General features: G+C 70.4%; 51 protein-coding genes and 4 pseudogenes. 18 read left to right on the top strand and 37 right to left on the bottom strand.

The window, feature by feature from the left end; genetic code table 11:
- Positions 1-35: 35 nt before the first annotated feature.
- A complete protein-coding gene (locus B9S57_RS22890; RefSeq protein WP_103517456.1) occupies positions 36-2336 on the top strand; it encodes an FdhF/YdeP family oxidoreductase in 2301 nt (766 codons plus the stop codon).
- 26 nt (positions 2337-2362) lie between these two features.
- On the opposite strand, the pseudogene B9S57_RS22885 reads toward B9S57_RS22890, so the two are convergent.
- Positions 2363-2551: pseudogene (locus B9S57_RS22885) on the bottom strand (DUF1345 domain-containing protein); the annotation flags it as partial.
- Between the two features lie 32 nt (positions 2552-2583).
- Here B9S57_RS22885 and B9S57_RS36475 point away from each other — a divergent pair.
- Positions 2584-2700: pseudogene (locus tag B9S57_RS36475) on the top strand (hypothetical protein); the annotation flags it as partial.
- Between the two features lie 116 nt (positions 2701-2816).
- Here B9S57_RS36475 and B9S57_RS22875 read toward each other — a convergent pair.
- From B9S57_RS22875 to B9S57_RS22855, 5 genes are read right to left on the bottom strand one after another with little or no spacing between them, the layout of a single operon-like run.
- Complete coding sequence (locus tag B9S57_RS22875) at positions 2817-3620, bottom strand: DUF1295 domain-containing protein (RefSeq protein WP_103517454.1); 804 nt, start codon at positions 3618-3620, stop codon at positions 2817-2819.
- Entirely contained in the window at positions 3617-4984 is a 1368-nt protein-coding gene (locus tag B9S57_RS22870; RefSeq protein ID WP_103517452.1) for a cyclopropane-fatty-acyl-phospholipid synthase family protein, read from the bottom strand. The genes B9S57_RS22875 and B9S57_RS22870 overlap by 4 nt, the downstream gene beginning before the upstream one ends.
- Positions 4981-6243 (bottom strand): cyclopropane-fatty-acyl-phospholipid synthase family protein, encoded by a 1263-nt coding sequence (locus B9S57_RS22865; protein ID WP_258036515.1) that lies wholly within the window; start codon positions 6241-6243, stop codon positions 4981-4983. Before B9S57_RS22865 ends, B9S57_RS22870 begins: the two co-directional genes overlap by 4 nt.
- A 59-nt stretch (positions 6244-6302) precedes the next feature.
- Positions 6303-7028 carry a DUF1365 domain-containing protein gene (locus B9S57_RS22860; RefSeq protein ID WP_103517449.1) on the bottom strand — a complete coding sequence of 242 codons (726 nt, stop codon included), beginning with the start codon at positions 7026-7028 and terminating at the stop codon, positions 6303-6305.
- Entirely contained in the window at positions 7025-8296 is a 1272-nt protein-coding gene (locus B9S57_RS22855) for an NAD(P)/FAD-dependent oxidoreductase (RefSeq protein WP_103517447.1), read from the bottom strand. Before B9S57_RS22855 ends, B9S57_RS22860 begins: the two co-directional genes overlap by 4 nt.
- Positions 8297-8451: 155 nt before the next feature.
- Here B9S57_RS22855 and B9S57_RS22850 point away from each other — a divergent pair, with 155 nt between their 5' ends.
- From B9S57_RS22850 to B9S57_RS22835, 5 genes and pseudogenes are all read left to right on the top strand, one after another.
- Complete coding sequence (locus tag B9S57_RS22850; protein WP_181011439.1) at positions 8452-10080, top strand: molybdopterin-dependent oxidoreductase; 1629 nt, start codon at positions 8452-8454, stop codon at positions 10078-10080.
- A gap of 70 nt (positions 10081-10150) precedes the next feature.
- A complete protein-coding gene (locus B9S57_RS22845; RefSeq protein ID WP_103517445.1) occupies positions 10151-10798 on the top strand; it encodes a fasciclin domain-containing protein in 648 nt (215 codons plus the stop codon).
- A 102-nt stretch (positions 10799-10900) separates the two neighbouring features.
- Positions 10901-11002, top strand: a pseudogene (locus B9S57_RS36470) (ADP-ribosylglycohydrolase family protein); the annotation flags it as partial.
- A 20-nt stretch (positions 11003-11022) separates the two neighbouring features.
- On the top strand, positions 11023-11205 hold the full coding sequence (locus B9S57_RS22840; RefSeq protein ID WP_374935976.1) for a hypothetical protein: 183 nt from the start codon (positions 11023-11025) through the stop codon (positions 11203-11205).
- 89 nt (positions 11206-11294) lie between these two features.
- Positions 11295-11789 (top strand): SPW repeat protein, encoded by a 495-nt coding sequence (locus B9S57_RS22835; RefSeq protein WP_103517443.1) that lies wholly within the window; start codon positions 11295-11297, stop codon positions 11787-11789.
- A gap of 89 nt (positions 11790-11878) precedes the next feature.
- Here the strand turns inward: B9S57_RS22835 and B9S57_RS22830 are convergent, their stop codons facing one another.
- From B9S57_RS22830 to B9S57_RS22775, 12 genes are all read right to left on the bottom strand, one after another.
- Positions 11879-14707 carry an RNA helicase gene (locus tag B9S57_RS22830; RefSeq protein ID WP_103517441.1) on the bottom strand — a complete coding sequence of 943 codons (2829 nt, stop codon included), beginning with the start codon at positions 14705-14707 and terminating at the stop codon, positions 11879-11881.
- Positions 14708-14756: 49 nt separating this feature from the next.
- A complete protein-coding gene (locus B9S57_RS22825; RefSeq protein ID WP_103517439.1) occupies positions 14757-15647 on the bottom strand; it encodes a diacylglycerol kinase in 891 nt (296 codons plus the stop codon).
- Positions 15648-15665: 18 nt separating this feature from the next.
- Positions 15666-16625 (bottom strand): twin-arginine translocase subunit TatC, encoded by a 960-nt coding sequence (tatC, locus tag B9S57_RS22820; protein ID WP_103517437.1) that lies wholly within the window; start codon positions 16623-16625, stop codon positions 15666-15668.
- Between the two features lie 49 nt (positions 16626-16674).
- Positions 16675-16989, bottom strand: coding sequence for a Sec-independent protein translocase subunit TatA (gene tatA, locus B9S57_RS22815; protein WP_103517435.1), 315 nt, complete (start codon positions 16987-16989; stop codon positions 16675-16677).
- A gap of 214 nt (positions 16990-17203) precedes the next feature.
- Positions 17204-17401 (bottom strand): hypothetical protein, encoded by a 198-nt coding sequence (locus tag B9S57_RS22810; protein WP_103517433.1) that lies wholly within the window; start codon positions 17399-17401, stop codon positions 17204-17206.
- Positions 17402-17424: 23 nt separating this feature from the next.
- The gene (locus B9S57_RS22805) at positions 17425-17700 is read right to left on the bottom strand and encodes a hypothetical protein (protein WP_103517431.1); all 276 of its coding nucleotides are present in this window, start codon (positions 17698-17700) and stop codon (positions 17425-17427) included.
- A 37-nt stretch (positions 17701-17737) separates the two neighbouring features.
- Positions 17738-18694 (bottom strand): YafY family protein, encoded by a 957-nt coding sequence (locus B9S57_RS22800; RefSeq protein WP_103517429.1) that lies wholly within the window; start codon positions 18692-18694, stop codon positions 17738-17740.
- A gap of 14 nt (positions 18695-18708) precedes the next feature.
- Positions 18709-19662 carry a YafY family protein gene (locus B9S57_RS22795; RefSeq protein ID WP_103517428.1) on the bottom strand — a complete coding sequence of 318 codons (954 nt, stop codon included), beginning with the start codon at positions 19660-19662 and terminating at the stop codon, positions 18709-18711.
- A gap of 115 nt (positions 19663-19777) precedes the next feature.
- Complete coding sequence (locus B9S57_RS22790; protein ID WP_103517426.1) at positions 19778-20152, bottom strand: FKBP-type peptidyl-prolyl cis-trans isomerase; 375 nt, start codon at positions 20150-20152, stop codon at positions 19778-19780.
- 43 nt (positions 20153-20195) lie between these two features.
- Positions 20196-21131: an FKBP-type peptidyl-prolyl cis-trans isomerase gene (locus B9S57_RS22785; RefSeq protein ID WP_103517425.1), complete on the bottom strand. Its 936-nt coding sequence runs from the start codon at positions 21129-21131 to the stop codon at positions 20196-20198.
- Positions 21132-21252: 121 nt separating this feature from the next.
- Complete coding sequence (gene pafA / locus B9S57_RS22780) at positions 21253-22614, bottom strand: Pup--protein ligase (protein WP_103517423.1); 1362 nt, start codon at positions 22612-22614, stop codon at positions 21253-21255.
- Positions 22615-22623: 9 nt separating this feature from the next.
- Positions 22624-23883 carry an MFS transporter gene (locus tag B9S57_RS22775; RefSeq protein WP_103517421.1) on the bottom strand — a complete coding sequence of 420 codons (1260 nt, stop codon included), beginning with the start codon at positions 23881-23883 and terminating at the stop codon, positions 22624-22626.
- A gap of 128 nt (positions 23884-24011) precedes the next feature.
- On the opposite strand from B9S57_RS22775, the gene B9S57_RS22770 reads away from it, so the two are divergent.
- Positions 24012-25040, top strand: coding sequence for a LacI family DNA-binding transcriptional regulator (locus B9S57_RS22770; RefSeq protein ID WP_103517420.1), 1029 nt, complete (start codon positions 24012-24014; stop codon positions 25038-25040).
- 49 nt (positions 25041-25089) lie between these two features.
- Here the strand turns inward: B9S57_RS22770 and prcA are convergent, their stop codons facing one another.
- The 6 genes and pseudogenes from prcA to arc form a co-directional block, all read right to left on the bottom strand.
- Entirely contained in the window at positions 25090-25908 is an 819-nt protein-coding gene (gene prcA / locus B9S57_RS22765; RefSeq protein WP_103517418.1) for a proteasome subunit alpha, read from the bottom strand.
- Positions 25909-25963: 55 nt separating this feature from the next.
- Positions 25964-26809: a proteasome subunit beta gene (gene prcB / locus B9S57_RS22760; RefSeq protein ID WP_103517416.1), complete on the bottom strand. Its 846-nt coding sequence runs from the start codon at positions 26807-26809 to the stop codon at positions 25964-25966.
- A pseudogene (locus B9S57_RS22755) lies at positions 26761-26938 on the bottom strand (endonuclease domain-containing protein); the annotation flags it as partial. The gene prcB and the pseudogene B9S57_RS22755, both read right to left, overlap by 49 nt.
- Before the next feature lie 116 nt (positions 26939-27054).
- Positions 27055-27273, bottom strand: a complete 219-nt coding sequence (locus B9S57_RS22750; protein ID WP_103517470.1) for a ubiquitin-like protein Pup — start codon at positions 27271-27273, stop codon at positions 27055-27057.
- A 120-nt stretch (positions 27274-27393) separates the two neighbouring features.
- On the bottom strand, positions 27394-28905 hold the full coding sequence (gene dop / locus B9S57_RS22745) for a depupylase/deamidase Dop (protein ID WP_103517414.1): 1512 nt from the start codon (positions 28903-28905) through the stop codon (positions 27394-27396).
- Positions 28906-29132: 227 nt separating this feature from the next.
- The gene (arc, locus tag B9S57_RS22740; protein ID WP_103517413.1) at positions 29133-30899 is read right to left on the bottom strand and encodes a proteasome ATPase; all 1767 of its coding nucleotides are present in this window, start codon (positions 30897-30899) and stop codon (positions 29133-29135) included.
- 241 nt (positions 30900-31140) lie between these two features.
- Between arc and B9S57_RS22730 the strand changes: the two genes are divergently transcribed.
- Positions 31141-31452 carry a ferredoxin gene (locus tag B9S57_RS22730; protein ID WP_103517412.1) on the top strand — a complete coding sequence of 104 codons (312 nt, stop codon included), beginning with the start codon at positions 31141-31143 and terminating at the stop codon, positions 31450-31452.
- A gap of 3 nt (positions 31453-31455) precedes the next feature.
- On the opposite strand, the gene B9S57_RS22725 is transcribed toward B9S57_RS22730, so the two are convergent.
- The 3 genes from B9S57_RS22725 to B9S57_RS22715 form a co-directional block, all read right to left on the bottom strand.
- Positions 31456-32049 carry a hypothetical protein gene (locus B9S57_RS22725; RefSeq protein ID WP_103517469.1) on the bottom strand — a complete coding sequence of 198 codons (594 nt, stop codon included), beginning with the start codon at positions 32047-32049 and terminating at the stop codon, positions 31456-31458.
- Positions 32050-32247: 198 nt separating this feature from the next.
- Positions 32248-33156, bottom strand: coding sequence for a tRNA (adenine-N1)-methyltransferase (locus tag B9S57_RS22720; protein WP_103517411.1), 909 nt, complete (start codon positions 33154-33156; stop codon positions 32248-32250).
- Positions 33157-33198: 42 nt separating this feature from the next.
- Positions 33199-34449: a site-2 protease family protein gene (locus B9S57_RS22715; RefSeq protein WP_103517467.1), complete on the bottom strand. Its 1251-nt coding sequence runs from the start codon at positions 34447-34449 to the stop codon at positions 33199-33201.
- Positions 34450-34619: 170 nt separating this feature from the next.
- Between B9S57_RS22715 and B9S57_RS22710 the strand changes: the two genes are divergently transcribed.
- The gene (locus B9S57_RS22710) at positions 34620-35465 is read left to right on the top strand and encodes a PD-(D/E)XK nuclease family protein (protein WP_308457415.1); all 846 of its coding nucleotides are present in this window, start codon (positions 34620-34622) and stop codon (positions 35463-35465) included.
- A 9-nt stretch (positions 35466-35474) separates the two neighbouring features.
- A complete protein-coding gene (locus B9S57_RS22705) occupies positions 35475-36146 on the top strand; it encodes a response regulator transcription factor (protein ID WP_103517407.1) in 672 nt (223 codons plus the stop codon).
- 77 nt (positions 36147-36223) lie between these two features.
- Here B9S57_RS22705 and B9S57_RS22700 read toward each other — a convergent pair whose 3' ends face one another.
- The 3 genes from B9S57_RS22700 to metH form a co-directional block, all read right to left on the bottom strand.
- Complete coding sequence (locus tag B9S57_RS22700; protein WP_103517405.1) at positions 36224-37816, bottom strand: ABC transporter substrate-binding protein; 1593 nt, start codon at positions 37814-37816, stop codon at positions 36224-36226.
- Between the two features lie 379 nt (positions 37817-38195).
- A complete protein-coding gene (locus B9S57_RS22695; RefSeq protein WP_103517404.1) occupies positions 38196-38894 on the bottom strand; it encodes an HAD family phosphatase in 699 nt (232 codons plus the stop codon).
- A 140-nt stretch (positions 38895-39034) separates the two neighbouring features.
- On the bottom strand, positions 39035-42547 hold the full coding sequence (gene metH / locus B9S57_RS22690; RefSeq protein ID WP_103517403.1) for a methionine synthase: 3513 nt from the start codon (positions 42545-42547) through the stop codon (positions 39035-39037).
- Positions 42548-42786: 239 nt separating this feature from the next.
- Between metH and B9S57_RS22685 the strand changes: the two genes are divergently transcribed.
- The 5 genes from B9S57_RS22685 (at position 42787) to B9S57_RS22665 (ending at position 48683) form a co-directional block, all read left to right on the top strand.
- On the top strand, positions 42787-43551 hold the full coding sequence (locus tag B9S57_RS22685) for an IclR family transcriptional regulator (protein ID WP_258036513.1): 765 nt from the start codon (positions 42787-42789) through the stop codon (positions 43549-43551).
- Between the two features lie 349 nt (positions 43552-43900).
- Positions 43901-44692 (top strand): MIP/aquaporin family protein, encoded by a 792-nt coding sequence (locus B9S57_RS22680; protein WP_103517401.1) that lies wholly within the window; start codon positions 43901-43903, stop codon positions 44690-44692.
- Between the two features lie 40 nt (positions 44693-44732).
- Complete coding sequence (gene glpK, locus B9S57_RS22675; RefSeq protein ID WP_103517400.1) at positions 44733-46262, top strand: glycerol kinase GlpK; 1530 nt, start codon at positions 44733-44735, stop codon at positions 46260-46262.
- 12 nt (positions 46263-46274) lie between these two features.
- Positions 46275-47885: a glycerol-3-phosphate dehydrogenase/oxidase gene (locus tag B9S57_RS22670; RefSeq protein WP_103517399.1), complete on the top strand. Its 1611-nt coding sequence runs from the start codon at positions 46275-46277 to the stop codon at positions 47883-47885.
- A 126-nt stretch (positions 47886-48011) separates the two neighbouring features.
- Positions 48012-48683: a FadR/GntR family transcriptional regulator gene (locus B9S57_RS22665; RefSeq protein ID WP_103517398.1), complete on the top strand. Its 672-nt coding sequence runs from the start codon at positions 48012-48014 to the stop codon at positions 48681-48683.
- On the opposite strand, the gene B9S57_RS22660 is transcribed toward B9S57_RS22665, so the two are convergent.
- Positions 48672-49460: an SDR family NAD(P)-dependent oxidoreductase gene (locus B9S57_RS22660; protein WP_103517397.1), complete on the bottom strand. Its 789-nt coding sequence runs from the start codon at positions 49458-49460 to the stop codon at positions 48672-48674. The two genes, B9S57_RS22665 and B9S57_RS22660, sit on opposite strands and share 12 nt — an antisense overlap.
- Positions 49457-50782: an enolase C-terminal domain-like protein gene (locus B9S57_RS22655; protein ID WP_103517396.1), complete on the bottom strand. Its 1326-nt coding sequence runs from the start codon at positions 50780-50782 to the stop codon at positions 49457-49459. The genes B9S57_RS22660 and B9S57_RS22655 overlap by 4 nt, the downstream gene beginning before the upstream one ends.
- A gap of 230 nt (positions 50783-51012) precedes the next feature.
- Between B9S57_RS22655 and B9S57_RS22650 the strand changes: the two genes are divergently transcribed.
- Positions 51013-52050, top strand: a complete 1038-nt coding sequence (locus tag B9S57_RS22650) for a PAC2 family protein (protein ID WP_103517395.1) — start codon at positions 51013-51015, stop codon at positions 52048-52050.
- Between the two features lie 83 nt (positions 52051-52133).
- Here the strand turns inward: B9S57_RS22650 and mshC are convergent, their stop codons facing one another.
- From mshC to B9S57_RS22630, 4 genes are all read right to left on the bottom strand, one after another.
- Positions 52134-53363, bottom strand: a complete 1230-nt coding sequence (gene mshC, locus B9S57_RS22645; protein ID WP_103517394.1) for a cysteine--1-D-myo-inosityl 2-amino-2-deoxy-alpha-D-glucopyranoside ligase — start codon at positions 53361-53363, stop codon at positions 52134-52136.
- Between the two features lie 173 nt (positions 53364-53536).
- Positions 53537-54385, bottom strand: coding sequence for an SCO1664 family protein (locus tag B9S57_RS22640; RefSeq protein WP_103517393.1), 849 nt, complete (start codon positions 54383-54385; stop codon positions 53537-53539).
- Complete coding sequence (locus B9S57_RS22635; RefSeq protein WP_103517392.1) at positions 54349-54939, bottom strand: DUF3090 domain-containing protein; 591 nt, start codon at positions 54937-54939, stop codon at positions 54349-54351. Before B9S57_RS22635 ends, B9S57_RS22640 begins: the two co-directional genes overlap by 37 nt.
- Before the next feature lie 105 nt (positions 54940-55044).
- Positions 55045-55755 carry a histidine phosphatase family protein gene (locus B9S57_RS22630; RefSeq protein ID WP_103517391.1) on the bottom strand — a complete coding sequence of 237 codons (711 nt, stop codon included), beginning with the start codon at positions 55753-55755 and terminating at the stop codon, positions 55045-55047.
- A 52-nt stretch (positions 55756-55807) separates the two neighbouring features.
- Between B9S57_RS22630 and B9S57_RS22625 the strand changes: the two genes are divergently transcribed.
- A complete protein-coding gene (locus tag B9S57_RS22625; RefSeq protein ID WP_103517390.1) occupies positions 55808-56794 on the top strand; it encodes a magnesium and cobalt transport protein CorA in 987 nt (328 codons plus the stop codon).
- 13 nt (positions 56795-56807) lie between these two features.
- Here the strand turns inward: B9S57_RS22625 and B9S57_RS22620 are convergent, their stop codons facing one another.
- A complete protein-coding gene (locus B9S57_RS22620) occupies positions 56808-57596 on the bottom strand; it encodes a hypothetical protein (protein ID WP_103517389.1) in 789 nt (262 codons plus the stop codon).
- Between the last annotated feature and the right edge of the window lie 75 nt (positions 57597-57671).

Below are 57671 nucleotides of genomic sequence, written 5' to 3'. Positions count from 1 at the left end.
CGGAGCAGGAGCAAGGAAACGAGAGGGTACGTCCGATGAAGAAGGCCCCGGGCGAAGAGCCGGACGAACAGCTCACCGTGACCGCGCCCAAGGAGTGGGCGGCGGGGGTGCCCGCCGTGACGCACGCCCTGGAGTACTCCCTCTCGGAGACGTCGGTCCGGCGGACCGGAGTGACGCTGCTGACGATGAACCAGGTGGGCGGAATCGACTGCCCCGGATGTGCCTGGGCGGATCCGTCCCCCGGCCACCGGCACCTCAACGAATACTGCGAGAACGGCGCCAAGCACATCAACGACGAGGCGACGTCGCGGCGCGTCACGGCGGACTTCTTCCGCCGGCACACGGTCTCCGAACTGGGCCGGCGGTCCGACCTCTGGCTCAACCAGCAGGGCAGGCTCACGGAGCCGATGGTCAAGCGGCCCGGCTCCGACCACTACGAGCCGATCAGCTGGCACGACGCCCTCGGTCTGCTGGCCGAGGAGCTGAAGGCGCTGGGCACACCCGACGAGGCGGTCTTCTACACCTCGGGCCGGGTCAGCAACGAGGCGGCTTTCCTCCTCCAGCTCTTCGCCAGGGTCCTCGGCACCAACAACCTGCCCGACTGCAGCAACATGTGCCACGAGTCCAGCGGCTTCGCGCTGCACGAGACCCTGGGCACCGGCAAGGGCACGGTCAGCCTCGAGGACATCCACCACGCCGACCTGATCCTCGTCGTGGGACAGAACCCGGGCACCAACCATCCGCGTCAGCTCTCCGCGCTGGAGGAGGCCAAGAAGAACGGCGCCCGCATCATCGCGGTGAACGCCCTGCCGGAGGCCGGCCTGCTCCGGTTCAAGAACCCCCAGGAGCCCCGCGGTGTCGTCGGACGCGGGGTCCGGATCGCCGATCAGTTCCTGCAGATCCGCAGCGGCGGCGACCTCGCACTGTTCCAGGGGCTGAACCGGATGCTGTTGGAGGCGGAGGACGCCCGGCCGGGCACCGTCCTCGACCAGGAGTTCATCCGCTCGGACACCAGCGGCTTCGAGGAGTTCTCCCGCCACGCCCGCACCGTCGCCTGGGAGGACGTGCTCAGCGCGACCGCGCTGACCCGCGAGGAGATCGAGAAGGTCAGGGACGAGGTCCTGCGCAGTGAGCGCGTCATCGTCTGCTGGGCCATGGGGGTGACGCAGCAGAGGCACGGGGTCCCCACGATCAGGGAGATCGTCAACTTCCTGCTGCTGCGCGGGAACCTCGGCCGGGCCGGGGCGGGGGCCTGCCCGGTGCGCGGCCACAGCAACGTCCAGGGCGACCGGACGATGGGCGTCTGGGAGCAGATGCCCGACTCCTTCCTCGACGCCCTGGGGGACGAGTTCGGCTTCGATCCGCCCCGCGCCCACGGGCTCGACTCGGTGAACTCGATCCGGGCGATGGGCGAGGGCCGCGTCAAGGTGTTCGTCGGCGTCGCGGGCAACTTCGTACGGGCCGCTCCTGACAGCGCCGTCACCGAGGACGCCATGCGGCGGTGCGCCCTCACCGCGCACATCTCCACCAAGCTCAACCGGTCCCACACCGTCTGCGGCCGGACCGCGCTGATCCTGCCCACGCTGGGCCGCACCGAACGGGACATCCAGGCGACGGGTGAGCAGTTCATCACCGTGGAGAACTCGATGAGCGAGGTGCACAGCTCCCACGGGCGCCTGGAGCCGGCGTCCAAGGTCCTGCTCAGCGAGGTCGCCATCCTGTGCCGGCTCGCCGCCCGGACGCTCGACGGCACGTCCGCCGTGCCCTGGGCGGAGTTCGAGGCGGACTACGGCACCATCCGGAACCGGATCTCCCGCGTCGTGCCCGGGCTGCACGACTTCAACCGCCGGGTGGCCCGCCCCGGGGGCATCAGACTGCCCAACCCGGTCAACGAGGGCGTCTACGCCACGGCCACCGGCAAGGCCATGTTCACCTGCAACGACTGGGAGATGCTGCACGCTCCCGAGGGCCATCTGCTGTTGCAGAGCCTGCGGTCCCACGACCAGTGGAACACCGTCCCCTACACGGACAACGACCGCTACCGGGGTATCCACGGAAGCCGCCGGGTGGTGCTGGTGAACCCCGAGGACGTGACCCGGCTCGGGCTGTCACCCGGGCAGAGCGTCGACCTGGTGAGTGTGTGGGCCGACAGCGCCGGGCGCCGGGCGGAGAACTTCACGGTGGTGCCCTACCCGACGGCGCTCGGCTGCGCCGCGGCCTACTACCCCGAGACGAACGTCCTGCTGCCCCTGGACAGCGTGGCGGAGACCAGCAACCAGCCGACCGCCAAGGGCATGGTCGTCCGGCTCGAACCCGTGGTGGCCGGCGGCAAGTGAACCGGCGGCAGGGAGCGCGAGCCTCGTCACCCGGTGACGAGGCTCGCGACGAGGTTGATGGCGGTGGCGAGAACGCTGGTGCCGAACACGTAGGACAGCAGGGTGTGGCGCAGCACGATGGCCCGCACCTGCGAGCGGGAGACGTCGGTGTCGGACACCTGGTAGGTCATGCCGAGGTTGTAGCTGGAGTAGAAGAACCGCCGTCCTGGGGGCGGGGCCGGAGCCCCTCGCGCTCGTCCGGTGCATCGTGGCCCTGGAGTTCCTGCTGGAACGCGTCGTCGCCCGTAACTACGCCCTCGGAGTCGTCTTCCTCACGCCGCTGGCGCTGCTCCTGAGCGATCTGTCCGCGCCCGCGCCGGCCGGGGAGCTGGTCCTGGACCGTGTGCTCGGCAGTGGCCTGGGCATCGTCGTCGGGCTGTTGTGCGCGCTCGGCCTTGACCTGCGGGCTCTCCCGGAGGGGGATCCGGGAGAGCCCACAGGTCAGCGGTGTCGGGGCGGGCGCGGGAAGAAGCCGCTGGTGCGGGCCAGGTACTCCTCGTACCCCGGGCGTCCGGCCATGTGCCGCTCCAACAGGGCCTTTCCGCTGCCCATGGTCAGCAGGAGGCTCATCACCACGGGCGACACGAGCGTCGCGGCGGCGGCCCCGGGGTTCGCGCAGACGAGGAGGAACAGCCCCCACCAGACGCAGAAGTCACCGAAGTAGTTGGGGTGCCGGGTCCAGGACCACAGACCCCGGTCCATGATCCGCCCCTTGTTCGCGGGGTCGGCCTTGAAGCGGGCCAGCTGGCTGTCCCCCACCGCTTCGAAGACGAGTCCCACCGCCCACAGCGCGGTCCCCGCCCACGCCCACCACCCCGGCGGGCCCGTCAGGTAGCAGGCGGCCTGCACGGGCAGGGAGATCAGCCAGACGAGCACGCCCTGGAGGAGGTAGACCTTGCGCAGGGCGTACAGGGCGGGGCTGCCGGGCGCCTTGGCGAGCATGGCCTCGTAGCGCGGGTCCTCCCCGTGGCCCCGGCCCCGCCGGCCGATGTGCACGGCCAGCCGCAGGCCCCAGAGGACGGTGAGCACGGTGACCAGGAGACGGCTGCCGCCGTCACCGTCGCCGGCCGACATCGCGTACGAGGCGAGGGCCACGGCCGCGAAGCCCAGCCCCCACGCCACGTCGACGATCCGGTGCATCCCCTTGCGCAGCGCGACCAGGAACGTCACGAGCATGACGCCGAGGGCCGCTCCGGCAGCGGCCGGCAGGTTCTGGGCGAACTCCGCCCACGCGAAGCCGGTCACCGGGAGCCCACCGGGGCAGGTGCGCCGGCCTGGAGCGGGACACGGCGGGTCTCCGGGTACCAGCCGTGCCGGGTCGGCGGCAGGCCCGCCGACCCGGCCGCGTCGGGCCGCACCGAGAGGATCTGGTCGACGCCCATGCGCCGTTCCTCGAAGGCGAGGGCGCCGCCGACCAGGTAGAGGCGCCACACCCGGGCCGTCTCCTCCCCCACCAGGGCCACGAATTCCGGCCAGCGCTCCTCCAGGGTGCGGCGCCAGGCCTCGACGGTCAGGACGTAGTGCTCACGCATCGACTCGACGTCACGCACCTCCAGTCCGGCGTCCTCCAGCAGCCCGACGGTCTCGCCGACCGGACGCATGTGCATGTCGGGCGCGATGTACGACTCGATGAACGCGCCGCCGCCGGGGGCGGTCGTGCCGCGGGACATCTGCTGGACCAGGGCACGCCCCCGCGGCCGGAGCACCGAGTGGAGCAGGGCGGTGAAGGCCGGGTACTCGGCGTCGCCGACGTGTTCCCCCATCTCGACGGTGGACACGGCGTCGTACCCGCCGAGGAAGCCAGGCTGATCGGCGACGTCGCGGTAGTCGCAGCGGTGGACCTCGACGAGATCCTCCAGCCCGCGCGCCTCCACCTGGCCGCGTACGTAGGCGGCCTGCTCCGCGGCGAGCGTGACGGCGGTGACCCGGACGCCGTGCCGGGCTGCCGCGTGGAGCGTCAGGGAACCCCAGCCGCATCCGATGTCGAGCAGCCGCGCACCGGCCGTCAGCCCGAGCTTGCGGCAGATCAGTTCCAGCTTGTCGCGCTGGGCGTCGGCCGGTCCGTAGCCGGGGGCGTCGCTGCTCCAGTAGCCGCAGGAGTACGCCATGGTCTCGTCGAGCAGCAGGGAGTAGAAGGCGTTCGACAGGTCGTAGTGATGGCTGATGGCCGCCCGGTCGCGCGCCTTGCTGTGCAGCGTGCCCCGGAGGCCGGCACGGGACCCGGGAACCGGCGGACGGGGTCCGACGGCGCCCAGGCGCAGGGCCGTCCCCGCGGCCCGGACGCGGTCGGCGAGGGCGGGCCGGGGCGCCTTCAGTCCGTGGTCGCGCCCGGCGCGGCGCATGGCGCGCAGACCGTCCGCGAGATCGTCGGCGAGGTCGATGTCCCCGGTGATGTAGGCCTCGGCGAGGCCGAGTTCGCCCGGCTGCCACAGAAGGCGGCGCAGCGCACGCCGGGAGCGGACGTGCACGGTGGGCGCGTCCTCGGGGCCGGTCTCGCTGCCGTCCCACATCCTGATCCTGACCGGCGGCGGGCCGCCGAGGAACTGCTCGATGACCGGAGCGATCCGCTGCGCGGCTCCGGTGCCCGGGGTGGCGGTGGAGGTGTTCACGCGGTGTCCTCACGGGTCAGGAGAATCTGCTGCACATCGAGGTAGCCGGACCGGAACCCCGCCTCTGAGTAGGCGAGGTAGAAGGACCACATGCGGCGGAAGGTCGCGTCGAAGCCCAGCGCGTCGACCTGGGCTGCCCGCTCCTCGAAACGCTCGCGCCAGAGCCGCAGGGTCTCGGCGTAGTGCATGCCGTAGGTGCTGCGCTGCCTCGTCCGCAGACCGGTGTGAGCGGTGGTGACGCGCTCGACGGCCTCGGTGGAGGGGAGCAGCCCGCCGGGGAAGATGTACTTCTGGATCCAGGTGTAGGTGGAGCGGCTGGCGCGCATCCGGTCGTCCGGCATCGTGATGGCCTGGAGGGCGATCCGTCCGCCGGGCGCGAGACGCTCCTCCAGCGTCCGGAAGTACACGGGCCAGAACTCCTGGCCGACCGCCTCAATCATCTCGACGCTGACGATCGCGTCGTACTCCCCGGTGATGTCCCGGTAGTCGCAGAGGCGCACGTCGACCCGGTCCTCGTGGCCAGCCTCGCGGATCCGCGCTCTGGCCAGTTCCCGCTGCTCACGGGAGAGCGTGACGGTGGTGACCCGGGCGCCGCGCGCGGCGGCGCGTACGGCGAGTTCGCCCCAGCCGGTGCCGATCTCCAGCAGTTCGGTTCCCCGGCGCACGCCTGCCAGGTCGAGCAGCCTGTCGATCTTGCGGTGCTGGGCGGCGGGCAGCAGGTCGTGCTCGGCCGGGAATCCACGGAAGACGGCCGAGGAGTAGGTGAGCGTCTCGTCGAGGAAGAGCGCGAAGAGGTCGTTCGAGAGGTCGTAGTGGTGGCTGATGTTGTCGCGGGAGCCCTCGGGGGTGTTGGCCTGGGAGGCGGGCTGCCGCAGCGCCCACAGACCCCGGAGCTTCTGGAGCGGTGCGGGTACGAGGTCGGCCGCGTGCCCGGCGAGGACGCTCAGGACACCGACCAGGTCGGGCGAGTCCCACTCCCCGGCCATGTACGACTCGCCGAAGCCGACGAGTCCGCCCGCGCCGATCCGCCGGAAGAAGGCGTCGGGCCGGCGGACCTCCATGAGGGGCCCGCCCAGGCCGATGCTGTCGCGGCCGGCGAACCGGGCGCGCAGCGGCAGCCGGGCGAGGGCGTGCCTGACGACCCGTTCGGCGACGGCGGTCCGGAGGCCGGACCCGCGTGGCTGGGCGGCGACATCGGGCCAGCGGCCGGGGTCCACGCCCGCGAACGGGGTCGTGACGGCCCGGCTCTGAGCCGGAATGGTGCCGCTTCGGGTGGGAGCGACCGGCGTGGTGGGAGGAGTGGAAGAGGTGGGCACCTTCACTGCATGCCTTCCTGGGTGTGGTGACGGGGACGTGGTTGCACGGGCAGCCGGCGCAGGAAGAGCCGGATGCCGTGGAGGCGGATGGCGGCGGACACCACCGCGGTGGAGAAGGGGTGGCGGAGGAAGAGGCGGACCAGCTGGGCGGGCGTTCCGGGGCGTCGGGTGCCTCGTACGGTCGCCGTGAACGGGCGGGTGTCCTCGCGTTCCAGGTGGATCGTCAGACTCAGCCGGCGGTCGGGCTCGGGCAGCCGCATCCGGTAGTCGCCGTCCACCGGGAAGAACGGCGAGACGTAGAAGTCCTTGCCGGTCACCGCCCGGTCCGCGGCATCCGGGCGCAGCAGGTAGCAGTGGCGCTCGCCGTAGGTGTTGTGCACCTCGGCGACCACGCACAGGGGGGTGCCGTCGGAGCGGTGGCACCAGTAGACGGTCAGCGGGTTGAAGACGTGTCCGAAGACGCGGGCCTGGGTGAGCATCGTGACGGTGCCGTCGGCGAGATCGACGCCCCGGGACCGGAGGAAACGTTCGAGTCCGGCCCGCACGGTGGGTGCCGTGCCGCCGAAGTGGTCGCGTGCGTCGAAGCCTGCCAGCGGGCGCAGCACGGCGGGCAGCCGCGGCGGGCTGTCCGGGTCGATGAGCCAGAGGAAGGTGCGGTGCCGCAGGCCGTACCTGCGGGGCGCGGTCCGCACATGGGTGATGGTGCACGGGTAGAGGGCGCCGCTCACCACGTCACCCCCAGTGCGGCGGCCGCCTCGACCCCCGAACGGCAGCCGTCCTCGTGGAAGCCCCAGCTGTGGTAGGCCCCCGCGTAGGCGGTGACCGGCCCCGAGAGCGCGGGCAGCCGGGCCTGGGCGGCGACCGATTCCGGGGTGAAGACGGGGTGTTCGTAGACCATGCGGGCCCGTACGAGATCGGGGGCGACCCGGTCGGCGCCGTTCAGCGTGACGACGAACCGCTCGGGGGCGTCCAGCCGCTGGAGGCGGTTCATGTCGTAGCTGACGGTGACCCGGTCGGCGTCGGCCGCGCAGGAAGGCATCAGGTAGTTCCAGGAGGCCGCGGCACCCCGGCTCCGCGGCAGGAGGGTCGTGTCGGTGTGCAGCAGCGTGGGGTTGCGGGAGTACCGGAACGCGCCGAGGGTTTGCCGCTCCTCGTCGGTGGGGTCGGCGAGGAGCCGCAGCGCCTGGTCGGGGTGGGTGGCGACGACCACCGCGTCGAACTCCTCGGTGGTGCCGTCCCCGGCGACGATCTCCACGCCGTCGTCGTGCCGTCGGACCGTCCTGACCGGGGTGGCCGTGCGCACGGAGTGCACCTGCTTCGCCACGTGGTCGACGTACGCGCGGGATCCTCCGGTGACGGTGCGCCAGACCGGTGAGTCACCGATCGAGAGCATCCCGTGATGCTCCAGGAACCTGAAGAGGTAGCGGGCCGGATAGCGCAGCGCGGTCACCGGATCGCAGGACCAGACCGCCGAGACCATGGGCGTCAGGAAGTGGGCCGAGAAGTACGGGGAGAACCGGCCGCGGGCCGCGAAGTCGCCCAGGGTCGTCGTCGCCGCGCCTTCCGGCAGGGCGAGCAGCGCCCGGGCCGCCCGGTGGAACCGGGGTACCTCGGTCAGCATCCTCAGGTAGGGGCCGCGCAGGAGGGACCCGGGGCGGGCGAACAGTCCGGCGGCGCCCCGCGCTCCCGCGTACTCGAGTCCGCAGCCCTCGCAGCGCACGGACATGCTCATCTCCGACTCCTGGGTGGCCACATCGAGTTCGTCGAAGAGCCGCAGGAGGTGCGGGTAGGTCCGCCGGTTGTGGACGATGAATCCCGAGTCGACGCGGTGCGTCCGGCCGTCCGACGAGCTCAGGTCGTGGGTGTGCGCGTGCCCGCCGACGCGCTCGTCGGCCTCGAAGAGCGTCACGTCGTGCGCCTTCCCCAGCACGTGCGCGGCGGTCAGACCCGCCACCCCGCTCCCCACCACGGCTGTGCGCCGCCGCTCCCTTGTCATTCGGTTCCCTCCGGTGTTCCGCCTGGCCAGGGCACTGCTTCAGCGCCCCTCAGAGGTCATTCGAAGCCGGTGGCGTCGCGGATTGGCCGATGATCAGACTTCCTTCTATCGAGTGAACGACCAATCCGCCGGGCGAGCAGCGCCGAACTCCCGGTGTGACAACAGACCGATACGTTTCGCAGAAGCAAGGGACTCCCGGCACCCGGCGAGCCCGCTGGGCGCGTGCTGCCTTCGCCGCGCTCAGCGGTCTGATCGCCGGGTTCACCGCCCTGTGCGTCGCCGAACTGGTCGCCGCTGCCGTCCGCCCCGAGGCGGGTCCGGTCACAGCCGTGGGCGGTGCGGTCATCGACCGCACCCCCGCGCCCGTCAAGGACTTCGCTGTACGGAACTTCGGCACCGACGACAAGCTGGTCCTGCAGCTCGGGATCCTCGTCCTCCTGGCGCTCTTCGCCATGGCGGTAGGGGTTCTGGCGCTACGGCACCGGTGGACCGGCGCTGCGGCCGTACTGGTCTTCGGTGTGGTCGGGGCGGTCGCCGCGATCGGGCGGCCGGAAGGCCGCCCGCTCGACGCACTGCCCTCGGTCGTGGGCGCCCTGGTGGCCGCAGGAGTGCTGTATCTCCTGGCCGGACGGCTGGCCCCGGTCCCCGTAGCGTCTCCCGCGGCTGGGGAGACGGACGGTGGGGAACAGGGCGCCTTCGACCGCCGCGGGTTCGTCATCGCGGCGACCGCAGCCGCGGCGGCCTCGGCCGGCGCGGGACTCCTGGGGCGACAGCTCCAGGCGTCCCAGCTGGCCGGGGCCTCCGCCTCGCGCGGTGACATCGTGCTGCCGTCCCCGGCCTCGGCCGCTCCCCCGATACCGGGCGGAGCCGATCTGGACATCCGGGGTCTGAGTTCCTTCACCACCCCGAACAAGGACTTCTACCGGGTGGACACGGCTCTGGTGGTCCCGCGTGTCGACGCCGACACGTGGCGGCTGCGGATCCACGGCAAGGGGGTGGCGCGACCCGTCACCCTCAGCTTCCAGGACCTCCTGGGGCGCGAGCTCGTCGAGCGCGACATCACGCTGACCTGCGTGTCCAACCAGGTGGGCGGCCCCTATGTGGGCACGGCCCGGTGGATCGGCGTGCGGCTCGCCGATCTGCTGCGCGAGGCCGGGGTGAAGCCTCCGTCCAAGGGCGGGCGCGCGGACCAGCTCGTGTCGCGCTCCGTGGACGGGATGACGATCGGGACGCCGGTCGAGGACGTCATGGACGGCCGTGACGCTCTGCTCGCGGTCGGCATGAACGGCGAACCGCTGCCGTTCGACCACGGCTTCCCCGTCCGGATGGTCGTCCCCGGTCTCTACGGCTACGTCTCGGCGTGCAAGTGGATCCAGGACATCGAGCTCACGACGTTCGACGCGTACGACGCCTACTGGGTCAAGCGCGACTGGTCCCGCGAGGCACCCGTCAAGACCCAGTCACGGATCGACACCCCGCGCCCCTTCGCCGCCCCGCGTGCGGGGAAGGTGCCGGTCGCCGGTGTCGCCTGGGCCCAGCACCGGGGCATCGCCCGGGTCGAGGTCCGGGTGGACGGCGGCGAGTGGCACACCGCGCGGCTGGCCGCCGAGGCCGGCCGTGACACCTGGCGCCAGTGGGTGTGGGAGTGGCCTGCCACGACCGGCCACCACACCCTCGAGGTCCGCGCGACGGACCGTACCGGCGCCACACAGACCGACAGGCGGGTCGGCACCGTACCCGACGGTGCGACCGGTTGGCACTCGGTGGTGGTCGACGTGACCTGACCTCCGGCCGCGAACCGAACTCTCTCTTTCCTTCCCTCTGTTGAACAACGATCCAATACAGGAGAACACCATGAACAACCGTCACCTTCGCCGCATCGCCGTCACCGTCTCCGCCGCGGCGCTGCTGCCGCTCGCGCTGACCGCCTGCTCCGGTGACTCCGACAACACCTCGTCCGACGCCGGTGCCGACAAGGCCGCGTCGAGCGCCCCGGCCAAGGAGACCGAGAGCGCCGCGACCATGGACGAGCCGTTCGGCCCGGGCTGCGCGTCGGTCCCGAAGGACGGCGCGGGCTCGTTCGCGGGCATGGCCCAGGACCCGGTCGCCACGGCCGCGTCGAACAACCCGGCCCTCTCCACCCTGGTCGCGGCGGTCAAGCAGGCCGGCCTCGTCGACACCCTGAACAGCGCCGAGAACATCACGGTGTTCGCTCCCACCAACGACGCCTTCGCCAAGATCCCGAAGGCCGACCTGGACAAGCTCCTCGCGAACAAGGCCGAGCTGACCAAGGTGCTCACCGCGCACGTGGTCGGCGAGAAGCTGACGCCGAAGCAGCTCGAGAAGGGCTCCTTCGACACCCTGGCCAAGACCCCGCTGACGACGGCGGGTTCGGGCGAGGAGTACACCGTGAACGACTCCTCCAAGGTCGTCTGCGGCAACGTCCCGACCGCCAACGCCACGGTCTACATCGTCGACACCGTCCTGATGCCGGCGAGCTGATCCCGCGGCCGTCGGTACGCTGACGGCATGACCCCGACGAGCCCCGAGGACCGCGCTCTCCGACCCCACGGCCGGAGCGGCGCGGGCCACGGGGCTCGTGCCGTGGGCGCGGTCGTCGGGTCCGCGGTGGGTGACGCCCTGGGCGCCCCCTTCGAGTTCGGGCTCCCCGGCGTCTGGAGCGCCAGGTTCCCGGACGGGGCGGGGGCACCGACAGGGTGACCACGGTGACGGGCGACCTGGCGGGCGCGGTATACGGGATCGGCGCCGTGCCGGAGCACTGGACGCGCCCTCTCCACGTACCGCTTCCCGGATACGGGGGCCGCGTGCTGCGGGCCGGGGACCTGGAGGTACTGGCCCGCCGACTCGACGGAACCGCAGAATCCGACCACCGGAAGACCTACACATAAGGGATACATAAGAGCACACTGGTCTCAAGAGCTGATGACCGCACTTCTTCACCGCGGTCGCTCCGGCAAGTCCGAAGGAGACCATCCTCATGAGTAACCTCTCGCATACCGGAAGGGACGTTTCCGGGAACACCAGAGACGTCTCCGGACACACCGGAAGGGACATCTCCGGGCACCCCGACGCCGACGAGATGCGTGCGCGCCACGACCGTGTGATGGGCGGGGGCGGCGGCCGCACGACCGCGATGGCGGACGCACCGGTCTTCCTGCTGGGTCTGTACTGCGCCGTCTCGCCGTGGGTGCTCCACTTCACCGCGAGCCAGCCGTCCCTGGTGACGCACAACCTCGTCATCGGCATCGCGATAGCCGTGCTGGCACTCTGCTTCACCGCCATGCCCGAGCGGATGACCGGGATGAGCATCGCCATCGTCGCCCTGGGCGCGTGGCTGATCGTGTCGACCTGGGTCGTGGGCCAGAGCCCGGACATGGGCGTCATCCTCAACAACGTGATCGTCGGTGGTCTGGCGATCGTGCTGGGGGCGGCCTGCGCGGGACTTTCGATGAAGAACAGAAAGACGACCTGACGGGAGAACGCGCGGAAGTGGCCGCAGACGCACAAGGCCTGCGGCCACTTCCGCTGCTCACTCCCCGAGCGTCGCCCGCCCGGGGCCGATCACCCCACCGAGCTGTACGCCACCACACCGCGCAGCACCGCGTCGACGGCCTTGTGGGCGTTCTTCGGGACCGAACTCCCGTCCCGGGGCGCGGCGGCGGCGATCTGGCCGAGCACGTCGATGACCTGCTTGCACCAGCGCACGAAGTCCCCGGCCGGCATCTCCGCCTCGCGGAGCACCTCGTCCAGCGTCCGGCCGGAAGCCCACATGTAGACCGCCCAGGCGAAACCGAGGTCGGGTTCGCGCTGGCCGACCCCCTCCGTCTGACTGATCTTGAAGTCCTCCTCCAGGGCATCGAGCCGGCCCCAGATCCGGACCATCTCGCCCATCGCGACCCTCGCCGGTCCGGAGGGCAGCTTGGGCGCGACCGCGTCGTCCGCCTGGCGCGCCTCGTAGACCAGCGCCGAGACGCAGGCGGCCAGCTCCGCGGGGTTGAGCCCCTCCCAGACGCCCTCCCGCAGGCACTCGCTGGCCAGCAGGTCGAGCTCGCCGTAGAGCCGCGCCAGCCGCCGGCCGTTGTCGGTGACCTCGTTGCCCCGCAGGTAGTCGAGCTCGGTGAGGAGCGCGACGATGCGGTCGAAGGTCCGGGCGATGGTGTTCGTCCGCCCCTCGATGCGCTGCTCCAGCTGCCGGGTGTCGCGCTGCAGCCGGTGGTAGCGCTCCGCCCAGCGGGCGTGGTCCTCACGCTCGTCGCACCCGTGGCAGGGATGGGCGCGCAACTCCGTGCGGAGCCGGGCGATCTCCCGGTCGTCGGCCGCGGCGGCCCGCTGCTTGCGGTGCCGCCCCGGGTCGATGTGCCCGGCCTTGCTCCGCAGGGCGGAGGCCAGGTCGCGACGCGACTGGGGTGAGCGCGGGTTGAAGGACTTGGGCACCCTCATGCGCTCCAGCGCCTCGACCGGCACCGGGAAGTCGATGTGGGCCAGCCGCTTCACCTGCCGTTCGGCGGTGAGCACCAGAGGGCGCGGTCCGTCGTGGTACTCCAGCCCGCGATGGCCGTTGGTCCGCCCCGCGGGCAGTCCGGGGTCGAGGACCAGGGCGAGCCCGGCGAACTTGCCGGTGGGGACGTGGATGACGTCCCCGGGCTTCAGCTTCTCCAGGGACGACGCGGCGGCCGCCCGCCGCTGGGCCGCGCCCTGCTTGGCCAGCTCGGTCTCACGGTCCTTGAGGTCGCGGCGCAGCCGCGCGTACTCCTCGAAGTCCCCGAGGTGGCAGGTCATGCCCTCCTTGTAGCCTTCGAGCCCCTCCTCGTTGCGCTGGACCTGACGGGAGATCCCGACGACGGACCGGTCCGCCTGGAACTGCGCGAAGGAGGTCTCCAGCAGCTCGCGCGAGCGGTGCCGCCCGAACTGCTGCACGAGGTTGACGGCCATGTTGTACGAGGGCCTGAAGCTGGAACGCAGCGGATACGTACGCGTTCCGGCGAGCCCGGCGAGCGCGCCCGGGTCCATACCCCGCTGCCACAGGACGACCGCGTGGCCCTCGACGTCGATCCCCCGGCGTCCGGCCCGCCCGGTCAGCTGCGTGTACTCGCCCGGCGTGATGTCGGCGTGCTGCTCGCCGTTCCACTTGACGAGCTTCTCGAGCACGACGGAACGCGCCGGCATGTTGATGCCGAGTGCCAGCGTCTCCGTCGCGAAGACGGCCTTGACCAGACCGCGGACGAACAGCTCCTCCACGACCTCCTTGAAGGTCGGCAGCATCCCCGCGTGGTGCGCGGCAATGCCCCGCTCCAGCCCTTCGAGCCACTCGTAGTAGCCGAGGACGTGCAGGTCCTCACCGGGGATGGACGCGGTCCGCTCCTCGACGATCTCCCGCACCAGCCGACGCTTGTCCTCGTCGTTCAGCCGCAGTCCGGCCTGCAGGCACTGCTGCACCGCCGCCTGGCAGCCGGCCCGGCTGAAGATGAAGGTGATGGCGGGCAGGAGCCCCTCGGCGTCGAGCCGGTCGATGACCTCGGGCCGGGACGGGGTCCAGATGCGGCTGCGCTGACGGCGCTCGCGCTCACGGTCGGCCTCGCGCACCATCTTGCCGCGACGGCGCTCGCGCGGGTTGTATCCGCGCTGGTTCTCCATGCGGGCGAGCCGGACGAGATCGGGGCTGACCTCACGCCTGCCGGTGCCGCGGCCGCCGTGGTCCGTCTCCTCCTCGAAGAGGTCGTACATCCGGCGCCCGGCCATGACGTGCTGCCACAGCGGGACGGGCCGGTGCTCGGAGACGATCACCTGGGTGTCGCCGCGGACGGTGTCCAGCCAGTCGCCGAACTCCTCGGCGTTGGACACGGTCGCCGACAGCGAGACCAGGGTCACCGACTCCGGCAGGTGGATGATCACTTCCTCCCACACGGCACCCCGGAAGCGGTCGGAGAGGTAGTGCACCTCGTCCATGACCACATAGCCGAGGCCGGTGAGGGCCTGGGAGCCCGCGTACAGCATGTTGCGCAGGACCTCGGTCGTCATGACGACCACGGGTGCGTCCGCGTTCACGCTGTTGTCACCGGTCAGCAGGCCGACCTTGTCCGCGCCGTAGCGCCGCACGAGATCGGCGAACTTCTGGTTGGACAGCGCCTTGATGGGCGTCGTGTAGAAGCACTTCCGGCCCTGCAGCAGGGCCATGTGAACGGCGAACTCGCCGACGATCGTCTTGCCCGACCCCGTGGGGGCCGCGACCAGCACCCCCTTGCCTGCTTCCACGGCCTGACAGGCCTCGATCTGGAACGGGTCCAGTCCGAACTCGTACATCTCGCGGAAGGGCCCGAGAGCCGTGGCCTGCTCGGCCGCACGGACCCGGGACGCCTGGTATCGCTCAGCTGGTGAGAGGTCCTCTGTCATCTTGGTACGAGCCTACCCGCCTCGTATGACAGTCAGCCCGATCTTTGTTTCACGGCGCCAGGACCCGGACCGCGCCGGGTACGCAGGTGGCGGTGAGCGGTAGCGCGCCCAGCGGCTCACCGTCCGCGTAGGCGGTGACACCACCGGCGGCCAGCTCGATCGAGGAGACCCGGTGCACGGTGACCTTCGGATGCCCCAGGTGCGTCCCCCGGTACACCTTGGGGAAGACTTTGAGCAGGGTGGTGCGGCTGCAGTCGCCGACCACGGTCACGTCGAAGAGCCCGTCGTCCATGACGGCGTCGGCGCAGATCCGCATGCCGCCGCCGTACGAGGTCCCGTTGCCCACCGCGATCAGCGTCGCCTGGATCTCGGTGACCGGGCCGCCGTCCAGCCGGATGCGGTACGGGGTCGGCCGGAAGGCGGCCAGCTCGGCGAGGATCGCCAGGTCGTACTTGAAGCGCCCGCCGACCCAGCTCATCCGGTTCCCGCGGTCGTTGACCCGGGAGTCGAAGCCCGAGGCCAGCACGGAGCCGAACCAGCGCTCCCCGACCCGGCCGAGGTCGATCGCCCGCGCCGTCCCGGCCTTGAGCAGCCCGGCGGCGAGCCGTCCGGCGGCGGCCGGATCGCGGACCGGCAGCCCGAGCGCGCGGGCGAAGTCGTTGCCGGTGCCGACGGCCACGGCACCGAGCGGTGTCGCGGTGCCGGCGACGGCCTGCAGGGCGAGGGACATCAAGCCGTCCCCGCCCACGGCTATCAGCGCTCCCGTGCCGGCCGCCACGGCCTCACGGGCCCGCCGCAGGGCGTCGTCGGCGTCCTCGCCGAGCACGGTGCGTACGGAGAATCCCGCGTCCCGCAAAGCCGAAGCGGCCGGCTGCGCGGCACGCGCGCCCCGGCCGCTTCCCGCGGTGGGATTGACGAAGAGGGTGATCTCGCTGGTCACCCGCGGGACCTTACAAGGTCAGGTGATGTCGTCGTAACCGTTGAGCCGCTTCGTCCGGCCACCGTCCGCGTCTCCGCCGGCCTGCTCGGGCAGGGCCGGGCGTGAGACGGACTCGACCGCACCGACCGCCTCGGGTGTGAGGTCAAGGTCCGACGCCTCGTCGTCGTCGAGCTCGGCGTCGGGGTTGTTGCGGCGCCTGCGCTTGTCGTTGAGCAGCGAGAAGCCGACCGCGACGAAGTACAGGACCGCCAGCGGGCCTGCCAGCAGGAGCATCGACAGGGGGTCGCCGCCCGGGGTGGCGATGGCGCCGAACGCGGTGAGGCCGATGATCATCCCACGCCACCAGGCCAGCATGCGCCGACCGCTCAGCACCCCGGTCATGTTCAGCAGGATGAGCAGCAGCGGCAGCTCGAAGGCCAGGCCGAAGACGAGCACCATGCGGGTGATCAGATCGAGGAAGTCGTCGAGCGGCAGCAGGTTCTTCACGTTGTCGGGCGTGAAGCCCAGCATGATCTCGGCGGTCTGCGGCAGGATCCAGTAGGCGATCCAGGCACCGGCGACGAAGAGCGGGACGCCCGCCGCCGCGAAAGCGAAGGAGTAGCGCTTCTCCTGCTTGTGCAGGCCCGGAGCGACGAACGCCCACAGCTGGTAGAGCCACACGGGGGTGGCCACCAGCACGCCCGTCATCAGGGCGACCTTCAGAGCGATGGTGAACGGCGACAGCAGACCGTTGGTGGTCATCTCCGCGCACGGACGACCGTTGATCATGGTCACGGCGCCGTTCTTGCAGCCGACCGAGTCCAGGATCGGCTTCATCAGGAACTCGAAGATCTCCTTCTGGAAGAAGGCGGCGACGACCACGGCGATCAGGATCGCCAGGACCGACTTCAGCAGCCGGTTGCGCAGCTCACGCAGGTGATCGAGGAGGGGCATCCGCCCCTCGTCGTCCTTCTCCTGCTTGCGGGCAGACTTGAGCAACCCACTTCCCTCGTCTCGTACGGCGGCTTCCGGTGCTGAGGATCAGCTGTCAGCTCTGGGTGGTGGGCTTGGCCTCGTTGACCGGGCGGGAGCTCTCGTTGACCGGGCGGGAGCTGGTGACATCCCCCGGAGCGGCCTGGATCGTGCGCGCGGTGGCCGCGGGCGGAGTGGTGTCCGCGACGGTCTCCGAGGTGGGCTCCGCGGTCTCCGCGCCGTCCTTCTTCATGGCCTTGGCCTCGCTCTTGAGGATGCGGGCCGACTTGCCGAGCGAACGCGCCATGTCGGGAAGCTTCTTGGCACCGAAGAGCAGCAGGATGACAGCGATGATCAGAACGATCTCGAGGGGCTTCAGATTGCCGATCATGTGCGACTTCCTTCTCACTGAGGCGTCTGGAGGGTGGGCTCGCTACCCGTTCGACCGGGCAGTCGTCCGATCGTCGCGCTGGCTGCGATCGTAACCCGCAGGGGTAAACGCGAGGCAATGTCCGTGCGTACTCCCGCTTGCGGCCCGCACCTCACTGCCTGGGCCGTTCCAGCAGCGTACCCCCCGAACCAGTGAATCAGGAGGCCGCGCCCGGCTATCGCAGGGCCTCTCCCGTATCGGCGAGCGTGGTGGCCGCTCGTTCGAGATCCTCCGCCGCTCGGTTGATCCGCTGCGTGGTCGCGGCGACCTGTCCCGCGAGCCTCCGTGCCTCGACGAAGACCTTGACGGCCAGCACGCCGAGCACGGCCAGACCGGCGAATCCCAGAGCGATGGCGAGCATGGGCCAGAACATGGACGGATCCTCGATGTGTCTCGTCACCGCAGGGCGGTGTGCAGGCGCAGTGTCCGCACCCCGCCGCCGCTGAGGAGCTCGATGATGCGCTCCCCGGCCGGCTTGCGGACCGCGGAACCGCACGCGGGGCAGGTGAAGGAGTAGAAGGTCGTACGGCGGCTGGCTCCTATCGCCAGCCGCAGCGCCCCGGCCGCGAGCTCGAACCGCTGACGGCAGTCCGGACAGGCGGCGCGGAACTGTACGGCGTCGGACACAGGGACCGGAACGGGTCCGGTCTGCCTGCTCGATATCGCAGTCATATGACCTCTGTCTCCTCGGTGCACCGGTGGCCGCCTCTCAGAGTGCGCCGTCGTAGGCGGCCAGTGCCTCACGCGCCGCCGCCCTGGCGCTCTCGGCAAGGTCCGGGGGCGAGGTGATGCGTCCCTCGCCGCCCAGCCGCAGGGCGAGCCTGCGCAGGGAGGCGGGGTCGGGGGTGCGGAGCGTGATCCGCAGGCCGCCGTCGGGCAGCTCTTCGGCACTGTCGTGGGGGTAGTACTCGGCGACCCACCGGCCGCCGGGACCGACCTCGATCACGACCTCCGGGTCCTCGGCCGCCGGCTGCACCAGCCCGGCGGAGAGATCGCGGAGCTCCAGCTCCGGCGGGGCGGACGGGGCGTCGAGGAGCCTGATCTCGGCGACCCGGTCGAGCCGGAAGGTGCGCCGCGCCTCGGTGAGCCGGCACCAGCCCTCCATATAGGTGTGGCCGACGGCGAACAGCCGGATCGGGTCCACCTCGCGTTCGGTCAGCTCGTCGCGGGCCGGTGAGTAGTAGCGCAGCCAGAGCCGGCGACGCTCGGAGATCGCCCGGTCCACGTCGGCGAAGACCCCGCCCTCGGACTCGAAGGTGACCGAGAGCCGCGAGCTGGCGGCCCCCACCTCCCCGGCCGCCGTCTCCAGCTTGGCGGTCGCGCGCACCAGGGCCTGCCGGTCGCTCTCGCGCAGGCCGGGGAGCGTGGCGACGGCACGGGCCGCCACGAGGAGCGCGGTCGCCTCGTCGGCCGCGAGCCGCAGCGGCTCGGCGACGTCGTCCGGGTTGTGCCACCAGATCCGGTCGCCGTCGGTGTCGATGTCCAGCAGGTCACCGCCGCGGAAGCTGGTCCCGCACATGGGCAGCACGTCGAGGTCGGAGATCAGCTCGTCCTCGGTGATCCCGAAGGCCCGGGCCACGTCCTGGACGTGCGCGCCGGGGCGCTCACGCAGATACGTGACGAGGGAGAGCATCCGCCGGGTCTGGTCGATCGCGTTCGTGGCCACGAGTACGGGTCCCCTCAGTCCTTGGCCACGGCGCGCAGCCGGTCCATCACGTCGGCCCGCAGATCGGCGGGCTCGCTCACGACCACGTCGGGCCCGAACTCCACGAGCCAGGCGTCCAGCCCGTGTCCGTACGGAATCTCCAACTCGTCCCAGCCGTCACCGAGTTCCCGTACCGATATCGCGCGGGAGCGCAGCGGGTAGCCGGAACCTGCCCGGAGCCTGATGCGGGCGGTCCTGGTGGCGGTCTCGCCCGCCCAGCTCTCCACGGTCTCGCGGACGGTGACGGCGTCGGGGACGGGCGCCGTGAAGGCTCCCGCGCGGGAGCGGACCCGGCCCGAGATCCGGGACAGCCGGAAGACGCGCTCGGCCCCCCGGTCGCGGTCCCAGCCGGCGAGGTACCAGTGGCCGCGCCAGCACTCGAGCGTCCAGGGCTCGACCTGGCGCTGATCGGGACGGGCGGCGTTGCCCTTGCGGTAGTCGAAGGTGACCGGGCGGCGGTCACGGCAGGCGAGCATCAGCGGCTCGAAGGCGGCCTCGTGGACGGGGATGCGGGGTTCCAGGGCGCTGTGCACCTCGTAGGCGTCCTCGGCCTCCGGCATTCCGGCCGCGCGCAGCTTCTGCAGGGCGCCGCTGGCGGCGCCGGCCAGCCGGGCCTGCTGCCAGACCTTGGCGGCGAGCCCGAGGGCCGCGGCCTCCTCGGCGTCCAGGGTGATGGGGGGCAGCCGGTTGCTGTCGCGGCGTGCGAGGTAACCGGTGTCGCCGTCCAGGTTCTCCACGGTCTCGATGACCAGGCCGAGTTCGCGCAGATCGTCCTTGTCGCGCTCGAACATCCGGTTGAAGGACTCGTCGGATCCCGCCTCGAGGTAGGCCTCGATGGATCCGCGGAGCTCACGCTTGCTGAGCGGGCGCCGGGTACCCAGCAGACACAGCGCCAGGTTCATCAGCCGTTCGGCCTTGGCAATCGCCATCGACGCCCTTTCTCGACGTGCTCTCCGACCGTCGACCGTACCGCCCCGGGGTGTCCGGACCAAAGTGAGGGCCCGCGCCTTGCGGCACGGGCCCTCACTGGGGTAAACGGACGGATCAGACGCCGACGAGGTCGCAGACGAAGATCAGGGTCTCGCCCGGGGCGATGGCGCCGCCGCCCGCGCCGCGGTCGCCGTAGGCGAGGTGCGCGGGAATGGTCAGCTGGCGACGGCCGCCGACCTTCATGCCCTGGACGCCCTTGTCCCAGCCGGCGATGACCTGGCCGCCACCGAGCTGGAACTGCAGCGGGGTGCCGCGGTTCCACGAGGCGTCGAACTCCTCGCCGGTGGAGAAGGCCACACCGACGTAGTGCACGGAGACCGTCTGGCCGGCCTGGGCCACCGGGCCATCGCCCTCCCAGATGTCCTTGATCTCCAGGTCGGCCGGCGGCTCGCCACCCGGGAAGTCGATCTCGGGCTTGTCGATGCTCACTGAACTGCTCCTCTTACCTATGAACTGGTCAACCGGGACAGTCTTACATCTTCGTCAGAATGTCCACGGCCCACACGAGCGTCGAGTTGGCGGGGATGGTCTGCTGGGCCTGGTCCCCGAACGCCTGGTCCGGCGGCATGACGAGCAGGACGCGACTGCCGACCTTCTTGCCGACCAGACCGGCCTTGAGTCCCTTGACGGTGACCTGGGCCAGCGGGAAGCTCGCGACCTTGCCCGTGTCGTACGTGCTGTCGAACTTCTTCGCACCCTTCCACAGGTAGGCCTCGTAGTTCACGACCACTGTGTCGCTCTCCTTGACGGCCTCACCCTTGGACTCGAGGATGTAGTTCGAGACCAGCTTCTTGGGCGGGTCGCTCTTCGGGATCGTGACCTTCGGCGCCTTGCCGTCGGTGTTGTCGCCGACCTTGGGCAGGTCGATGTCGTCCTGGGCGACCGCGGTGCCCTCCGGGGACTTCGGGACCGGCTTGCCGTTCACCACGTCGACGACGAAGACGAGGGTGGCGTTGGGCTTGATGTCCTCACCCTGGCCCTGCTCTCCGTAGCCGAGCTCCGGCGGGATGACCAGCTGGACGCGGCTGCCGACCTTCTGGCCGACGAGCCCCTGCTCCCAGCCGGGGATGACCATACCGGCACCGAGGATGAGCCCGAACGGCTGCTTGCGGTCGAAGCTGTTGTCGAACGGCTTGGTGGAGTCCCACGCCTGCCCGAGGTAGTTGACCTGGATCGCGTCGCCGTTCTTGAGTTTCACGCCGTCACCCTCACTGATGACGTCGGTCTTCAGTTCCTTGGGGGGGTCACCCTCCCCCTTGGCCAGAGTGGGCTTCTCGCCGAATTTCGCGCCCGCGGTGATCGCGGGGTCGCCCTTGGACGAAGCGGAGTCGGAGGCCTTGTCGTCGCCGCATGCCGCTGTGGACAGCAGCAGAAGGGGGACGACGAGAAGGCCGGCAAGTCGGCGCACTGGTTCCTCAGATCTCAGACGGCACGTGAATGGTCCCCCGACACTCTAGGCGGAGCGAAGGGCCCCGTACGAGGAACGTACGGGGCCCGGTCACCTACGGGGTGGACTTCTCCGTCCCGGATCACATGCCCGCGATCAGCTTCTCCACCCGGTCGTCGACGGAACGGAAAGGGTCCTTGCACAGCACGGTGCGCTGCGCCTGGTCGTTGAGCTTGAGGTGGACCCAGTCGACGGTGAAGTCCCGCCGCTGCTCCTGGGCCCGGCGGATGAAGTCTCCGCGCAGCCGCGCCCTGGTCGTCTGCGGGGGCACCGACTTGCCCTCGAAGATCTTCATGTCGTTGCAGATCCTGGCTGCCTGGCCCTTGCGCTCCAGGAGGTAGTAGAGCCCGCGCCGCCGGTGGATGTCGTGGTAGGCGAGGTCTATCTGAGCGACCCTCGGATTCGACATGGTCATGTTGTGCTTGGCCCGGTACCGCTCGATGAGCTTGTACTTCATGACCCAGTCGATCTCGGTGCCGATCCTGTCGAGGTCCTCGGCCTCGATGGCGTCCAGCGCGCGGCCCCACAGCTCGAGGACCTGGTCGACCGTGCCGGTGCGGATGCCACGGCGTTCGACGAAGTCGACGGCCTTCTCGTAGTACTCGCGCTGGACCTCGATGGCCGATGCCTCGCGGCCGCTGGCCAGGCGCACCTTCCGCTGTCCCGTGATGTCGTGGCTGACCTCGCGGATGGCCCGGATCGGGTTCTCCAGGGTCAGGTCGCGCATCACCGTGCCCGCCTCGATCATGCGCAGCACGAGGTCGGTGGCACCGACCTTGAGGAGCATGGTCGTCTCGGACATGTTGGAGTCACCGACGATGACGTGGAGACGGCGGTACCGCTCCGCGTCGGCGTGCGGTTCGTCCCGGGTGTTGATGATCGGCCGGGAGCGCGTCGTCGCGGAACTGACGCCCTCCCAGATGTGCTCGGCCCGCTGGCTCACGCAGTAGACGGCTCCGCGCGGCGTCTGCAGCACCTTGCCGGCACCGCAGATCAGCTGACGGGTGACGAGGAACGGAATGAGGATGTCCGCGAGACGGGAGAATTCCCCGTGCCGGGCCACGAGGTAGTTCTCGTGGCACCCGTAGGAGTTTCCTGCCGAGTCGGTGTTGTTCTTGAAGAGATAGACGTCGCCCGCGATTCCCTCCTCGTGCAGGCGGCGTTCGGCGTCGACGAGCAGACCTTCGAGAATGCGCTCGCCGGCCTTGTCGTGCGTGACCAGTTCGGTCACGTTGTCGCATTCGGGTGTCGCGTATTCCGGATGCGATCCCACGTCGAGGTACAGGCGGGCGCCGTTCCGCAGGAAGACATTGCTGCTGCGGCCCCATGACACAACACGGCGGAAGAGGTAGCGCGCCACTTCGTCAGGTGACAGTCGGCGCTGTCCCCTGAACGTGCACGTGACGCCGTACTCGTTCTCCAGCCCGAAAATGCGGCGGTCCATGACTGAACATTACGCCTTATGGCCTGAGCTGAAACCGGGTTCGGCAGCACCGTTTCGATCATTTTCCGAACCGGCCACAACTGCGGGCGTACGCCCGGGAGCTGCGAGGACCCTTCCGGTGGCCAGCAGGACCAGCAGCGCCGCCACTCCACCGGCCCCCGCGACGGCGAAACTCCACGCCGTCCCGCCTAGCTCGACCGCCGGGCCGGCCACCGCCGTTCCGGCCGCCGCGCCCACCCCGAAGGTCGTCACGAGCCAGGAGAACGCCTCGGTCACCGTCCCCTGCGGCGCGTGCCGGTCCACGACGATGAACGAGCAGGCGATCGCCGGGGCGAGGAAGACCCCGGCGAGCGCCGCCAGCGCGGTCATGGCGGGCACACCGGGCGTCAGCATCAGCGGCAGGTACCCCAGGGCCAGCAGCGCGACGACGACCCTCAGCCTGCGCTCGGGCGGCCCCGCCCACTGCCGCGCCCCGTACACCGCTCCCCCGACGAGCGCGCCGAGGCCGAGCGCGGCCATCAGCCAGCCGTACACGGACTCCCGGCCGTGGTCGTCGGCGTAGGCGACACCGGCCACGGTGATCGAGCCGAGGGCGAGCCCGACGAAGAAGAAGGCGCCGAGCAGGGCGAGCAGCCCGCGGGAGCGCAGGGCGCCGAGCCAGTGGGCCTCGCGGGGCGCCGAGCGCCAGGTCCTGGAGGGTTCGGACAGGACGACGGACAGCGCTCCGAGGACCCCGAGGGCGTTGATGACCAGGAGGGCGGCGGCGGGTGAGCGGAGGGAGACCAGGACGGTCACGAGGAGCGGTCCCACGGTGAACATGACCTCCTGGGCCACCGCGTCCATGGCGTACGCCCGGTGCACCCGGTCCTCGCGGCCCAGGACCGTGGGCCACAGGGCCCGCAGGCCGCCCTCCAGCGGGGGCGTGAAGACACCGGCCACGACGACCGCCGCGTACGCCGCGGGGAGCGAGCCGAGGCCCAGCAGGGCCAGTGCGGCCATGCCGAGGGCGGAGACGACCGCCGCGGGGAGCTGCACCCGCGGCTGGCCGTGCAGGTCCACCGCCCGGCCCAGGAGGGGCTGCCCCGCCGCCGTGGCGAGACCGTACGCGGCCGCGAGGGCGCCGGCCAGGGTGTAGCTGCCGCCCTCGGCCCGGGTGAACAGCACGATCGCGATGTGCGCGGTGCCGTTGGGCAGCCGCCCCACCAGCGTCCCCGCCAGCAGCCTGGCGGCGTGCCGCGTCCTGAGGATGTCCAGATATCCCGCGGCCATGTCCGCCCCTCTCCCCCGACGGCGTCAGGGCCTCGGGGTTTTACGTATAACGTCGCCGTTCATACGTACCATGTGGGCAACCGGGAGTCCATCCCGCGCATCCGGCCCGACCCGTCACGGAGGCATGAGTGAGCAGCGCGCGCCGGCCCGCCCCACCGCGGCCCACCAGCCGTGACGTGGCACGGGCCGCGGACGTCTCGCAGGCCACGGTCTCGCTCGTGCTCGGCGAGAAATGGCGGGGCCGGGTGTCGGCGGCCACCGCCGACCGGGTCCGCGACAGCGCGCGGAGCCTCGGCTACCGACCGAATCTCGCCGCCCGCAGCCTCCGCCTGGGCCGCACGCGCACGGCGCTCCTCGTCGTCCCCGCGCTGACGAACGAATTCTTCGCGCGCGTCTACACCGGCGCGGCGGCGGTCGCCGCGGAGCACGACTTCGGCGTGGTCCTCTACCCGTCCCCCGACGGCACAGGACCCGCCAGGGACCCCTTCGACCCGGCGCGCGCGGCGCTCGACGGCGTGATCGCCTCGTCGATGGCGGCCGATGCCCTGGGGGCGCTGCGGGGCGCGGAGCTTCCCCTGGTGATGCTCGACAGCGACCCGGGGGACCAGAGCGCCGCCGCGCGCGTGAATCTCGACATCGCGGACGGGATGCGGCAGGTGACGGACCATCTTCTGGGGCTCGGGCACCGCCGGATCGTGCACCTCGCGTCCGCCGTGGACACCTGGACCTTCGCGGTGCGCGCCCGGGCCCTGCGGGACGCCGTGGGCGAGGTCCCGGGAGCGGTCCTGCGGACCGTCGGCGCGCCGCTGGACGTACGGGCCGGGCGCGAGGCGGCCGAGGCGGTCCTGGCCTCCTCCGGCCCCCTGCCCACGGCCATCGTCTGCGACGACGACATCCTGGCCGCCGGCGCCTGCAAGGCCGTGCGCAGACGGGGGCTTCGGGTGCCCGACGACATCTCCGTGACCGGCTTCGACGACCTGGCGCTCGCCACGGCGGTGGAACCGGAGCTCACCACGGTGCGCCTCCCGGCCGAACAGGTGGGCGAGCGGGGCATGACGGCTCTGCTCGACGTCCTGGACGGCCGGGCGCCCGCGCACCACGATCTCCCCGTCCAGCTGGTGGTGCGGGGCTCCACCGCTCCCCCGCCCACCGCATGACGGTGTCCCCGGCCACCGCACGCGGGACCGGGGACACAGCCTTCGGCCACTACTCCTTGGTGGGCTCGCCCTTGCCCTCGTCGGGGGTGTCCGTACCGGCGGCCGGCGTACTGCCGTCCTCGGGCTCCTCCGTGTCGGACGGAGCGTCCGTCGGGGTCGCCCCCGCGCCGTCCGCGTCCAGGAGCCTGGTCAGCTGACGGCCGACGATCCGCTTGAACTTGCGCTGCTGCGGCCGCGTGCGGTCCAGGACCGCGACCTCGAGCCGCTCGGCGGGGATCTCCCGCTCATTGCCGTTGGCCTCACGGGACAGCGCCTGCACGGCCAGCTTGAGCGCCTCGGCGAGCGACATCCCGTCACGGTGGCGCTGGTCGAGGAAACTGCTGATCTGCTCGGCGTTCCCGCCGACGGCGACCGAGCCGTGCTCGTCCACGATGGAACCGTCGTGCGGCAGCCGGTAGATCTGGTCGCCCTCGGGCCCGGCACCGACCTCGGCGACCACCAGCTCCACCTCGTACGGCTTCTCGGCCGCACTGGAGAAGATGGTGCCGAGCGTCTGCGCGTAGACGTTGGCCAGCCCACGGGCCGTCACGTCGTCACGGTCGTAGGTGTATCCCCGCAGATCGGCGTAGCGGACTCCGCCGATCCGGAGGTTCTCGTACTCGTTGTACTTGCCGGCGGCGGCGAAGCCGATCCGGTCGTAGATCTCGCTGAACTTGTGCAGCGCGCGGGACGGGTTCTCGCCGACGAACACAATGCCGTCGGCGAACTGCAGCACAACCAGGCTGCGACCACGGGCGATGCCCTTCCGGGCGTATTCCGCCCGGTCGGCCATGGCCTGCTGGGGTGAGACATAGAACGGCGTCGACACCGGCTATCCGTCCCTTTCTGTCAGTGACGAGTGCATCGGAGAAGCATCGGGCCGGTCAGAGCAGGGCGGCGCGGGGGCCGTCGGGCTGCTCGAGCCGGCGCTCCAGGATCGCGCGCGCGATCTCCGAGGATTCCGTGTCGTTCAGCTTGCGGAAGCCCTCGTCGGTGATGACGGTGACGATCGGGTAGATCCGGCGGGCCACGTCCGGGCCACCGGTCGCCGAGTCGTCGTCGGCCGCGTCGTACAGCGCCTGCACGACCAGGGTGAGCGTCTGCTCCTCCGTGAGGTCGTTGCGGTACAGCTTCTTCATCGACCCGCGTGCGAAGACGGAGCCGGAGCCGGTGGCCGCGTAACCGTGTTCCTCGGAACGCCCGCCGGTGACGTCGTACGAGAAGATCCGGCCCTTCTCGCGGTCGACGTCGTACCCCGCGAAGAGCGGGACGACCGCCAGGCCCTGCATGGCCATCGCCAGATTGCTGCGGATCATCGTGGAGAGGCGGTTGGCCTTGCCCTCCAGGGAGAGCGTGGCGCCCTCGACCTTCTCGAAGTGCTCCAGCTCCAGCTGGAACAGCTTGACCATCTCCACGGCGAGCCCCGCCGTGCCGGCGATCCCCACCGCCGAGTACTCGTCGGCCGGGAACACCTTCTCGATGTCGCGCTGCGCGATCATGTTGCCCATGGTCGCCCGCCGGTCACCGGCAAGCACCACTCCGCCGGGGAAGGAGGCCGCGACGATCGTGGTGCCGTGCGGCGCCTCGACGGCGCCCTGCAGCGGCGGCAGGCTGCGGTTGCCGGGAAGGATCCCGGGTGAGTGGTCGGACAGGAAGTCCATGAACGACGACGAACCCGGCGTCAGGAAGGCAGCTGGTAGACGCCCGGTGCTACGAGTGTTGGCTTCCACGCGTTTCCCTCCAGGTATGCGATGGCCCTGCGTAAGCAGTCAGGAACATCCCCCAACGTGCCGATGGCCGAATTGCAGTTGAAGCAGTACGCCCCGGACCCTACCCGCCCCGTGACGGTGATCAACATGATCCGGGGCCGGAAGCGCCTCCGTGGGATGCCCGGTGCGTCCGGGGCATCCCACGGAGGACGCCGGCCGACTGAGCGAGCTCGTCGGCGAGCGGTCCCGACCGGATCTCCGGGCTGCTACTCGCCGCCCTTTTGGACGAACGATCGAACGAAATCCTCGGCATTGGACTCGAGTACGTCGTCGATCTCGTCCAGGACGTCGTCCACGTCGTCGCTGAGCTTCTCCTGCCGCTCCGCGAGGTCCTCGGACGCCTGCGCCTCCTGCGCCTGCTCCTCGGCCTCCTCGGTGGAACGTGTCGCCTTCTGCTGTCCGCCGCCGGTGTCCTTGGTCGCCATGTAGCTCACCCCGCTCGGTTCGAAGCACTTGATCAGACCCTACCCACGGGGTCCGACATTGGCCCGGTACTTTCCTCAACGTCCGGAGGTCATCTGATTGATTCCCAGCCGGAGCGCCTTTCAGCCCCCCGTGAGCGTCCGGACCAGCTCTTCCGCGGTGCGGCAGCGGTCCAGGAGGCCCTCGACATGGGCGCGTGTACCACGCAACGGTTCCATCGTGGGCACCCGCTGCAGCGAGTCACGGTCGGGCAGGTCGAAGATGACCGAGTCCCAGGAGGCCGCGGCGACGTCGTCCGCGTACTGCTCCAGGCACCGGCCCCGGAAATAGGCCCGGGTGTCCTCGGGCGGCTTCGTACGGGCCCGCTCGACCTCATTCTCGTCGAGGAGCCGTTTGATCTTCCCGCGGGCCGCCAAACGGTTGTACAGGCCCTTGTCGGCCCGTACGTCGGCGTACTGGAGGTCCACGAGGTGCAGGCGCGGGGCGTCCCAGTCCAGGCCGTCACGGCGCCTGTAGCCCTCCATGAGCTCTCGCTTGGCGATCCAGTCCAGCTCGCCCGACAGGCTCATCGGGTCGTTCTCCAGACGGTTCAGGGTGTCCTCCCAGCGGGCCAGGACGTCCTTGGTCTGCTCGTCGGCGTCGGCCCCGTACCGCTCCTCGACGTATTTGCGGCCCAGCTCGAAGTACTCCATCTGGAGCTGTACAGCGGTGAGTGTCCGGCCGCTGCGGAGCGTGACCAGCTGCTTCAGTGCCGGGTCGTGGGAGACCTGGTGCAGGGTACGGACCGGCTGGTCGACCGCCAGGTCGACGTTGATGAAGCCGTCCTCGATCATGGCCAGGACCAGGGAGGTGGTGCCGAGCTTCAGATAGGTCGAGATCTCGGAGAGATTCGCGTCGCCGATGATCACGTGGAGCCTGCGGTACTTCTCGGCGTCGGAGTGCGGTTCGTCGCGGGTGTTGATGATGGGGCGCTTCAGCGTGGTCTCGAGGCCGACCTCGACCTCGAAGTAGTCGGCGCGCTGGCTGATCTGGAATCCGTGCTCGTGGCCGTCCTGGCCGATGCCCACGCGCCCGGCGCCGGTGACCACCTGGCGGGACACGAAGAACGGGGTCAGGTGGCGCACGATGTCCGAGAAGGGGGTCTCCCGCTTCATCAGGTAGTTCTCGTGCGTGCCGTAGGACGCGCCCTTGTTGTCGGTGTTGTTCTTGTAGAGGTGGATCGGCTGGGCGCCGGGGATCGCGGCGGCCCGTTCCGCCGCCTCCGCCATCACCCGCTCGCCGGCCTTGTCCCAGAGCACCGCGTCCAGCGGATTGGTGATCTCCGGTGAGCTGTATTCGGGGTGCGCGTGGTCGACGTACAGCCGCGCACCGTTGGTCAGGATGACATTGGCCAGGCCGATGTCCTCGTCGGTGAGCTGGCTGGAGTCCGCGGTCTCGCGGGCGAGGTCGAAGCCTCGCGCGTCGCGCAGCGGATTCTCCTCCTCGAAGTCCCAGCGGGCGCGGCGCGCCCGGTGCATCGCCGCCGCGTAGGCGTTGACGATCTGGGACGAGGTGAGCATGGCATTGGCGTTGGGTTGACCGGGAACGGAGATCCCGTACTCCGTCTCGATGCCCATTACTCGCCGTACGGTCATGCGGCCCTCCTTGCCCGGCGGTGCACCCGTCCGGGAGCACCGCTCAAGTACCGCTGCTGGTCCGCGGTGCCCGTCCCCGCACTGCGCGACTCGGCGGTACGTCAGAGCCTAGAGCGCCTCTGCGCCGGTGGGGAGATCAATTGCGTCATTGTTCGGGTGTGGCCGGACCTGCCGGGAAAACGGCCGGCTGCGGATACCCTGCCGGGCATCCGCAGCCGGTCTGCGTTCTACAGGTACTGTCCGGTATTTGCCACCGTGTCGATGGAGCGACCGGTGTCTGCGCCCTGCTTTCCGGTGACGAGTGTGCGGATGAAGACGATCCGCTCACCCTTCTTTCCGGAAATCCTGGCCCAGTCGTCCGGGTTGGTGGTGTTGGGCAGGTCCTCGTTCTCCTTGAACTCGTCCACGCACGCCTGGAGGAGATGGGAGACGCGCAGGCCCTTCTGGCCCTGCTCGAGGAATGCCTTGATGGCCATTTTCTTCGCCCGGTCCACGATGTTCTGAATCATCGCGCCGGAGTTGAAGTCCTTGAAGTACAGGACTTCCTTGTCGCCGTTCGCATAGGTGACCTCGAGGAAGCGGTTCTCCTCGGATTCCGTGTACATCCGCTCCACGACCGACTGGATCATCGCGTGGGCGGCGGCCTCCTTCGAGCCCGTGTGCTCGGCCAGGTCGTCCGAGTGCAGCGGCAGGGAGGGCGTGAGGTACTTCGCGAAGATGTCCTTCGCCGCCTCCGCGTCCGGACGCTCGATCTTGATCTTCACATCGAGACGGCCGGGCCGCAGGATCGCGGGGTCGATCATGTCCTCGCGGTTGGAGGCGCCGATGACGATGACGTTCTCCAGGCCCTCCACGCCGTCGATCTCGGCGAGCAGCTGGGGGACGATGGTGTTCTCCACGTCCGAGCTGACACCGGAACCACGGGTGCGGAAGAGCGATTCCATCTCGTCGAAGAAGACGATGACGGGGGTGCCCTCGCTCGCCTTCTCCCGGGCACGCTGGAAGACGAGGCGGATGTGCCGCTCGGTCTCGCCGACGTACTTGTTGAGGAGCTCGGGGCCCTTGATATTGAGGAAGTAGCTCTTCCCCGCGGGCTGTCCGGTGACCTCGGCGACCTTCTTGGCCAGCGAGTTGGCGACGGCCTTGGCAATGAGCGTCTTGCCGCAGCCCGGAGGGCCGTAGAGCAGGATGCCCTTCGGCGGACGCAGTTCGTGCTCCCTGAAGAGGTCGGGGTGGAGGTACGGGAGCTCGACCGCATCGCGGATCAGTTCGATCTGGTCGCCCAGACCGCCGATCTTGTTGTAGTCGATGTCCGGGACCTCTTCGAGGACGAGCTCCTCGACCTCGCTCTTGGGGACCACTTCGTAGACGTAGCCGGACCTGGGTTCGAGCAGAAGGGCGTCGCCGGGACGGATGGTGATGTCCAGGAGGGGCTCGGCGAGCCGCACCACCCGTTCCTCGTCGGTGTGCCCGACCACCAGGGCGCGCTCGCCGTCCTCGAGGATCTCCTTGAGGGTGACGATGTCCCCGGCCCGCTCGAATTCCATGGCCTCGACCACGTTGAGCGCCTCGTTGAGCATGACTTCCTGGCCTCGCCGGAGGCCTTCGAGCTCGACGCTGGGACTGACGTTCACCCGGAGCTTGCGGCCCCCGGTGAAGATGTCGCAGGTGTCGTCCTCGTTGGCCTGCAGGAAGACGCCGAAGCCGGCCGGCGGCTGCGCGAGCCGGTCGACCTCCTCCTTGAGGGCCACGATCTGGTCGCGGGCCTCGCGGAGTGTGTTGGCGAGCCGCTCGTTCTGCGCGGACACGCCTGCCAGGTTGGTCTGCAACTCGACGATCCGCTCTTCGAGAATCCTCGAATGACGCGGAGAGTCGGCGAGCTTACGTCGCAGGACGGCGATTTCCTGCTCGAGATAGGCAACCTGGCCGGCTGGGTCTTCTGACCCCCGCACGGGCCGGGTGCCGCGGTTGATGTCGTCGTCGTGGGCTGCCACGGTCCTCACCTCCTCCAAGGGGAGCTGGACGCTTCCTGACCCTACCTGGGTGGGTGATGATTGAAACCCCTAGATCACAAAGACCCGGGAGCGTGTCCGATCTTCACCCTTGCGCTCTCCCTCACGCCAAGGGAATACCCACCCTTCGGCACCGGAAAGCAGCCGGTTGTATCGTCGAAGCGTTCAACACCCGTCAGGGCTGGCTTCAATTGGTGCAGATACGCAGGGAACGGCAGGACACATGACCGTGCAGCAGGACGCTCAGGCCGACAGCGACACGCAGGATCTCGAGGTCTGGATCGACCAGGATCTCTGTACGGGCGACGGCATCTGCGTGCAGTACGCACCTGAGGTGTTCGAGCTGGACATCGACGGCCTGGCCTATGTGAAGAGCTCCCAGGACGAGCTCCTCCAGGACAAGGGCGCCACCACTCCGGTGCCCCTGCCCCTCCTCCAGGACGTCGTGGATTCGGCCAAGGAATGCCCGGGCGACTGCATTCACGTACGTCGTGTTTCGGACAGTGTGGAAGTCTTCGGGCCGGACGCGGAGTGACGGTCAGACGCCCTGCGCGGTGCTTCCGGCGGGGGCGGCGGACTTGATGAACGCGTTGCCCTTCCACTGCCAGACGGCGCTCTCCTGCTCGTCGGGGCAGCAGCGTGGCACGTCGGCCGAGGAGTAGCCGAGCAGCGTGGCCGAAATGCGGCCGTCACGGACGGTGAAGTCGGTGACGTTGAGTTTCTGAGCGGGGTCCACCAGGGTCGCCACGACCCGGGGCGCGGCCCCGCTCGGCTGTGTCACGACGTAGACGCCACTGGGCGGGGTGCCGGACCCCGCGGCGCAGCGGACGACGGCGACGGTCTCGGGGCCGCCGTCCCCGTCGAGATCCCCCGGAGCGCTGTCGGCCACCGTCTGCCCTGCGGCGCCGCAGTCCAGCGGGAAGGTGACCGCTGCCGCGTCGGGCGCCGTCGCGTCGGGCGCACCGCCCTGCGTGGACACCCGGTGCTCGGACGCCGCAGCCGTGGCGGTGGCCGCCTCGGGCTGGAGCAGGCCCGCGGCGGCGACGACCGCGGCCATGGCCGTCGCCGTGGCGAGCCAGTGCACCGGCTTGGCGTCGGTGTGCGCGAGGTCCGGGAGCGCGGAGGTCTGCACGCGGTATGTCTCCTGTGGTTCCTGGAGGCCCGGGTGGGCGGTGCCGAACGGGCGTCGGCGGGCGGGGGTGGCCAGCATCGTGCCACACCTCACACCCCAAGGGAACGGCGGGGTCCGCCGGGCAGCGGAAAAGGCGCCGCCGCCGGGCTCCGGGGTCGGTCCGGGAGCTCGGCGGCGGCGCCTTGGCGTCCTACGGGGTCAGTCGCGGGCGGCGGAGCCGCCCCGGCTGTTGGGGCCCTCGTAGTCCTCGCCGTAGGCGCCCTTGGACGGGCGGCGGCGGCGCACCGGCGGCTCGACGCCGTCCGCGAGACGGCGGGCGGTGACGAGGAAGCCGGTGTGGCCGATCATCCGGTGGTCGGGCCGGACGGCCAGACCCTCCACGTGCCAGTTGCGGATCATCGACTCCCAGGGCTGGGGTTCGGCGAAGCAGCCGATCTCACGGATGGACTCGACGGTCCGCGAGAGCTGGGTCGTGGTCGCGACGTACGCGCAGAGGATGCCTCCGGGCACCAGGGCCTTGGACACGGCCTCGAGGCATTCCCAGGGGGCGAGCATGTCCAGGACGACGCGGTCGACGTCGGTGTCCGAGAGGTTGTCCTGGAGGTCGCCGACGGTCAGCTGCCAGGCGGGGTGCGGCGAGCCGAAGTAGCGCTCGACGTTCTGCTGGGCGATCTCGGCGAAGTCCTCGCGGCGCTCGTAGGAGTGCAGCATGCCCTGCTCGCCGATGGCGCGCAGCAGGAAGGTGCTGAGCGCACCCGAGCCGACGCCGGCTTCGACGACACGGGCGCCGGGGAAGATGTCGCCGAAGGCGAGGATCTGCCCCGCGTCCTTCGGGTAGACCACGGCGGCACCGCGGGGCATGGACAGGACGTAGTCGGGGAGCAGGGGGCGCAGCGCGAGATAGGCGACGTTTCCCGTGGTACGGACAACACTGCCCTCGGGAGCACCGATCAGCTCGTCGTGCGGGAAAGAACCCTTGTGGGTGTGGAAGTTCTTTCCGGCTTCGAGCGTGAAGGTGTAGTGGCGTCCCTTGGGGTCGGTGAGCTGGACCTGGTCCCCGACTTTGAATGGGCCGCGACGGCGGGCGGCACCGGTCGGTTCGGACATGTGACCAGCCTACCGGTATTTCGGGGGCCGCCTCCCGGGGCGTCAGGCCGACGGGCGGGCCATGGCCTTGATGAAGGCGCGCTCGACGTCGGCGGTGGAGAGGACTCCGTAGATCTCGCCGGTGTCCTCGACGACGAGGTACTCGGTGGCCGGGGTGGCCTTCAGCCGGTCCAGGAGGGCCTCGCCCGCGAGTTCGGCGGGGACCTTCATGCCGTCGGTGAGGTCCTGGGCGAGGCCGCTGACGGCCACCCAGGGCCGGCGGTGCTCGGGGACGCCGGCGATGGCCGCCTCCCGGACGACGCCCTTGGGGCTGCCCTGTCCGTCGACGACGACCAGAGCCCGGGCGCCTGCCTCGTTGGCCCGGCGGAGCGCCTCGGAGAGCGGGGTGGCGGACTCGACGGGCACGGCACGCCGTGTGAGGGTACGGGCGCGGAGTTCGGGGAGGTGCTCCCGGAGCCGGGCCGTCCGCAGGCTGTTCCCCGCCCCGGTCCAGATGATCGCCGCGAGGATCGCCGCGAGGAGGGCGTCGGTGACGGTCTCGAAGCCGCTGATCTTCCCGGTGGCGTTGCCCAGGGCTCCGGAATGGGTGAGCAGCGGGAGACCGACGAAGACGGTGATGGCCAGGCCCCGGCCGACCCAGGCGGCGGCGACGGTGCCGCTCATCGGCTTGCCCGTGATCTTCCAGACGACGGCGCGGAGCATGCGTCCGCCGTCCAGGGGCAGTCCGGGCAGCAGGTTGAAGGCCGCGACGATGAGGTTGGAGACCATCAGTCCGGCGAGGAGCACGCCGGGGACGGTGCCCGCCTCGACGAACTGGAGCGGGATGTAGAAGACGCCGCCGAGGGCGAGGGAGAGCAGGGGCCCCACGAAGGCGAGGACGAACTCACGGCCGGGGGTCTCCGTCTCCTTCTCGATCTCGGAGACACCGCCGAAGAACTGGAGCTGGATGCGGCGCACCGGCAGCTTGTAGCGCAGGGCGGCGACGGTGTGGGCGAGTTCGTGGACCAGGACGGACGCGTAGAAGGCGATCGCGAAGAAGAGGGCGACCAGGTAGCGGGCGCCGCCGAGCTCCGGCAGGACGCGGTCGAGCTGGCCGCCGAAGACCCAGGTGATCAGAGCCGCGACGACGAACCAGCTGGGTGCCACGTACACCGGCACTCCGAAGGGGCGGCCCATGAGGATGCCGCCGCCGGGATCTGCCGGACGCCGTGGCTTGTCCTTCTTCGGTCCGGTGCCGGGGTCCGTACCCCCTGCGCCGGGCTGCGGGCGCCCGCTGTCGCCGCTCTCGTCCACGGGGTCCCTTCGGTCGGTGGCCTCTGCCACGATCATGCTGTGCGCGAGCTCTGTCGTCGATGGTATGCCGCTGGGTGTCGGTGGCGGGCCGTAGGGTCTTCGACATGACGTCCGTACCGCGCCCGCCTCAGCCACCCTCGTCCCTGTCGCCCTCGCGCGCGAGCGATTTCATGCGGTGCCCCCTGCTGTACCGCTTCCGGGTCATCGACAAGCTGCCCGAGAAGCCCAGTGAGGCTGCTACCCGGGGCACGCTGGTGCATGCGGTGCTGGAGCGGCTGTTCGACGCCCCGGCGGCGGACCGTACGGCGCCCAAGGCCAAGGCGCTGATCCCCGGCCAGTGGGACCGGCTGCTCGAGTCGAAGCCCGAGCTGACGGAGCTGTTCGAGGGGGATCCCGGCGGGGAGCGGCTCGCGGGGTGGCTGGGCGAGGCGGAGCGGCTGGTGGAGCGGTGGTTCTCACTGGAGGACCCGACCCGCCTGGAGCCGGCCGAGCGGGAGCTGTTCGTCGAGACGGAGCTGGATTCGGGGCTGCGGCTGCGCGGGGTGATCGACCGCGTCGACGTGACCCCGGCGGGCGAGGTCCGCATCGTCGACTACAAGACGGGCAAGGCTCCGCGGCCGGAGTACGCGGAGGGCGCGCTGTTCCAGATGAAGTTCTACGCCCTGGTGGTGTGGCGCCTGAAGAACGTGGTGCCCCGCCGGCTCCAGCTGGTCTATCTCGGCAGCGGGGACGTGCTGACGTACGACCCCGTCCCCGCCGACCTCGAGCGGGTGGAGCGCAAGCTGCTCGCACTGTGGGACGCGATCCGGCTGGCCACCGAGACGGGCGAGTGGCGGCCGAGGCCGACGAAGCTGTGCGGCTGGTGCGACCACCAGGCGGTCTGTCCGGAGTTCGGTGGGACTCCCCCGGTCTATCCGCTGTCCGTGCGCCCGGCCGAATCGGTGGAAGCTGTGCAGGGCAGAATGGAGCCGGACCGGTCCGGGGCCGGCCGGCCGGTGGCCCTCGAAGGCCCTTAAGGAGATCACGTGGCTATCCGCGTCCTGCTCGTCGATGATCAACCGCTGCTGCGCACCGGCTTCCGGATGATCCTGGAGGCGGAAGGTGATCTCGCGGTGGTCGGTGAGGCCGGTGACGGTCTGCAGGCCATCGACCAGGTGCGGGCGCTGCAGCCCGATGTCGTGCTCATGGACATCCGGATGCCCCGGATGGACGGGGTCGAGGCGACCCGCCAGATCACGGGGCCGGGACGGGACGGTCCGGCGAAGGTCCTGGTGCTGACGACCTTCGACCTCGACGAGTACGTGGTGGAGGCGCTCCGCGCGGGTGCCAGCGGCTTCCTGCTGAAGGACGCACCGGCCAACGAGCTGGTGCAGGCCATCCGGGTGGTGGCCGCGGGTGAGGCGATGCTGGCACCGAGCATCACGCGCCGGCTGCTCGACAAGTACGCCGACCATCTGCCGTCGGGCGAGGACCCCGTTCCGGACGCCCTGCACACGCTCACCGATCGTGAGGTGGAGGTGCTGAAGCTGGTGGCGCGCGGACTGTCGAACGCGGAGATCGCGGCCGACCTCTTCGTGAGCGAGACGACGGTCAAGACCCATGTGGGCCATGTGCTGACGAAGTTGGGGCTGCGCGACCGGGTGCAGGCCGCCGTCTACGCCTACGAGAGCGGGCTGGTGCGTCCCGGCGCCCAGTGAGGGCGCGGTGCGAGGACGAAACCGGCGCGGTCCGGGGCCTGTGGCCCCGGACCGCGCCGGTTTCGGACGGTGTCGCGTCAGGAGTCGCCGCGGCCCAGCTCCCAGAGCTGGAGGTCGGCCGAGGAGTTGACGGCGTACTCCACTCCGGTCAGCCCGTCGAGGGAGGCGACGTACTGCTTGCCCTGCCAGACCGGGAGCATGGGGACGTCGTTGGCAACGATGTCCTGGAGCCTCTCGAAGGCGGGGCCGGCGGCGCTGCGGTCGGCCTCGCGGCGGGACTGCGGGATGAGCGTGTTCTGCGCCGTGGCCGACTCGTAGGGCGAGTTGAGGAAGTTGTTCTTGTCGAGGAACGGCGCCGTGTAGTTGTCCGCGTCCGGGAAGTCGGGGAACCAGCCCATGCCGTAGACCGCGTAGTCGCCCTTCTTCTGGGCGGGGCGGTACTCGGCCCACGGAGTGCCCTTGACGTCGACGTCGAACAGCTTCGAGTCGTTGAGCTGCTTCGCCAGCGTCTCGAACTCGGCCTTGGTGGCGGGGCCGTAGTGGTCGGTCGTGTAGTGCAGCGTGAACTTCACCGGGGTGCTGATGCCGGCCTTCTCCAGGAGCTGGGCGGCTCCGGCGACACTGGGCTCCCCGTACTTGTTGAAGAACGAGTTGGTGTGGCTGGTGATGCCCGACGGGATCAGCGAGTAGAGGGGCTCGGCCGTGCTGCCGTACACCTTGCTCGCGATGGAACCGCGGTCGATGACCTGCGCCACCGCCTGGCGGACGGCCTTGTCCTCCACCACGGGGTCCTCGGTGTTGAACGCGAGGTAGCTGATGGCGAGGCCGGGCATCTCGGTGAGCTTCTCGCCCTCCTTCGGCTCCGCGAGCATCGTCTGGGCCTGCTCGGGCGACATGGTGCGCGTCATCATGTCGATCTTCTTGTCGGCGAGCGCCTTGCCCATCGCGGCCGCGTCGGGGAAGAGGTCCAGCTCGACCTTCTCGTTGCTGATCTTCAGATCGCCCTTGTACTTCGGGTTCTTGGTGAAGACCACCTTGACGACCTGGTCGCCCTTGACCTCGGGCTCCATGGTGTAGGGACCGGAACCGTCGACCTGGAAGCCCTCACGGGCCGTCTTCGCCGGGTACTTGTCCTTCTGGACGATGCCGGCGGGCGGCGTGGCGAGCTTGTACGGGAACGTCGCGTCCGGGGTGCTCAGGTGGAAGACGACCTGGTTCTCGCCCTTGGTCTCGATCGTGTCGATGTTGGCGAGCAGACCGACCGGGCCGCTCTCGTCCTTGATGTCGATGACCCGCTGGATGGAGTACTTCACGTCCTCCGGAGTGACCGGGGTGCCGTCGGCGAAGGTGAGCCCCTTGCGCAGGGTGCAGCGGTAGCTCTCGTTCTCCGTGTCGGTGAAAGCGCAGCTCTCGGCCGCCTCTGGCACGGGCTCGCCGCCGCCGCGCGGTATGTGGGTCAGGGTCTGCACCGTCTGGCGCAGCACGTTCCACACGCCCGCCTCGTAGCCGATGGCCGGGTCGAGCGGTGCCGGGTTGTCCTTCGAGGCGATGAACTGGTCCGTTGTCCCGACCACGATGGCATCGCCCCCGTCGTCCGACCCGCCACAGGCGGCGAGCACGGGCGCGAGCAGGCCCACTACGGCCGGCAGCACCAGCGTCTTGCGGTTCATCTGGACGTTCTCCCTCATTCCGGCATGTGAGAAAACCGAGATTAGTAGGCGCCGCAGGGGGCCTTGACCGGTGCCGTCCGGCCTCGTATCCACTCGGTGATCACCGATGACGGGTTGTCCATGTCACGCTCGGGAACGTTTCGTACACCACTCCATGAAACCGGACGTATGGGTTCCCCAAACGGACATCCGGACCAGCCCGGAGCACCCTCGAATGTCACGTCGAGTGACGAATATCACGCACCCGGGCCGATCATCGCATTGACATGGACCTGATCCAGGCGCCCGGGGGAGACGGCGCCACGGACCGGAGTGCGCCCCTCTCCCCCGGTGGCGAGCACGTCACCGGGGGAGGAACGCCCTCACCGCACGCCGGCGGTCACTCGTCCGTGACCAGTCCGCGCAGGAAGGCCAGGTCCACCTGTTCCAGCGAGGGCACGACGACCCTTCCCGGCGCCGGGGCGATCGGCGCCACGGACGGTACGGCGACGACGCGGCAGCCCGCGGCCTCGGCCGCCGCGACACCCGTCGCCGTGTCCTCGATGACCGCGCAGCGCCGGGGATCCGCCCCGAATCCCGCGGCGGCCGCGAGGTAGGGGTCGGGGTGGGGCTTGGTGCGGGCCACCTCGTCCCCCGCGACCGTGAGAGCGAAGTGGTGACGGCCCACCGAGTCCAGTACGCGGTCGATGATGCGCCGGTGGGAGGCGGAGACCAGGGCGGTGGGCACCTCGTGCGCGGCGAGCTCGGCGAGCAGCCGGGCGGCGCCCGGCATCAGCGGGACACCACGCCCGATGCGCTTCTCGAAGCGGTCGTTGAGCAGCACGGTGAGCTCCTCGAGGGAGATACCGGCACCGGTGACCTCGATGAGATAGCCGGCGCTCCGGGTCATCGGCCCGCCGACGACCACGTCGCGCCACGCCTCCTCGAGCCGGTGACCGAGGTCGGCGAAGACCTCGACCTCCACGTCCCACCAGAATCCTTCGGTGTCGACCAGTGTGCCGTCCATGTCGAGCAGGACTGCTTGCAGCGCCGACCCTTCGGCCGTACGGATCAGGGACGCGGGGACCGTACTGGTCATCCGGCACACCTCCATGAGGGACGAGAAGGCCGGCCGCCTTCCCGGTGGGAACGGCGACCGGCCTGCACTGGACCGACCAGTCTACGACTCGTGCTCCTGAAGCGCGCGGAGTGGGGACCTACCGCGCGTTGAACAGTTCGCTACCGTGCGTTGAAGTACTTCGCCTCCGGGTGGTGGATGACGATCGCGTCCGTGGACTGCTCGGGGTGCAGCTGGAACTCCTCGGAGAGCTTCACCCCGATCCTCTCGGGCTCCAGCAGCTCGGCGATCTTCGCCCGGTCCTCGAGGTCCGGGCAGGCGCCGTAGCCCAGGGAGAAGCGGGCCCCGCGGTACTTCAGCGCGAACATGTCCTCGACGTCGGACGGGTCCTCCCCGGCGAAGCCGAGCTCGCTGCGGACCCGCGCGTGCCAGTACTCGGCGAGAGCCTCGGCCAGCTGCACGGACAGCCCGTGCAGTTCCAGGTAGTCGCGGTAGGAGTTCGACTCGAAGAGCTCGGCGGTGGCCCCGCCGATCCTCGAACCGACCGTGACGACCTGGAGTCCGATCACGTCCGTCTCCCCCGACTCCTCGGGGCGGAAGAAGTCCGCGAGGCAGAGCCGGCGGCCCCGTCGCTGGCGGGGGAAGGTGAAGCGGGTGCGCTCCGAGCCGTCCTCGTGCAGCAGGATCAGGTCGTCGCCCTTGGAGACGCAGGGGAAGTAGCCGTAGACGACGGCGGCCTCCAGCAGGTTCTCGGTGTGGAGCTTGTCGAGCCAGCCGCGCAGGTGGGGCCGGCCCTCCCGCTCCACGAGCTCCTCGTACGTCGGGCCGTCACCGGCACGGGCCTGCTTGAGGCCCCACTGCCCCTTGAAGAGGGCGCCCTCGTCCAGCCAGGAGGCGTACTCCTTGAGCTGGATGCCCTTGACGACCCGGGTGCCCCAGAACGGCGGCTCGGGGACCGGGTTGGTGACGGAGACGTCGGAACGCACGCCCTCCTCGGGCTCCTCGACCTCCGGCACGGCCGTGTCGCGCTTGGGCACACGGCGCTGCTTGAGCTCGGGGAGGACGGCACCCGGGACTCCGCGCTTGACCCCGATGAGCGCGTCCATGAGGCGCAGCCCCTCGAAGGCGTCGCGGGCGTAGCGGACCTCGCCCTCGTAGATCTCGTGCAGGTCCTGCTCGACGTAGGCCCGGGTCAGGGCGGCGCCGCCCAGGATGACCGGGTACTCGGCGGCCAGCTTGCGCTGGTTGAGCTCCTGGAGGTTCTCCTTCATGATCACGGTGGACTTGACCAGGAGGCCGGACATGCCGATGACGTCGGCGCGGTTCTCCTCGGCGGCTTCCAGGATCGCGGAGACGGGCTGCTTGATGCCGATGTTGACGACGTTGTAGCCGTTGTTGGACAGGATGATGTCGACGAGGTTCTTGCCGATGTCGTGGACGTCGCCGCGGACGGTGGCCAGCACGATGGTGCCCTTGCCCTCGGCGTCCGACTTCTCCATGTGCGGCTCCAGGTGGGCCACCGCGGTCTTCATGACCTCGGCGGACTGGAGCACGAAGGGCAGCTGCATCTGGCCGGAGCCGAAGAGCTCGCCCACGACCTTCATGCCCTCCAGGAGGGTGTCGTTGACGATGTCGAGGGCGGGCCGGGTCTCCAGCGCCTCGTCGAGGTCGGCCTCCAGCCCCTTCTTCTCGCCGTCGATGATCCGGCGCTGGAGGCGCTCGTCGAGCGGCAGCGCGAGGAGTTCCTCGGCCTTGCCCTCCTTCATCGACTTCATGTTGACGCCCTCGAAGAGCTCCATGAGCCGCTGCAGCGGGTCGTAGCCTTCGGCGCGGCGGTCGTGGATCAGGTCGTGGGCGGCCTTGACCTGCTCCTCATCCAGCCGGGCGATCGGCAGGATCTTCGACGCGTGCACGATCGCGGAGTCGAGACCGGCCTTGACGCACTCGTCGAGGAAGACCGAGTTCAGGACGACACGGGCCGCAGGATTCAGGCCGAAGGAGATGTTGGAGAGGCCCAGCGTCGTCTGGACGTCGGGGTGGCGCCGCTTCAGCTCGCGGATCGCCTCGATGGTGGCGATGCCGTCCTTCCGCGACTCCTCCTGCCCTGTGCAGATGGTGAAGGTGAGGCAGTCGATGAGGATGTCCGACTCGTTGATGCCCCAGTTGCCGGTGAGGTCCTCGATGAGCCGCTCCGCGATGGCGACCTTGTGCTCGACGGTGCGGGCCTGGCCCTCCTCGTCGATCGTCAGGGCGATCAGTGCGGCACCGTGCTCGGCGGCCAGCCGCGTCACCTTCACGAAGCGCGACTCGGGCCCGTCTCCGTCCTCGTAGTTCACCGAGTTCAGGACCGCGCGCCCGCCGAGCATCTCCAGACCGGCCTGCAGCACGGGCAGCTCGGTGGAGTCCAGCACGATCGGCAGGGTGGAGGCCGTGGCGAACCGCCCGGCCAGCTCCTTCATGTCGGCGACACCGTCGCGGCCGACGTAGTCGACGCAGAGGTCGAGCAGGTGCGCGCCCTCGCGGATCTGGTCGCGGGCCATCTCCACGCAGTCGTCCCACCGGGCCTCCAGCATGGCCTCGCGGAACTTCTTGGACCCGTTGGCGTTCGTCCGCTCGCCGATGGCGAGGTACGAGGTGTCCTGACGGAAGGGCACGGACTGGTAGAGGGAGGCGGCGCCGGGCTCGGGGCGCGGGTCGCGGACGGCCGGCGTGAGGGCGCGGGCCCGCTCGACGACCTGGCGCAGATGCTCGGGCGTCGTACCGCAGCAGCCGCCGATCAGGGACAGGCCGTAGTCGGTGACGAAGGTCTCCTGCGCGTCCGCCAGACCCTCCGGGCCGAGCGGGAAGTGCGCGCCGTCCTTGGTCAGGACGGGCAGGCCCGCGTTCGGCATGCACATCAGCGGTGTACGCGAGTGCTGTGCCAGATAGCGCAGGTGCTCGCTCATCTCGTCCGGCCCCGTCGAACAGTTCAGCCCGATCAGGTCGATGCCCAGCGGCTCCAGGGCGGTCAGCGCGGCGCCGATCTCGGAGCCGAGCAACATGACGCCGGTCGTCTCGAAGGCGAGCGAGCAGATCAGCGGCACGTCGACACCCAGGGCCTCCATCGCCCGGCGGGCGCCGATGAGGCTGGACTTCGTCTGCAGCAGGTCCTGCGTGGTCTCCACGATCAGGGCGTCCGCACCGCCGGCGAGCAGGCCTTCCGCGTTCTGCTGGTAGCCGTCCCGCAGCACGTCGTACGCGATGTGGCCGAGCGAGGGCAGCTTGGTGCCGGGACCCACGGAGCCGAGCACCCAGCGCTGGCGGCCGTCCTTCGCGGTGAACTCGTCGGCGACCTCGCGGGCGATACGGGCACCCGACTCGGACAGTTCGACGATCCGGTCAGCGATCTCGTACTCGTTCGCCGCCGAGTGGTTCGCGCCGAAGGTGTTCGTCTCGACGCAGTCGACGCCGACCGAGAAGTACTCCTCGTGCACCGAGCGGACGATGTCGGGGCGGGTGACGTTCAGGATCTCGTTGCAGCCCTCGAGGTTCTCGAAGTCCTCGAGGGTGGGGTCCTGGGCCTGGAGCATGGTGCCCATGGCACCGTCGGCCACCACCACCCGGGTGGCGAGCGCCTCACGGAGCGCTGCGGCCCGGGTCCGGCTGTCAGCTGAGGGGGTCGGCAACGAGGCCATGGATGTTCTCCCTGGGATGCGACGGCTGTCGGCTTTGCGCCCTTCTGCGGAGGGGGCACGCCGCCAGCGTAGCCGGGAGGCGCCCGGGCCGGTCATCGCGTCCCACGGGGCGGACTGCATGCTGTGCGGGGAACGGGCCCCGTCGCGGGGTGGCGCAGAATCTTCGCGCCACCGGACAGAGGTCGACATCGACCGATAGTGTTCAGCATTGTCGAACCGAGGTGGAGGAGTACGGCGCGATGGCGAAGAACATCCAGTCGCTCGAGCGGGCAGCGGCGATGCTGCGTCTGCTGGCGGGCGGCGAGCGTCGGCTCGGCCTGTCCGACATCTCGTCGTCGCTCGGTCTGGCCAAAGGTACCGCGCACGGCATTCTGCGCACCCTCCAGCACGAGGGCTTCGTCGAGCAGGACACGGCCTCCGGCCGCTACCAGCTCGGCGCGGAGCTGCTGCGCCTGGGCAACAGCTATCTCGACGTGCACGAACTGCGGGCCCGCGCGCTGGTGTGGACCGACGACCTGGCCCGCTCGAGCGGCGAGAGCGTCCACCTGGGCGTTCTGCACCAGCGCGGCGTCCTGATCGTCCACCACGTCTTCCGGCCCGACGACAGCCGCCAGGTGCTCGAGGTCGGCGCCATGCAGCCGCTGCACTCCACCGCCCTGGGCAAGGTGCTCGCCGCCTACGACCCGGTCGCGCACAGCGAGGCCACCGAGGTGGAACGGCGCTCCTTCACCCCGCGCACCGTCACGGGCGACGCGGAGTTCGAGTCCCTGCTCGACCTGATCCGGGCGCGGGGCTGGGCGGCCGACGTGGAGGAGACCTGGGAGGGCGTGGCGGCCGTGGCCGCCCCCGTTCACGACCGGCGCAGGATGCCGGTCGGCGCCGTGGCCGTGACGGGCGCCGTGGAGCGCGTCTGCGCCGGCGGCGAACTCCGGCCCGAGCTCGTCGCCGCCGTACGGGACTGCGCCCGCGCCGTCTCCCGGGATCTGGGCGCCGGGCGCTTCTGAGCCCACCCGGGCCACATCACGGGGATCCGGACCCCGGCCGCTTCCGAGTACCCGCGAGCCGCCTCCCGGGATCCGGACGCCCCTGAGCACAGCCCGCTCCATCGGTAACGATCGAGTCGCGCGTCACAGACCCCTTGACGGACCCCTCATCGGAGAGAAACATGGCCGTTCACCGGTCGGCATTGCCGAACACCTAACGGCAATACGCGTTAGAGTGTGACAGTGCCGAGGGCCGGTCAAGCCCTACAGGTGACGTACCCGCTCTTCAGGGGTACCCATCTGGGGCGCGATCCACCGGAGGGACCCGGTGTTTCGCCATTCCCCTGGACGAAGGACAAAGGAGTCGCGGGTGTCCAGCTCCGACATCTTCATCGGCGAGACCATCGGTACCGCCATACTCATCCTGCTCGGCGGCGGTGTCTGTGCCGCCGTCACGCTCAAGCGCTCGAAAGCGAGGAACGCCGGCTGGCTGGCCATCACCTTCGGGTGGGGCTTCGCCGTACTGACCGGTGCCTACATCGCCTCCGGTGTGTCCGGTGCGCACCTCAATCCGGCGGTCACCATCGGCCTCGCGATCCAGGGCGGCACCGCCTGGAGCGATGTGCCCCTGTATCTCGTCTCCGAACTGTTCGGCGCGATGATCGGCGCCGTGCTCGTGTGGGCCGTCTACTACGGACAGTTCCACGCGCACCTCACCGATCCCGAGATCCTGGAGGACCAGCCGGCCGAGGAAGGTCTGGTCGACCAGACCTCGGCGCCGAAGGCCGGCCCCGTACTCGGCATCTTCACCACGGGTCCGGAGATCCGGAACGCGGTGCAGAACGTGGTCACGGAGGTCATCGCGACCTTCGTCCTGGTCCTGGCGATCCTCACGCAGGGTCTCAACGACGAGGGCAACGGTCTCGGCGCGCTCGGCGCCCTGATCACCGCTCTGGTGGTCGTCGGGATCGGCCTGTCGCTCGGCGGGCCGACCGGCTACGCGATCAACCCGGTACGCGACCTCGGTCCGCGCATCGTGCACGCGCTGCTGCCACTGCCGAACAAGGGCGGGTCGGACTGGGGCTACGCCTGGGTACCGGTGGTAGGACCGCTCATCGGGGCCGCACTGGCCGGCGGGCTCTACAACCTCGCCTTCGCCTGAGCCGCACCCTCCACACCACACAGACCTCCGGGAGCCAACCGTGACCGACGCACACACCACCGGCCCGTTCATCGCGGCCATCGACCAGGGCACCACCTCCAGCCGCTGCATCGTCTTCGACAAGGACGGCCGGATCGTCTCCGTCGACCAGAAGGAGCACGAGCAGATCTTCCCCAAGCCGGGCTGGGTCGAGCACGACGCCAAGGAGATCTGGGAGAACGTCCAGGAGGTCGTCGCCGGGGCGATCGTCAAGGCCGGCATCACCTCCGCCGACGTCAAGGCGATCGGCATCACCAACCAGCGCGAGACGACCCTGCTGTGGGACAGGAACACCGGTGAGCCGGTGCACAACGCCCTCGTCTGGCAGGACACCCGCACCGACGCCCTCTGCAAGGAGCTCGGCCGCAACGTCGGCCAGGACCGCTTCCGCCGCGAGACCGGGCTGCCGCTCGCCTCGTACTTCGCGGCCCCGAAGATCCGCTGGCTGCTGGACAACGTCGAGGGCCTGCGCGAGCGCGCCGAGCGCGGCGACATCCTCTTCGGCACCATGGACTCCTGGGTCATCTGGAATCTGACCGGCGGCACCGAGGGCGGCGTCCACGTCACCGACGTCACCAACGCCTCGCGCACCCTTCTGATGAACCTGCACACCATGCAGTGGGACGACAAAATCCTCAGCTCGATCGGCATCCCCTCCGCCGTGCTCCCGGAGATCCGGTCCTCCGCCGAGGTCTACGGCGCGGCCAAGGGCGGCGTGCTCGACGGCGTCCCGGTGGCATCCGCGCTCGGTGACCAGCAGGCCGCGCTGTTCGGCCAGACGTGTTTCGCCGAGGGCGAGGCCAAGTCCACGTACGGCACCGGCACCTTCATGCTGATCAACACCGGCGAGACCCCCGTCAACTCCTACAACGGGCTGCTGACGACGGTCGGCTACCGGATCGGCGACCAGAAGGCGGTGTACGCCCTGGAGGGCTCCATCGCCGTCACCGGATCGCTCGTCCAGTGGATGCGCGACCAGATGGGCCTGATCAAGTCCGCGGCCGAGATCGAGACGCTCGCCTCGTCCGTCGAGGACAACGGCGGCGCCTACTTCGTGCCCGCCTTCTCCGGCCTGTTCGCGCCCTACTGGCGTCCCGACGCCCGCGGTGTGATCGCCGGCCTCACCCGGTACGTGACCAAGGCGCACATCGCCCGGGCCGTGCTCGAGGCCACCGCCTGGCAGACCCGTGAGATCAGCGACGCCATGACCAAGGACTCCGGCGTGGAACTGACCGCGCTCAGGGTCGACGGCGGTATGACCTCCAACAACCTGCTGATGCAGACGCTCTCCGACTTCCTGGACGCACCCGTGGTGCGCCCGATGGTCGCCGAGACGACCTGCCTCGGCGCGGCCTACGCCGCCGGCCTCGCCGTCGGCTTCTGGCCGGACACCGACGCGCTGCGCGCCAACTGGCGCCGTGCGGCCGAGTGGACACCCCGTATGGACGCGGCCACCCGTGACCGCGAGTACAAGAGCTGGCTCAAGGCCGTCGAACGGACCATGGGCTGGATCGACGACGACGAGAGCTGAGGAGCAATCGACATGACCACCCTGCAGAGCGTCCCCGCCCTCGGGACGCATCCGGCCTCCGGCTCCCTCCCGAGCCGCGCCGAGACCCGGGAGCAGCTTTCCAAGGCGACGTACGACCTCCTGGTGATCGGCGGCGGCATCCTGGGCATCTCCACCGCCTGGCATGCCGCGCAGTCCGGACTGCGGGTGGCCCTGGTGGACGCCGGCGACTTCGCCGGCGCCACCTCCTCCGCCTCCTCCAAGCTGCTCCACGGCGGTCTGCGCTACCTCCAGACCGGCGCGGTGAAGCTGGTCGCGGAGAACCACTTCGAGCGGCGCGCGGTGTCCCGTCAGGTCGCCCCGCACCTGGCCAATCCGCTCACCTTCTACCTGCCCGTCTACAAGGGCGGCCCGCACGGCGCCGCCAAGCTCGGCGCCGGCGTCTTCGCCTACTCGGCCCTGTCGGCGTTCGGTGACGGCGTCGGCCATGTGATCAGCCCGGCCAAGGCTCAGCGTGACGTCCCGGAGCTGCGCACGGACAACCTGAAGGCCGTCGCGGTCTACGGCGACGACCAGATGAACGACGCCCGGATGGCGCTGATGACGGTCCGCGCGGCCGTCGACGCGGGCGCCGTCGTCCTCAACCACGCCTCGGTCACCGGACTGCGGTTCACCAAGGGCCGGGTCACGGGCGCCGAGCTGGAGGACCGCCAGGACGGCACGGAGTTCGGCGTCGACGCCCGCCTCGTGCTCAACGCCACGGGCCCGTGGGTCGATCACCTGCGCAAGCTGGAGGACCCGAACGCGGCGCCTTCCATACGTCTGTCCAAGGGCGCCCACCTGGTCCTCAAGCGCACCCGCCCGTGGAAGGCCGCACTGGCGACGCCGATCGACAAGTACCGGATCACGTTCGCCCTTCCGTGGGAGGACATGCTGCTGCTCGGCACGACCGACGAGGAGTACGAGGGCGACCCGGCCGATGTCTCGGTCACCGAGAAGGACACCGCGCAGATCCTCGACGAGGCGGCGTTCTCCGTACGGGACCAGCAGCTGTCCCGGGATCTGATCACCTACTCCTTCGCGGGACTGCGGGTGCTGCCCGGCGGTCCGGGCGGCACGGCCAAGGCCAAGCGGGAGACGGTCGTCACCGAAGGGCGCGGCGGGATGCTGTCGGTCGCCGGCGGCAAGTGGACGACGTTCCGCCACATCGGCCGCACGGTCATGAACAAGCTGGCCGAACTGCCCGGGCGCCCGCTCGCCGAGGACATGGAGCCGATGGCGCGGCTGCCGCGGAAGGTGCCGCTGCCGGGCATCGCCAACCCGAACGCGGTGGCGCACCGGCTGCTGGTCGACGGCGGTACTCCGGGACCGCGGATGTCGGCCGACACGGCCCGGCACCTCGCCACCCACTACGGCTCGCTCTCCTTCGACATCGCCCGGCTCGCGAACGAGAACCCGGCGCTGGCCGAGCGCATCCACCCCGACGCCCCGGAGATCTGGGCGCAGGTGGCGTACGCGCGCGACCGTGAGTGGGCGCAGACGGCGGACGACGTGCTGCGCCGACGGACGACGCTGACGATCCGGGGCCTGGCCACCGACGACGTCCGGGGCCGGGTCGAGGACATGCTGGCCGACGGGCGCTGACGGCGCCTCAGCACCTCTCAGGGGCGGCCTCCCGGGTGCGGGGGGCCGCCCCTGCGGCATGGGGGCTCGCACCTGGCGGCATAATGAGGCGATACATCGGATGTCTTGTGCGCGAGGAGGCCCCACATGGCCGTCACCGACGAAGCGATCGAGAAGATCAAAGGAATGATCGTCTCGGGTGCGCTGGCCCCGGGCGACCGGCTTCCCAAGGAGAGCGAACTCGCCGCCGAGCTGGGCCTGTCGCGCAACTCGCTGCGCGAGGCGGTGCGCGCGCTGTCGCTGATCCGGATCCTCGACGTCCGCCAGGGCGACGGCACCTACGTCACCAGCCTGGACCCGCAACTGCTCCTGGAGGCCCTCAGCTTCGTGGTGGACTTCCACCGCGACGACACGGTGCTGGAGTTCCTGGCGGTCCGCCGGATCCTGGAGCCCGCGGCGACGGCGATGGCGGCCCTGCTCATCGAGGAAGGGCAACTCGACTCCCTGAGCGCCCAGTTGGACTCACTGGGCCCGAATCCCTCGGTGGAGAGGCTGGTCGCCGCAGATCTGGAGTTCCACCGCGGGATCGTCCGGTCCTCCGGCAACTCGGTGCTGTGCTCCCTGCTGGACGGCCTCTCCGGCCCGACCACACGGGCCAGGGTGTGGCGCGGGCTGACCCAGCAGGACGCGGTCAGCAGGACCCTCCACGAGCACCGGGCGATCCTTGCCGCGCTGCGGGACCGGGACGCGGAGGCGGCCCGGTCCTGGGCGACGGTGCACGTGGCGAGCGTGGAGCAGTGGCTGCGCTCAACCCTGTGAGGGTGTGGCGGGGCGCAGCCGCAGCCCCTGCATCCCGCCGTCGACGGCGAGGGCGGTGCCGGTGACGGACGCGGCCGCCGGGCTCGCGAGGTAGACGACGGCGGCGGCGACCTCGTCGGCGGAGACCAGCCGCCCCAGGGGCTGGCGCGCGTCGAGCGCGGCGCGCTCGACGGCGGGGTCCTCGGCGCGGTCGAGCAGGCGGCCGACCCAGGGGGTGTCGGCCGTACCGGGGTTGACGCAGTTGACCCTGATCCCCTCCCGGACGTGGTCGGCCGCCATGGCCAGGGTGAGGGAGAGCACGGCGCCCTTGCTCGCGCTGTAGAGCGCGCGCTGCGGCAGACCGGCGGTCGCGGCGATGGAGCAGGTCTGGGTGATCGAGACGGCTCCCGGGCATACGGCGGCGGCACGGCGCAGATGCGGCAGTGCGTGCCGGGCGGCGCGGACCATGCCGAGCACGTTGACGTCCAGGACGCGGGTCCACTCCGCGTCGCCGTTCTCCTCCACGGTGCCGACCGATCCGATCCCCGCGTTGGACACCAGGGTGTGCAGGCCGCCCAGCTCCTCGGCGGCCCGCTCGACCGCGCCCCGTACGGCGTCGTCGTCCGTCACGTCGGCGGTGAGCGCGAGCGCCCCTTCGGGAGCGCCCTCCGGATCGAGGTCGAGGACGGCGACGCGGGCCCCGCGGGCGAGCAGCAGGGCCGCCACGGCGGCCCCGATGCCCGAAGCGCCGCCCGTCACCAGGGCGGACAGTCCGTCGAAATCCTGCGTACCGGTCATCGGGCGGTCTCCTCGGGTGTGCGGCGGGCCTGCCAGACGGGGCCCTGCGGATAGCGGTGTCCGGCGATCGAGGCGGGGAGCATCCGGGCCGAGAAGCCCGGTGCGCGCGGGGTGACGTAGCGGCCCTCCTCGATGACGGCCGGCTCGGCGAAGTGCTCGTGGAGATGGTCGACGTACTCGATGACCCGGTCCTCGCGGCTGCCGGAGACCGCGACGTAGTCGAACATCGAGAGGTGCTGGACCAGTTCGCACAGTCCGACGCCTCCGGCGTGCGGGCAGACCGGGATTCCGAACCTGGCGGCGAGCAGCAGCACCGCGAGGTTCTCGTTGACGCCGGCGACGCGTGCGGCGTCGATCTGCACGAAGTCGACGGCCCCCGCCTGGAGCAGTTGTTTGAACACGACCCGGTTGGCGACGTGTTCGCCGGTGGCGACCTTGACGGGCTGTCCGGCGCGCACGGCGGCATGGCCGAGCACGTCGTCGGGGCTGGTCGGTTCCTCGATCCAGTACGGGTCGTACGGGGCGAGCGCGCGCATCCACTCCACCGCCCCGGTCACGTCCCAGCGCTGGTTGGCGTCGACGGCGATCCGGATGCCGGGGCCGACGGTCCGGCGGACGAGCGAGAGCCTGCGGACGTCGTCGTCCAGATCGGCCCCGACCTTCAGCTTGATCTGGGTGAAGCCGTCGGCGACGGCCTCCTTGCACAGGCGCACGAGCTTGTCGTCGTCGTATCCGAGCCAGCCGGGCGACGTCGTGTACGCCGGGTACCCCTCGGCGAGCAGCCGTTCGGTGCGCTCGGCACGGCCCGGCTCCGCGGCGCGGAGGATACCGAGCGCCTCCCGGGGGGTGAGGGCGTCCGTGAGGTAGCGGAAGTCGACGAGGGAGACGAGGTCCTCCGGGGTCATCTCCGCCAGGAACTGCCAGACGGGTCTGCCCGCGAGTCGCGCCGCGAGGTCCCAGGCCGCGTTGACGACGGCTCCGGCCGCCATGTGCATCACCCCCTTCTCGGGGCCGAGCCAGCGCAGTTGCGAGTCGTGCGTGAGCCTGCGGTGGAGGGCGGCGAGGCCGGCCGCGGTGCGCGGGACGGGACGGCCCACGACGTGGCTGCGGAGCGCCTGGATGGCAGCCGCCATGACATCGTTGCCGCGTCCGATGGTGAAGCAGAACCCGTGTCCCTCCTCACTCGCGCCGCCGTCGGTGCGCAGGACGACGTAGGCGGCGGAGTAGTCGGGGTCGGGGTTCATGGCGTCCGAGCCGTCCAGCAGCTCCGAGGTGGGAAAACGGATGTCCTCGACCTCGAGATCCGTGACGGTCAGACTCATGTGCGCCCCCAGGGGAATAACATCGGATCTCTCAACGGTCATCCGATGTATAGCTGCACGAGGGTCTTTCGGTCCAGGGCCCGAGCGGAAATTGATCGTCTTCGGCCGGTACAGCTCGGATGAATCAAGAGATGGCACGCTTCACCTCCGCACGCAAACGGGCTGCGGCGGAACGGGCCGGAAGCCGTAAGGTTGGTCCGTACACAAGGGAACTTCGGAAGGAGGCCTGGGTGATCGAGCTCGAGGGGGTACCCGAGCTGATCGACCCGGTCATGGTGGCCGCGTTCGAGGGCTGGAACGACGCCGGTGACGCCGCCTCCACAGCGGTCGCGCATCTGGACCGGGAGTGGAAGGGCGAGGTCTTCGCGGCGCTCGACGCCGAGGACTACTACGACTTCCAGGTCAACCGGCCCACGGTGTTCATGGAGGGCGGGACGCGCAAGATCACCTGGCCCACGACGCGGCTCTCCGTGGTCAGGGTCGGCGGCGAGAAGCCACGTGACCTGGTGCTGATCCGCGGCATCGAACCCTCCATGCGCTGGCGTTCGTACTGCAACGAGATCCTCGGCTTCGCCCATGAACTGGGCGTGGAGATGGTCGTCGTCCTGGGCGCGCTGCTCGGAGACACCCCGCACACCAGGCCGGTGCCCGTCAGCGGGGTCACCTCCGATCCGGACCTGGCCAGGACCATGGACCTGGAGGAGACCCGCTACGAGGGCCCGACCGGCATCGTGGGCATCCTCCAGGAGGCCTGTACGCATGCGGGCGTGCCGGCGGTCAGCCTCTGGGCGGCGGTGCCGCACTACGTGTCGCAGCCGCCGAACCCGAAGGCGACGCTGGCCCTGTTGAACCGTCTCGAGGATCTGCTCGGGCTGCGGATCCCGCTGGGCGAGCTGCCCGAGGACGCCCGCGCCTGGCAGCTCGGGGTCGACCAGCTGGCCGCCGAGGACAGCGAGGTCGCGGAGTACGTGCAGACGCTGGAGGAGGCCCGGGACACCGCCGAGCTGCCCGAGGCGTCCGGCGAGGCGATCGCCCGCGAGTTCGAGCGCTATCTGCGGCGCAGGGACATCGGCGGCCCCGGACAGGCACCGGGCGGCCACGCCACGGAGAGCGGTGACGTGCCCTATCTGCGGGACACCTCCAGCGGCCGTACGAGGCCGCCGAAGCCGCAGCGGCCGGACAAGGGACGGCCCAAGGAGGGCGACGGGGGCGCGGCGCCCGAGGACCCGCCTGCGGCCGGGCCGGACGAGGACTCCCCGGGCGGCTGATCCCGGCCCGCCGATGTGGAACGGCCCCGGACCTCCGCGACGTCTCGCGAGGTCCGGGACCGTTCGGCGATCCGGGGTACGGGCTAGAGCGCGACGCCCAGAAGGGCGTCGACGGTGCGCGAGACGAGACCGGGCGCGCCCTCGTCCGTGCCGCCGCCCGCGCTCTGCCGCTCGGCCCAGCGGTCCACGGCGGCGAGTGCTGCCGGGGCGTCCAGGTCGTCGGCCAGGGCCTCCCGGACCTCCTCGACCAGGACGTCGGCACAGAGCCCGTCGGGCCGGGAGACGGCCGCACGCCAGCGGGCGAGACGCTCGACGGCGTCGGCGAGGACCTGGTCGGTCCACTCCCAGTCGGACCGGTAGTGGTGCGCGAGCAGGGCGAGCCTGATCGCGGCGGGGTCCACGTCGTCCCGGCGGAGCGCCGACACGAAGACGAGGTTGCCCTTGGACTTGGACATCTTCTCGCCGTTCAGGGCGACCATGCCCGCGTGCACGTAGGCGCGGGCGAACGGGTGCTCGCCGGTGAGCGCCTGGGCGTGCGAGGCGCCCATCTCATGGTGCGGGAAGGCGAGGTCGGAGCCGCCGCCCTGGACGTCGAAGGTCATGCCCAGGTGATCCAGCGCGATGGCGACGCACTCGATGTGCCAGCCGGGCCGTCCGCTGCCGAGGGTGCCGCCGTCCCAGCTCGGCTCGCCCTCACGGGCGGCCATCCAGAGCATCGGGTCGAGCGGGTTCTTCTTGCCGGGGCGCTCCGGGTCCCCGCCGCGCTCGGCGGAGAGCAGGCGCATGGCCTCGGCGTCGAGGCCCGAGACCTCGCCGAAGTGCGGGTCGGACTCGACGGAGAAGTACACGTCTCCCTCGAGTTCGTAGGCGGCGCCGGCGTCGCGGAGGCGCTCGACGAGCGGGACGATGCCGGGTATCGCCTCCACCGCCCCGACGTAGTGCTTCGGGGGAAGCATGCGCAGGGCGGTCATGTCCTCCCGGAAGAGTGCCGTCTCGCGCTCCGCGAGCTCGGTCCAGTCCTCGCCGTCGCGCACGGCCCGCTCCAGCAGCGGATCATCCACGTCGGTCACGTTCTGGACGTAGTGAACCTGCCGCTTGGTGTCGAGCCACACGCGCTGGACGAGGTCGAACGCGTTGTAGGTCGCCGCATGACCCATGTGGGTCGCGTCGTACGGCGTGATGCCGCAGACGTAGATGCGGGCGACGGGACCGGGGTCAAGGGTGATCCGTCCGCCGGTCGCGGTGTCGTGGATCCGAAGGTCGCGGCCCTTGCCAGGAAGGGCGGGGACCTCAGAAGCGGGCCAGGCATGCATGTCATGAGCGTAACCGGACGATGCTTCCGGATACGAACCGGATGGCAGATCGTGGCCGAAGAGGCCCTCTTGCGCGGCGGCCGGTTCTCCCCTTGCCCGCCCGCAGTGGGCCCGCCGCACGGCCGGGACGCCTGGAGCGCCGGTAGGCCCGGGCCGTCAGCGGGCCCAGGACCTCATACGGGCGGCCAGGGGATCGGCGGCCAGTCGCCGCTCGGCTGCGGGTGCCGGCCGGACTTCCGGAGGCTCTCCACACGGCCGCGCAGCGCGTCGACCTCCGCCGTGGTGATGAGTTCCCCCAACCGGGTGGCGAGCACCGCACCCGGCTCCAGACCGGCCGCGAGCCGTTCGAGCACCTCGCCGGCCTCCGCCGTCAGCGGTTCGCCCGCCCACCCCCAGAACAGCGTGCGCAGCTTGTCGTCCGCGTTGAGGGTGACGCCGTGGTCGATTCCGTACAGCCGTCCGCCGGGGGCGGACAGCAGGTGCCCGCCCTTGCGGTCACCGTTGTTGATGACCGCGTCCAGGACCGCGAGCCTGCGCAGCCGGGGGTCGTCGGCGTGGACGAGCAGGGCGGTCCTCCCCTCCCCCACCTCCGCGAGGCCGACGGCCTTCCAGCCGTCCCCCGGCTCCTCGGTGTCGACGAGCGCGAGCAGGGGCGGCAGACCGTCCGGGGGCGCCGTCTCCTCGTCCGCCTCGATCCACAGCTGGCACATCCCCTCGCCGTAGGGGCCCTCCCGCAGCACGGTGGGCGGCACGAGGCCCCAGCCGGTGGCCTCGGAGATCTCGTACGCCGCGACCTCGCGCTGGGCGAGCGTGCCGTCGGGGAAGTCCCACAGCGGCTGTTCGCCGGCGACCGGCTTGTAGACACAGCGGCGTTCCTCGCCCTCGTGGGCGACCGTGCAGTACAGCACCGCGTTGGACGCTCCCCGGACCTGGCCGAGGACGGTGAGCTCCCCCTCGGCGAGCAGGGTGCGCAGCCCGGCCTCCGTCAGGCCCCGCGACGGTATCCGTTCTGGCGCGGACATACGTGTCCTTCCGGGTCGAGGGGGAGGCTGCACAGCGGGCACGGCGGGCGGCCGGAGTTCACGACGTCCAGCGCGCGCTTGGCGAACGCCCGCGCCTGGGCACCGCTGAGGCGGACGCGGAGCATCGGCGGGCCGTTCTCCTCGTCCTGCAGAAGCCTTTCCTCGGCCTCGGCGAGGTCGTCGTCGGAGTCGGCGTCCAGCTCGACCAGCGCCTGGGCCTCGACGATCATGCGCTGCTCCTCGCCGTCCCAGGCGAGCGCCATCGTGCCGACCCTGAACTCCTCCTCGACGGGGGCGTCGAGGGGCGCGGTGTCGCTGACATCCATGGGTGCCACCGCGGGCACCGGTGAATTGCCGCCGGTCCGCCGGACGACCTCGTCGAGGAGTTCGTCGATCCGTTCGGCCAGCGCGGCGACCTGGGTCTTCTCCAGGGCCACACTCGTGACCCGGCCCCGCGAGGATGCCTGCAGGAAAAACGTTCGGCGGCCAGGCAGCCCGACCGTACCGGCCACGAAACGGTCCGGTGGGTCGTAGAGGAACACCTGACGGGACACGTCCTGTCTCCCTTGAGATCGTGATGGCGGATGGGGGCGGCCCCGGGGCCCTGCGGGAGGTCCCGCACGGGCTCTACGGCGCGTCCACCCTACTGCGCGGAGCGATCACGGTGCCCCAGCGCCGCCCCCGACGGCCGCGTCCGTTGCCGTCTCCCCCGCGGCGTCGGCCCCGATGGCCTGTTCTCGCGGTGCCAGAGACGCGAAGTCACCGGTGTCCCCGAGGCGGAGAAGGAACGGGCGCAGCCGGGTGTAGCGGATCGCGGTGACGGAACACGGGTCCGCCTGGATGCGCTGGAAGAGGTCGAGATGCATGCCGAGGGCGTCGGCGACGAGCGACTTGATGATGTCGCCGTGCGAGCACATCACGTACGTGGCGTCCTCACCGTGCTCCGCCTCGATACGCGCGTTCCACTCCCGCACGGCGTCCACCGCGCGCGCCTGCATGGCCCGCATGGACTCCCCGCCGGGGAACACGGCGGCCGAGGGGTGCTGCTGGACGACCTTCATCAGGGGCTCGTCGGAGAGTTCGGCGAGTTTACGGCCCGACCAGTCCCCGTAGTCGCATTCGCTGATCCGGTCCTCGGTGTGCAGGGCGAGGTCCGGGCGGGCGTCGAGGAGCGGCTGGAGCGTCTCGCGGCAGCGCTGCAACGGGCTGCTGACGGCGGCGACGAACCTGAGGGCGGACAGGCGGCCGGGCAGTGCGGCGGCCTGTCCGGCACCGCGTTCGTCGAGGGAGACACCCGGGGTCCGGCCCGCGAGCACTCCGGAGGTGTTGGCGGTCGAGCGTCCGTGGCGTACAAGGATGAGCGTGGGCATACCTGCCAGCGTAGAGGTGCGTGAAGGCCTCGCGGCAGGGAAGAATGCGCGGGTGATCGTCGACTGCGGAATCTACCGGGACGGGCGCCGGACCGAGGGCCCCGCCGACATCTCCGATGCCCTCGACGAGGCACGGGGCAGCGGGGACGCCTTCGTCTGGATCGGGCTGCACGAACCGACGGCGAAGGAGTTCGACCGCGTCAGCAGCGAGTTCGCGCTGCATCCGCTGGCCGTGGAGGACGCTCTGCGCGCCCATCAGCGGCCCAAGCTGGAGATCTACGACGACTCCCTGTTCGTGGTCATCAAGCCGGTGGTCTACGAGCAGCGGAGCGACACCGTCAGCGCCGGCGAGCTCATGCTGTTCATAGGGGACTCGTTCGTCGTCACCGTGCGGCACGGCGAAGGCGCCCCCCTCGCGGCGGTGCGGAGCCGGCTGGAGGCCGAACCGGAGGTCCTCAGGCACGGGCCCACGTCGGTGCTCTACGCGGTGAGCGACGCGGTGGTGGACCACTACATCGAGGTCGCGGCGGAGCTCCAGGTCGATCTGGAGGAGTTGGAGGCCCAGGTCTTCGCCCCGACCGGGTCCAGGGACACCACGAACTCCGCCGCGCGCATCTACACCTTCAAGCGGCAGGTGCTCGAATTCCGCCGCGCCACCAATCCGCTGGGCGCCCCGATGGCGCGGTTGTCGAGCGCGGGCGTGCCGTTCGTCGACAGCGCGTCGCAGCCGTTCTTCCGGGACGTGAACGACCACCTGACGCGTGCCGTCGAGCACGTGGAGGGTCTGGACCGGCTGCTCTCGGACATTCTGTCGGCCCACCTGGCGCAGGTGGGCGTGCGGCAGAACGACGACATGCGGAAGATCTCCGCGTGGGCCGCCATGGCAGCCGTACCGACCATGGTGGCGGGGATCTACGGGATGAACTTCCGCCACATGCCGGAGCTCGGCCAGACGTGGACCTATCCGACGGTGATCGTGCTGATGGGCCTGGCGGTCGCCGGGCTGTACTGCATGTTCAAGCGCCGCGGCTGGATGTAGGCGGCGCCCCTCCTCACGCGTACTCGGTCTCGGGTACGGCCGGGCCGCCCAGCGCGTCACGGAGGGCGGGCTGTTCGAGGCTCACCATGCGCCGCCAGCCCACCACTCGCTCGTAGGCGTAGATCGCGTGGATTCCGGCGGCCAGCACGGCGGCCTTGGTGCGGGACCAGCGCAGCACGGCGCCCATGTGGCTCATCACGGCGAGGCTGACGTCGCGGTACACCCGGATCTCGGCCTCGGCGCACTCCCGCAGGACGGACTGGATCGTCCGGCCGTGCCCGGCGCGGGCGAAGCGCAGGAGCTCCTCGTGGCAGTACGCGAGGTGGTTGTCCTCGTCCCGCGAGATCATCTTCACGGCGCGGCCGAGGACGGGGTGGCCCGCGAAGTGCTTGAGCAGGAGCCGCATCTGTTCGGAGGCCCGCTGCTCGGTGACCCTGCTGTGCGCCAGGTAGACGATGACGTCCCGCTCGGTGAGCGGCTCCTCGCCGCTGAGCCGGTCGTGGGCGAGGCCGATGCCGTGGCGCTCGAGCAGGAGGGTGTAGTCCGTCTCGTACGGCACCGCCACGGGCTGGAGTCCGCGCTGCTTCAGCAGCGCGCCGAAGATCCTGCCGTGCTTGTCCTCGTCCGCACCGTGCCGGGCGACCTTGGGAGCGAGTGCGCTCAGCCCCGGGGGGACGAGTGCGGCGATGCGCCCGTTCTCCCAGCCGCCCTGCGACTCGCCGCCGACAGCGATCGAGCAGAACAGCCGGAACGCCTCGTCGTTGTCGAGGATCTCCTGGAACAGACTCTTTGCCGAGAGCATGACTGCCACCTTCCGCACCGGTGTCCGCAGAGGGACAGTCAAATTCGGTACGCGTCGGTAGGCAACACCAGCGGG

The sequence above is a fragment of the Streptomyces sp. SM10 genome, from assembly GCF_002910915.1.
GTDB lineage: Bacteria > Actinomycetota > Actinomycetes > Streptomycetales > Streptomycetaceae > Streptomyces.
The sequence above is the reverse complement of the archived record's forward strand: the minus strand, read 5'-3'. Positions and strand labels throughout refer to the sequence as shown.

Bases quoted from the DNA above. Each gene is read 5' to 3' on its own strand.
- B9S57_RS22890 (WP_103517456.1), top strand. From the start codon at position 36: ATGAAGAAGGCCCCGGGCGAAGAGCCGGACGAACAGCTCACCGTGACC.
- B9S57_RS22855 (WP_103517447.1), bottom strand. From the start codon at position 8,296: ATGACAAGGGAGCGGCGGCGCACAGCCGTGGTGGGGAGCGGGGTGGCG.
- B9S57_RS22845 (WP_103517445.1), top strand. From the start codon at position 10,151: ATGAACAACCGTCACCTTCGCCGCATCGCCGTCACCGTCTCCGCCGCG.
- B9S57_RS22835 (WP_103517443.1), top strand. From the start codon at position 11,295: ATGAGTAACCTCTCGCATACCGGAAGGGACGTTTCCGGGAACACCAGA.
- B9S57_RS22830 (WP_103517441.1), bottom strand. From the start codon at position 14,707: ATGACAGAGGACCTCTCACCAGCTGAGCGATACCAGGCGTCCCGGGTC.
- tatA (WP_103517435.1), bottom strand. From the start codon at position 16,989: ATGATCGGCAATCTGAAGCCCCTCGAGATCGTTCTGATCATCGCTGTC.
- B9S57_RS22810 (WP_103517433.1), bottom strand. From the start codon at position 17,401: ATGTTCTGGCCCATGCTCGCCATCGCTCTGGGATTCGCCGGTCTGGCC.
- B9S57_RS22805 (WP_103517431.1), bottom strand. From the start codon at position 17,700: ATGACTGCGATATCGAGCAGGCAGACCGGACCCGTTCCGGTCCCTGTG.
- B9S57_RS22795 (WP_103517428.1), bottom strand. From the start codon at position 19,662: ATGGCGATTGCCAAGGCCGAACGGCTGATGAACCTGGCGCTGTGTCTG.
- pafA (WP_103517423.1), bottom strand. From the start codon at position 22,614: ATGGACCGCCGCATTTTCGGGCTGGAGAACGAGTACGGCGTCACGTGC.
- B9S57_RS22775 (WP_103517421.1), bottom strand. From the start codon at position 23,883: ATGGCCGCGGGATATCTGGACATCCTCAGGACGCGGCACGCCGCCAGG.
- B9S57_RS22750 (WP_103517470.1), bottom strand. From the start codon at position 27,273: ATGGCGACCAAGGACACCGGCGGCGGACAGCAGAAGGCGACACGTTCC.
- dop (WP_103517414.1), bottom strand. From the start codon at position 28,905: ATGACCGTACGGCGAGTAATGGGCATCGAGACGGAGTACGGGATCTCC.
- B9S57_RS22730 (WP_103517412.1), top strand. From the start codon at position 31,141: ATGACCGTGCAGCAGGACGCTCAGGCCGACAGCGACACGCAGGATCTC.
- B9S57_RS22720 (WP_103517411.1), bottom strand. From the start codon at position 33,156: ATGTCCGAACCGACCGGTGCCGCCCGCCGTCGCGGCCCATTCAAAGTC.
- B9S57_RS22710 (WP_308457415.1), top strand. From the start codon at position 34,620: ATGCGGTGCCCCCTGCTGTACCGCTTCCGGGTCATCGACAAGCTGCCC.
- B9S57_RS22700 (WP_103517405.1), bottom strand. From the start codon at position 37,816: ATGAACCGCAAGACGCTGGTGCTGCCGGCCGTAGTGGGCCTGCTCGCG.
- B9S57_RS22695 (WP_103517404.1), bottom strand. From the start codon at position 38,894: ATGACCAGTACGGTCCCCGCGTCCCTGATCCGTACGGCCGAAGGGTCG.
- metH (WP_103517403.1), bottom strand. From the start codon at position 42,547: ATGGCCTCGTTGCCGACCCCCTCAGCTGACAGCCGGACCCGGGCCGCA.
- B9S57_RS22685 (WP_258036513.1), top strand. From the start codon at position 42,787: ATGGCGAAGAACATCCAGTCGCTCGAGCGGGCAGCGGCGATGCTGCGT.
- B9S57_RS22670 (WP_103517399.1), top strand. From the start codon at position 46,275: ATGACCACCCTGCAGAGCGTCCCCGCCCTCGGGACGCATCCGGCCTCC.
- B9S57_RS22665 (WP_103517398.1), top strand. From the start codon at position 48,012: ATGGCCGTCACCGACGAAGCGATCGAGAAGATCAAAGGAATGATCGTC.
- B9S57_RS22660 (WP_103517397.1), bottom strand. From the start codon at position 49,460: ATGACCGGTACGCAGGATTTCGACGGACTGTCCGCCCTGGTGACGGGC.
- B9S57_RS22655 (WP_103517396.1), bottom strand. From the start codon at position 50,782: ATGAGTCTGACCGTCACGGATCTCGAGGTCGAGGACATCCGTTTTCCC.
- mshC (WP_103517394.1), bottom strand. From the start codon at position 53,363: ATGCATGCCTGGCCCGCTTCTGAGGTCCCCGCCCTTCCTGGCAAGGGC.
- B9S57_RS22640 (WP_103517393.1), bottom strand. From the start codon at position 54,385: ATGTCCGCGCCAGAACGGATACCGTCGCGGGGCCTGACGGAGGCCGGG.
- B9S57_RS22630 (WP_103517391.1), bottom strand. From the start codon at position 55,755: ATGCCCACGCTCATCCTTGTACGCCACGGACGCTCGACCGCCAACACC.
- B9S57_RS22620 (WP_103517389.1), bottom strand. From the start codon at position 57,596: ATGCTCTCGGCAAAGAGTCTGTTCCAGGAGATCCTCGACAACGACGAG.